The 57,671-nt window shown below is 42.6% G+C and carries 37 protein-coding genes and 2 pseudogenes (2 of these 39 running past the window's edge); 28 read left to right on the top strand and 11 right to left on the bottom strand.

The window, feature by feature from the left end; genetic code table 11:
- From HMPREF1532_RS11820 to HMPREF1532_RS11870, 12 genes and pseudogenes are all read left to right on the top strand, one after another.
- Positions 1-1,348 carry the 3' portion of an arylsulfatase gene (locus tag HMPREF1532_RS11820; RefSeq protein ID WP_005929613.1) on the top strand. It extends 113 nt beyond the left edge of the window, so the window shows 1,348 of its 1,461 coding nt (coding positions 114-1,461); its start codon lies off the left edge, out of view; the stop codon is at positions 1,346-1,348.
- Between the two features lie 11 nt (positions 1,349-1,359).
- On the top strand, positions 1,360-2,424 hold the full coding sequence (locus HMPREF1532_RS11825; protein ID WP_005929616.1) for a beta-galactosidase: 1,065 nt from the start codon (positions 1,360-1,362) through the stop codon (positions 2,422-2,424).
- On the top strand, positions 2,421-3,155 hold the full coding sequence (locus tag HMPREF1532_RS11830; protein WP_005929619.1) for a beta-galactosidase: 735 nt from the start codon (positions 2,421-2,423) through the stop codon (positions 3,153-3,155). Before HMPREF1532_RS11825 ends, HMPREF1532_RS11830 begins: the two co-directional genes overlap by 4 nt.
- On the top strand, positions 3,109-3,510 hold the full coding sequence (locus HMPREF1532_RS20550; protein WP_005929622.1) for a hypothetical protein: 402 nt from the start codon (positions 3,109-3,111) through the stop codon (positions 3,508-3,510). Before HMPREF1532_RS11830 ends, HMPREF1532_RS20550 begins: the two co-directional genes overlap by 47 nt.
- A gap of 62 nt (positions 3,511-3,572) precedes the next feature.
- The gene (locus tag HMPREF1532_RS11835; protein WP_244266429.1) at positions 3,573-4,571 is read left to right on the top strand and encodes a beta-galactosidase; all 999 of its coding nucleotides are present in this window, start codon (positions 3,573-3,575) and stop codon (positions 4,569-4,571) included.
- A gap of 12 nt (positions 4,572-4,583) precedes the next feature.
- Positions 4,584-6,074, top strand: a complete 1,491-nt coding sequence (locus HMPREF1532_RS11840) for a sulfatase family protein (RefSeq protein ID WP_005929627.1) — start codon at positions 4,584-4,586, stop codon at positions 6,072-6,074.
- 9 nt (positions 6,075-6,083) lie between these two features.
- Positions 6,084-8,279, top strand: a complete 2,196-nt coding sequence (locus HMPREF1532_RS11845; RefSeq protein WP_005929630.1) for an alpha-galactosidase — start codon at positions 6,084-6,086, stop codon at positions 8,277-8,279.
- A gap of 76 nt (positions 8,280-8,355) precedes the next feature.
- A pseudogene (locus tag HMPREF1532_RS11850) lies at positions 8,356-9,741 on the top strand (arylsulfatase).
- Between the two features lie 336 nt (positions 9,742-10,077).
- A pseudogene (locus HMPREF1532_RS11855) lies at positions 10,078-10,599 on the top strand (hypothetical protein); the annotation flags it as partial.
- Between the two features lie 260 nt (positions 10,600-10,859).
- Positions 10,860-13,529, top strand: coding sequence for a hybrid sensor histidine kinase/response regulator transcription factor (locus HMPREF1532_RS11860; RefSeq protein WP_392387721.1), 2,670 nt, complete (start codon positions 10,860-10,862; stop codon positions 13,527-13,529).
- A gap of 72 nt (positions 13,530-13,601) precedes the next feature.
- Positions 13,602-13,934, top strand: a complete 333-nt coding sequence (locus HMPREF1532_RS11865; RefSeq protein WP_025819132.1) for an MGMT family protein — start codon at positions 13,602-13,604, stop codon at positions 13,932-13,934.
- 29 nt (positions 13,935-13,963) lie between these two features.
- The gene (locus tag HMPREF1532_RS11870; protein WP_005929651.1) at positions 13,964-16,816 is read left to right on the top strand and encodes a bifunctional fucokinase/fucose-1-phosphate guanylyltransferase; all 2,853 of its coding nucleotides are present in this window, start codon (positions 13,964-13,966) and stop codon (positions 16,814-16,816) included.
- Between the two features lie 80 nt (positions 16,817-16,896).
- Here the strand turns inward: HMPREF1532_RS11870 and HMPREF1532_RS11875 are convergent, their stop codons facing one another.
- Both HMPREF1532_RS11875 and HMPREF1532_RS11880 read right to left on the bottom strand, forming a co-directional pair.
- A complete protein-coding gene (locus tag HMPREF1532_RS11875; RefSeq protein ID WP_005929654.1) occupies positions 16,897-17,226 on the bottom strand; it encodes a PAS domain-containing protein in 330 nt (109 codons plus the stop codon).
- Between the two features lie 111 nt (positions 17,227-17,337).
- Positions 17,338-18,240 (bottom strand): T9SS type A sorting domain-containing protein, encoded by a 903-nt coding sequence (locus HMPREF1532_RS11880; RefSeq protein WP_005929656.1) that lies wholly within the window; start codon positions 18,238-18,240, stop codon positions 17,338-17,340.
- Between the two features lie 455 nt (positions 18,241-18,695).
- Here HMPREF1532_RS11880 and HMPREF1532_RS11885 point away from each other — a divergent pair, with 455 nt between their 5' ends.
- Genes HMPREF1532_RS11885 through HMPREF1532_RS11895 form a run of 3 tightly spaced genes read left to right on the top strand, consistent with a single transcriptional unit; the run spans position 18,696 to position 21,620 of the window.
- A complete protein-coding gene (locus HMPREF1532_RS11885; protein ID WP_005929657.1) occupies positions 18,696-19,922 on the top strand; it encodes a quaternary amine ABC transporter ATP-binding protein in 1,227 nt (408 codons plus the stop codon).
- Positions 19,919-20,743: an ABC transporter permease gene (locus HMPREF1532_RS11890; RefSeq protein WP_005929659.1), complete on the top strand. Its 825-nt coding sequence runs from the start codon at positions 19,919-19,921 to the stop codon at positions 20,741-20,743. The genes HMPREF1532_RS11885 and HMPREF1532_RS11890 overlap by 4 nt, the downstream gene beginning before the upstream one ends.
- Positions 20,744-20,759: 16 nt before the next feature.
- A complete protein-coding gene (locus HMPREF1532_RS11895; protein ID WP_005929661.1) occupies positions 20,760-21,620 on the top strand; it encodes a glycine betaine ABC transporter substrate-binding protein in 861 nt (286 codons plus the stop codon).
- 62 nt (positions 21,621-21,682) lie between these two features.
- On the opposite strand, the gene nifJ is transcribed toward HMPREF1532_RS11895, so the two are convergent.
- Both nifJ and HMPREF1532_RS11905 read right to left on the bottom strand, forming a co-directional pair.
- Entirely contained in the window at positions 21,683-25,237 is a 3,555-nt protein-coding gene (gene nifJ / locus HMPREF1532_RS11900) for a pyruvate:ferredoxin (flavodoxin) oxidoreductase (protein ID WP_005929663.1), read from the bottom strand.
- A gap of 92 nt (positions 25,238-25,329) precedes the next feature.
- Positions 25,330-26,508 carry an ATP-binding protein gene (locus HMPREF1532_RS11905; RefSeq protein WP_005929664.1) on the bottom strand — a complete coding sequence of 393 codons (1,179 nt, stop codon included), beginning with the start codon at positions 26,506-26,508 and terminating at the stop codon, positions 25,330-25,332.
- Between the two features lie 711 nt (positions 26,509-27,219).
- On the opposite strand from HMPREF1532_RS11905, the gene HMPREF1532_RS11915 reads away from it, so the two are divergent.
- The gene (locus HMPREF1532_RS11915) at positions 27,220-28,407 is read left to right on the top strand and encodes a hypothetical protein (RefSeq protein WP_005929669.1); all 1,188 of its coding nucleotides are present in this window, start codon (positions 27,220-27,222) and stop codon (positions 28,405-28,407) included.
- Between the two features lie 8 nt (positions 28,408-28,415).
- Here the strand turns inward: HMPREF1532_RS11915 and HMPREF1532_RS11920 are convergent, their stop codons facing one another.
- Complete coding sequence (locus tag HMPREF1532_RS11920; protein ID WP_005929671.1) at positions 28,416-29,867, bottom strand: glycoside hydrolase family 10-like protein; 1,452 nt, start codon at positions 29,865-29,867, stop codon at positions 28,416-28,418.
- 110 nt (positions 29,868-29,977) lie between these two features.
- On the opposite strand from HMPREF1532_RS11920, the gene HMPREF1532_RS11925 reads away from it, so the two are divergent.
- From HMPREF1532_RS11925 to HMPREF1532_RS11935, 3 genes are read left to right on the top strand one after another with little or no spacing between them, the layout of a single operon-like run.
- On the top strand, positions 29,978-31,405 hold the full coding sequence (locus HMPREF1532_RS11925; protein WP_005929674.1) for a carbon starvation CstA family protein: 1,428 nt from the start codon (positions 29,978-29,980) through the stop codon (positions 31,403-31,405).
- Between the two features lie 14 nt (positions 31,406-31,419).
- On the top strand, positions 31,420-31,650 hold the full coding sequence (locus tag HMPREF1532_RS11930; RefSeq protein WP_025819133.1) for a hypothetical protein: 231 nt from the start codon (positions 31,420-31,422) through the stop codon (positions 31,648-31,650).
- Between the two features lie 4 nt (positions 31,651-31,654).
- Complete coding sequence (locus HMPREF1532_RS11935) at positions 31,655-32,140, top strand: outer membrane beta-barrel protein (RefSeq protein ID WP_005929680.1); 486 nt, start codon at positions 31,655-31,657, stop codon at positions 32,138-32,140.
- A 117-nt stretch (positions 32,141-32,257) separates the two neighbouring features.
- Here HMPREF1532_RS11935 and uvrA read toward each other — a convergent pair whose 3' ends face one another.
- The gene (gene uvrA / locus HMPREF1532_RS11940) at positions 32,258-35,026 is read right to left on the bottom strand and encodes an excinuclease ABC subunit UvrA (RefSeq protein ID WP_005929683.1); all 2,769 of its coding nucleotides are present in this window, start codon (positions 35,024-35,026) and stop codon (positions 32,258-32,260) included.
- 179 nt (positions 35,027-35,205) lie between these two features.
- On the opposite strand from uvrA, the gene HMPREF1532_RS11945 reads away from it, so the two are divergent.
- On the top strand, positions 35,206-37,143 hold the full coding sequence (locus HMPREF1532_RS11945) for a sensor histidine kinase (RefSeq protein WP_005929686.1): 1,938 nt from the start codon (positions 35,206-35,208) through the stop codon (positions 37,141-37,143).
- Between the two features lie 60 nt (positions 37,144-37,203).
- Entirely contained in the window at positions 37,204-38,709 is a 1,506-nt protein-coding gene (locus tag HMPREF1532_RS11950) for a glycoside hydrolase family 10-like protein (protein WP_005929689.1), read from the top strand.
- Between the two features lie 108 nt (positions 38,710-38,817).
- On the opposite strand, the gene HMPREF1532_RS11955 is transcribed toward HMPREF1532_RS11950, so the two are convergent.
- The 4 genes from HMPREF1532_RS11955 to purL form a co-directional block, all read right to left on the bottom strand.
- Entirely contained in the window at positions 38,818-39,366 is a 549-nt protein-coding gene (locus tag HMPREF1532_RS11955; protein WP_005929691.1) for a chromate transporter, read from the bottom strand.
- A 270-nt stretch (positions 39,367-39,636) separates the two neighbouring features.
- Complete coding sequence (locus HMPREF1532_RS11960) at positions 39,637-40,170, bottom strand: chromate transporter (RefSeq protein WP_005929693.1); 534 nt, start codon at positions 40,168-40,170, stop codon at positions 39,637-39,639.
- Complete coding sequence (locus HMPREF1532_RS11965; RefSeq protein ID WP_005929696.1) at positions 40,154-44,161, bottom strand: hybrid sensor histidine kinase/response regulator transcription factor; 4,008 nt, start codon at positions 44,159-44,161, stop codon at positions 40,154-40,156. Before HMPREF1532_RS11965 ends, HMPREF1532_RS11960 begins: the two co-directional genes overlap by 17 nt.
- Positions 44,162-44,456: 295 nt before the next feature.
- A complete protein-coding gene (purL, locus tag HMPREF1532_RS11970) occupies positions 44,457-48,161 on the bottom strand; it encodes a phosphoribosylformylglycinamidine synthase (protein ID WP_005929699.1) in 3,705 nt (1,234 codons plus the stop codon).
- 276 nt (positions 48,162-48,437) lie between these two features.
- On the opposite strand from purL, the gene HMPREF1532_RS11980 reads away from it, so the two are divergent.
- The 7 genes from HMPREF1532_RS11980 (at position 48,438) to HMPREF1532_RS12010 (ending at position 55,737) form a co-directional block, all read left to right on the top strand.
- Positions 48,438-49,091 (top strand): LysE family translocator, encoded by a 654-nt coding sequence (locus HMPREF1532_RS11980; protein ID WP_005929702.1) that lies wholly within the window; start codon positions 48,438-48,440, stop codon positions 49,089-49,091.
- A 21-nt stretch (positions 49,092-49,112) separates the two neighbouring features.
- Positions 49,113-49,655 (top strand): DUF4924 family protein, encoded by a 543-nt coding sequence (locus HMPREF1532_RS11985; RefSeq protein WP_005929704.1) that lies wholly within the window; start codon positions 49,113-49,115, stop codon positions 49,653-49,655.
- Between the two features lie 3 nt (positions 49,656-49,658).
- Positions 49,659-50,513: a dTDP-4-dehydrorhamnose reductase gene (rfbD, locus tag HMPREF1532_RS11990; protein ID WP_005929706.1), complete on the top strand. Its 855-nt coding sequence runs from the start codon at positions 49,659-49,661 to the stop codon at positions 50,511-50,513.
- Between the two features lie 8 nt (positions 50,514-50,521).
- Positions 50,522-52,096 (top strand): peptide chain release factor 3, encoded by a 1,575-nt coding sequence (locus HMPREF1532_RS11995; protein WP_005929710.1) that lies wholly within the window; start codon positions 50,522-50,524, stop codon positions 52,094-52,096.
- A gap of 299 nt (positions 52,097-52,395) precedes the next feature.
- Entirely contained in the window at positions 52,396-52,653 is a 258-nt protein-coding gene (locus tag HMPREF1532_RS12000; protein ID WP_005929713.1) for an OadG family protein, read from the top strand.
- A gap of 19 nt (positions 52,654-52,672) precedes the next feature.
- Positions 52,673-54,502 (top strand): biotin/lipoyl-containing protein, encoded by a 1,830-nt coding sequence (locus HMPREF1532_RS12005; protein ID WP_005929716.1) that lies wholly within the window; start codon positions 52,673-52,675, stop codon positions 54,500-54,502.
- Positions 54,502-55,737, top strand: coding sequence for a sodium ion-translocating decarboxylase subunit beta (locus tag HMPREF1532_RS12010; protein ID WP_005929719.1), 1,236 nt, complete (start codon positions 54,502-54,504; stop codon positions 55,735-55,737). Before HMPREF1532_RS12005 ends, HMPREF1532_RS12010 begins: the two co-directional genes overlap by 1 nt.
- A gap of 161 nt (positions 55,738-55,898) precedes the next feature.
- Here the strand turns inward: HMPREF1532_RS12010 and HMPREF1532_RS12015 are convergent, their stop codons facing one another.
- A protein-coding gene (locus tag HMPREF1532_RS12015) for a DUF5074 domain-containing protein (RefSeq protein ID WP_005929721.1) crosses the window boundary here: on the bottom strand, positions 55,899-57,671 show its 3' portion. Its footprint extends 807 nt past the window's final position; only the last 1,773 of its 2,580 coding nucleotides appear in the window; its start codon lies beyond the right edge, outside the window; the stop codon is at positions 55,899-55,901.

A 57,671-nucleotide genomic window follows, 5' to 3' on the forward strand; every position in this document is an offset into this window, starting at 1 on the left:
CGATGATTTAGGGTATGGGGATATTGGTATTTTGGGTCAAAAAATTATCAAAACACCTAATATTGACAAGCTGGCTTCTGATGGTATGATTTTTACTAACCACTATTCAGGAGCACCGGTTTCCGGACCATCCAGATGTATACTGATGACCGGAAAACATTCGGGACATAGCAGTATCCGTGGTAATAAAAGTATTGCCGGAGTGGGAGTGGCCCCCATCAACAATAATGATATTACTCTGCCGGAAGCTATCAAGAATCAAACAAATTATGTCACAGGTATGTGTGGACGTTGGCATTTAGGAGGTGAATTGACCAATCAAACTCCTTACCATCGTGGTTTTGATTATCATTTTGGCAAATTGAGTGCAGATTTTCCAAATCATTATGGGGTATTTATAGATTCTTTGTGGGACCAGAATGGAATACATATACCCTATGATAAGTATTCCAAAAAGAATATTGAGCCTATGTATGAAAATGGGAAATATTACAATCTTACTGAAGAAGAAAATAGTCATCGGCCAATAAATATGGATAGGTTGGTGACTGATAAGGCCAAGAATTTCATAAAGAGTAATAAAGATAATCCGTTCTTTTTATATGTGGCTTATTCTCTGATGCATGCTCCGATGGAATACCATGCTGATATGCCGATAGAGGCGAATGATTGGCCCAAAGAGGAAAGGGCTTTCGCTTCTATGTTGATGAGTCTTGATAAATATGTTGGGGAAATAGTAGCTCAGGTGGATGAACTTGGTTTAGGCGAGAATACGTTAATTGTATTTACCAGTGATAATGGGGCACACAATGAAGGTGGGCATGATTATCGCTTCTTCCACTCGACTGGTGACTATAGAGGATTTAAGCGTGATTTGTATGATGGAGGAATGCATACACCTATGCTCGTGCGCTGGACAGGAACTATTCCAGAGGGATCGCAGACGAATCTTTTGTCCGCTTTTTGGGATGTCATGCCTACTATTTGTGAATTGGCTGGTGCTCCTATTCCGGAACAAACAGATGGGATTTCTTTTGCTCCGACATTGTGTGGTAAAACTCAGGAAAAAGTTCATGATTATTTATATTGGGAATTTAACGAGCGTTCGGAACGTGTAAAACCGAGACATGAATATAAACAGGCTGTGGTATTTGATAATTGGAAAGTTGTCAAATATATTGATGCCGATAAGATTGAAGTGTACCAATTGGACAAAGACCGTTCGGAATCTAATGATGTGGCCAAAGAGCAACCTGAAATAATCGAGAAAGCTTTGCGTTATATGGAAGAGTCTCATCAACAAAATCCTATATTTCCATTGACTAAAGAAGAACGGAATATCAATTAAAAGAAGATGTCATGAAAAAGACAATATTTGCATTAATTATTTGCCTATGTTGCTTAAATAGCGTTTTTGCATTCAAGTATAGTAATACTCCTGCTGGAATGATTTATTTCGCCAGTCATGGTTATGTTGAGAATAATGAAGTTTTAAATAATCCATATATTATTGGGGGATTGTATACAATGCATTGGTCTGTGATAGAGTCGGAGCAAGGTAAGTATAATTGGAAAGAGGTGGATGATTTTGTGAATCGCTGGACAAAGGCTGGAAAAAAGGTCGCTTTGCGTATCATGTGGTCAAGTAGTGGCTATTGGAGAAATCCAGTGGCTGGAAAGCCTACTCCGGCATGGGTATGGAAAGCTGGTGCCAAGTACGCTTATCATAAAGAGAGTAATACTGAATTAGCTTTATTTTGGGATCCGATATTTAGAGAACATGCCATGAATTTTATGAAAGCTGTCAACAAACACTTTAAAAATAATAAGGAGATACTTTTTATCGATGTTACTCCAGGAGCAGAAACAAATCCATATCGTTTTGGAACAATCAATAGAAAAGATCCTCAATTTAAAGAATCTTTTTCAAAAGTTCCGGCCAGTGATGGCCGGACTTACACAGAAGATTTGTGGACAGAAACAATTAAAAGCTGGATAAAGCAAACTGCCAAAGTAATGACTGATATCCCTTGTTTGGTAACGTTGAATCAAGGAAGTCTTTTTGGACGGAATAATTTTCCGGTTTTCGGTCAAACAGCCGTGGATAATGGTATGTATGTCGGTCAAAACGGCATACACGAAAACAGCTATCAGGGAAATGATGCACTAAGAACTAAATTATTTAACCAATGGAAGAATAAGACTAAATTATTCTTTGAGATGGTTCATGCTGCAGAAACGCAAAACACAGGCTCTATGCAAGGAGTTATTGAAGCTGCCAAGCGCATAGATTGTGACTATTTGAATGTGTATCCTCAAGATGTACTTAAATCAACTGTAGGAACCTCCTGCTATAATACAAAATGGGATGAGGCTCTAAAAAATGGCTATAATTATTTCTCATCTAAAGCGAAAGACAAATGATAAGAATAATCCTTTTTTTATTATGTGTTGTTATGGGGAGTGTTTCATGTACCGGAAATACGCCACCTAAGACTTCTCCTTCTATTAAGAATCAGACAAATACGAATGGGGGACTGATTTATTTCGCATCGAAACAACATCGAGACGATTTGGCTATACAAAATCCTTATATTGTGGGGGCGCTTTACACTATTTATTGGAGTGAATTGGAAAAGAGTAAAGGAGAATATGATTGGAGCGAGTTGGATGAATTTTTCAAGAAATGGTCGGCCGGAGGTAAAAAAGTAGCTATACGGGTGATATGGATATCTACAGGACTGTGGCCACATGAAGTGGCGCGTCATCCATCTCCAGATTGGCTTTGGAAGGAAGGGGCCAAGTATTATTATGATGAAAAGACTCAAACGGAGATACCGTTATTTTGGGATCCTATATATAATAAACATGCTCTTCGTCTAATGCAAGCTATTTATGATCGTTATGGGAAAGATCCGAATTTGTTATTTGTATCGGCAACACCTGGATATGAAACATTTCCTTGTCATCCTAAGACCGGTAGTGTAAGCACTAATTTCTTTGAAGATTTTTCAAAAGTCAGAGATAGTCAAGGGCGGGCTTATTCACCGGAATTATGGAAAAGTACTGTCAAGAATTGGATATCATCTATTTCTGCGATGTATAGCGATGTACTTACTTTTGTTTCACTTAATCGGGGGGGGGCTGTTTCCTGAAGAAGATTATTTTCAGTTATTTGGTGAATATTCTGTAGAGTGTCATGTGATGGTTGGGCAGAATGGAATAAAAGCTTCAAGTTACCAGAATCAAAATGGTGGGCGTTATAAGCTATTTAGACAATGGAAACAGCAGGTTCCTGTTTTCCAAGAGATGGCATTGGCTTCTGGTAATATAGAAAGACAGGTCGGTTCCTTAATGGGAGTAATGGAAGCGGCAGTAAGAATAGACGCAGACTATTTGAATGTTTATGCCGTCGACGTTCTTAAAGGGACAAAAGGATATAAAGATTATGATCCGTCTTATGAACAAGCTCTTAAGTTCGGATATGAAAAATTACAATTAAAAAAATGATAATTATGCAGGTAAAAAACATTTATCTATTACTGGCTCTTTTATTTTGCTTTTTTTTAAGAATGAACGCTCAAAAAACGGATTATAGCAAGGGACTGCTTTATTTTGCCAGCTATGAAAGCTCTGAGGATGATTTGGTAAAAAAGAATCCATATATCATAGGAGCTGTCAGAACTATAAAATGGGCAAATATAGAGAAAAAGGATGGTGTATATGATTGGAGTTCGATAGATCAGTTTATAGCATCGTGGGCGAAATACAAAAAGAAAGTAGTATTGAGAATGCAGTGGGTAACAAGTGGCTACTGGAAAGATCCGATGTCTAAAACACCGACTCCCGAATGGGTTTGGGAAAAAGGAGCTAAATATGCGTTTCATGCTCCCAGCCAGACGGAAATACCATTATTTTGGGATCCGATATACCAACATTATGCTTTACGATTTTTATCTAAAATAGCAGAACGATACGATAATAATCCAAATATTCTCTTTATTGATATCACTCCGGGAGCTGAAACTAATCCATACCGTTTTCGTTCTATCAATAAAAAGGATCCGGATTTTAAAAAGGTGTTCATGAATATCGAGTCGAGCAACGGATGTAAGTACAGTGAGGATTTGTGGAAAGAGACTGTTTTAGAATGGTTACCTAAAGCTTCTGGTCTATTTAAAAAATTACCGACTGAAGTGGCATTAAATAAGGGCTCTTTATTTGATAATAATAATTTTGAGCTGTTTGGAAATCGGGCTGTTGAATGTGGAATGTATATTGGACAAAATGGACTTTCGGGCAATCGATACTCCGAAAAGGAATCCGCTAAGGTACAGCTACTGTCATCGTGGGCAAAAAAAACAAAGATCTTTTTTGAGATGGTCGGTGCGACATCCAAAGATGTAGGATCCCTTAAAGAAATAATGGATGCCGCATTCCGTGGAAAATGCTCTTATTTGAATGTCTATGCCAAAGACGTTTTAAAAGGTACTAAGGGATTTCCTGAATATGATAATACCTATGAGGAAGCTCTTGAATATGGAAACTCTTTATTAAAGGAATCTTATTAATATGAACGAGAAATGAATAAATTTTTAACTTTGGCAGCCACTTCATTGGCTGCATTGCAAATGCAAGTTGTGGCGCAGGAAACACGCCCCAATATTATATATATTATGTCTGATGATCACGCTTTACAGGCTATAAGTGCTTATGGAAGCAGGCTGGCTAAAGTATTACCAACACCTAATCTCGATAGAATTGCAAATGAAGGGATTCGCATGGATAATTGTTGCGTTACCAATTCTATCAGTGCTCCGAGCCGGGCTTGTATTATGACTGGTCAATATAGTCATAAAAATGGTGTATATACATTGGATGACGGTCTGTTACCAACGCATGACAATTTTGCTAAAGAGATGCAAAAAGGTGGATATCAGACAGCTATTATCGGGAAGTGGCATCTGAAATACGAACCTGCAGGTTTTGATTACTATAATGTGTTACCAGGACAAGGTCGTTACAAGAATCCTGTTTTGATTTCCAAAGAAGAACGGAAAGGAAACACATGCCCTTTTGATAAAACTCCCGGCAAAATCTATCAAGGACATTCTACGGATGTGATAGCGTCTCAGGCTATAAATTGGATGAAAGAGCATAAAGATGATAATCAGCCATTTATGTTGATGTGTCATTTCAAGGCCCCTCATAGAAGTTGGGAATATGCAGAACGTTTTTCAGATTTATTGAAAGATGTGGAAATTCCGGAACCGGAAAATATGTTTGATACTTATGAAGGAAGGGCTTATTACACTAAGTTACAGACAATGAGTTTGGAAGACATGAATGAAAAGGACATGAAATGTGAATTACCGGCTAACTTGTCAAGAGATGAATTTCGAAAATGGGCATATCAACGTTATATGAAAGATTATTTACGGTGTATAGCAGGAATTGATGAGAATGTTGGGCGTATTTTGAAATTCTTAGACGAGAACGGACTTGCTCAAAATACCGTTATTGTTTATACTTCAGATCAGGGCTTTTATTTAGGAGAGCATGGATGGTTTGATAAACGATATATGCAAAAAGAGAGTTTAAATATGCCGTTGTTAATACGTTATCCCAATGAGATAAAGCCGGGTAGTACCAATAAGAGTATCATTATCAATGCCGATTTTGCTCCTACTTTATTGGATTATGCAGGAATTTCAAAACCGAGCTATATGCAGGGTGAAAGTTTCAGAAGTATTTTGAAAAACGGAAAAGAACCTAAAGGATGGCGTGATGCAATGTATTACCGATACTGGATGCATGGTGACCAACATCATCATACTGTAGCACATTATGGTATTTGCACTGAACGGTATAAACTTATTTATTATTATGGTAAGACATTGAACAAGAAAGGAACTCACGAAATGCCTTATACTCCCGATTGGGAACTTTTTGATATGAAACGCGATCCGCAAGAAATGAGAAACTTCTATAATGATAAACGTTATCGGAAAGTAGTCGCTGACTTAAAGGAGAAGCTATATCAATTGAAAAGTGCTTATCAAGATAATGAATAATATAAATCGATGAGAATGAAGAAATTATTTTTAATATTTTATCTTGTATCTTGCACATTAGCTCATGCACAGGTAGTAAAAAATAATTTGTCAATAAATACGGAGAATACTTGTATGGTATTTTCCGTTACTACTGACGATGAGGTAATTTACAGGTATTATGGTAATAAGCTTCGAAACTTGGATGCCTTTTCTTACGAGTTGCGTAAGAATCCTCATCAGCCATTTCCAGCTTTATATCCTACATTTGGGGGGACTACCTCTATAAATCCTGCACTTAAGCTTACTCATGGGGATGGAATAATGGCATCTGAATTGAAATTTTCCGGTATTCGGACAATTCCTGTTAGTTCGGATGTTGTCGAAACTATAATTGAGTTAAAGGATAAATTATATGATATAAATGTCTCTCTTCATTTTAAGGCATATCAAAAAGAGGATATTATAACTCAATATGTCACGATAAAGCATCACGAGAATAAAAGTATAAAAATTGAAAATATTGCTTCCGGCTATCTAAATCTTCATGCGGATCATTATTATCTAAGTCATTTTGCCGGTGCTTGGGCCAATGAAATGCTATTAGAAGAGGAATTACTAACCCATGGGATTAAATCCATAGAGAGTACTAAAGGAGTACGAACGGCACAGACTGAAAATTCGTCTTTTTTAATTAGCATAGATAAAAAGGCGGATGAGTATTCAGGTGAGGTGTATGCTGGTGCATTGGCATGGTCTGGGAATTATAAACTGTCTTTTCAAGTATCGGAAACTGGAAATTTGGATATAGTTGTAGGTATGAATCCATTTGCTTCCTCATTTATTTTAGAACCGGGAGAAGAAATTAAGACTCCTGAAATAATATGGTCTTATAGCTCTATTGGCAAAAATCGCATTTCTCAGAATTTCCATAATTGGAGTAGGCGTTATGCATTAGCACATGGTAACGATCTGCGTCCTATCGTTTTGAATAGTTGGGAAGGTGTATACATGAATTTTGATGAAAAGGATATTTTATCTTTAATAGATGATGCTGCGAATTTTGGGGTGGAGTTGTTTGTATTGGATGACGGTTGGTTTGGTGATAAGTATCCGCGGGATAAAGCTGATTCGGGATTGGGAGATTGGGTAGTAAATAAAAAGAAGTTACCTCATGGTATCGGTTATTTGGCTGATTATGCTGTCAATAAAGGTGTGCGGTTTGGAATTTGGATTGAACCCGAAATGGTGAATCCACGTAGTGTATTAGCAGAAAAGTATCCGGAGTGGATAGTCAAAACAAATAAATATACACCTTATGTGGAAAGGAACCAATGGCTTTTAGATCTAAGCAATCCTGATGTTCAACATTTTGTAGAAGAAACTTTTGATAAAGTCGTATCAATGTCACCTAACATTTCTTATATAAAATGGGATGCAAACAGACATGCAAACAATGTAGGATCTTCTTATCTTCCCTCTGATAAACAGTCTCATTTTTGGTATGAATACACGAAGGGACTTTATAAAGTTTATGAGAAAATAAGAGCTAAATATCCTGATTTATTGATTCAGTTATGTTCCTCTGGCGGAGGGCGTTTGGATTATGGTGCATTAAAGTATCATGATGAATTTTGGCCAAGTGATAACACAAATGCGGTTGATCGTATTTATATTCAGCACGGTACAAGCCATTTTTTTCCTGCTATAGCTACTGCATCACATATTTCTTCAAGTCCCAATCATCAAACAGGAATGTCATTACCTTTGAAATTCAGAGTCGATGTAGCTATGTCGGGGCGTCTGGGTATGGAGCTGCAACCTCGTGATATTACAGGGAAGGAGGTTGATTTTGTAAAACAATCTATTGATACCTATAAAAATATTCGCCCGATAATACAACATGGTGATTTATTCAGATTGTCGTCACCCTATGACAGTAAAAAATGGGCATCATTGATGTATGTGTCTCCCGCAAAAGACAGGGCTGTTTATTTTGTTTATAGTTTGGGCTATCATGTCAGAAATGAATTCTATTGTAAGAGTCTGAAAGGTTTAATGCCACATAAAAAATACAAAGTTAAAGAACTTAATAAACTCAATAAATCTTCTTGTTTTGCCGATGGTAAAATTTTCACAGGAGAGTATTTAATGAATGTCGGAATTCCATTTAATATTTCAAAACCGTATGAAAGTGGGGTTCTATTGTTGGAAGAGGTAAAATGATATTTATATATCATTCCGCCTCATTTGAAAATTTGTATTTGTAAAAAATATTATTCTAATACTGTCATAGATGACTATGAATAAACATTTATCTTTGATTTTTTCTTTATTTCCGATTAGCTGTGTTGTTGGACAAAATATTACTCATGCGACATCAATGCGTCCTAATATAGTCTATATTTTAGCGGACGATTTAGGAATTGGGGATTTAGGTTGTTATGGGTAAAAAATATTGAAAACTCCCAATATAGACCGATTAGCAATGAATGGTATGCGTTTTACCAACCATTATGCCGGTTCTACAGTTAGTGCGCCATCCCGTTGTGCTTTGTTGACAGGTAAGGATATGGGACATGCTTATATAAGGGGAAACAAACATTTACCTGATGCTACATCTATGGGTTACGATTTCCCTTTGGCAAGTAGTGAAAACACTGTTGCAGATTTACTTAAACAGTGCGAATATGTTACTGCATGTGTTGGAAAGTGGGGACTTGGAGGACCAAATAGTGAAGGAGATCCTCGCAAACATGGATTTGATTATTTTTTCGGATATTTAAGTCAGCGCAAGGCCCATCGTTACTATCCGGATTTTTTATGGGAAAATGATAAGCAACTAATGCTAAAAAATCAAGTGTATTCTCCTTATTTGATAACAGAAAAGGCATTGGATTTCATTGATCGTAATGCTTCTAAATCATTATTCCTTTATTTTACACCTACACTGCCTCATGCAGAACTAATAGTTCCTAAAGAATCTTTACAGGAGTTTGATGGAAAATTTGATGAAGTTCCATTTCATGGTAATCGCTATGCGGCACAAGCAAAGCCACGTGCTGCTTATGCTGCTATGGTGAGTTGTTTGGATCATGCGGTAGGTAAAATTGTAGGAAAGCTAAAAGAGAAAAATATATTGGAGAATACGATTATCATTTTTTCTTCGGATAACGGCGTACATCAAGAGGGAGGACATGATCCGGAGTATTTCAATAGCAATGGCATTTTTCGTGGAATCAAACGTGATTTGTACGAAGGGGGAATACATACTCCTTTTATTGTGCAGTGGGAAAATGTAATTGCAAAGGGGCAGACCAGTTCGCACATTTCCGCATTTTGGGATTTTCTGCCTACAGTAGCTGATATAGTAGGATGTGATAAACCTGAAAATTGTGACGGAATATCTTTTTTACCAACATTGACTGGAAAAGGAACACAAAGGGAACATGAATATATATATCATGAAACCTATGAGCGAGAAGGTAAACAGTCTATCATTAAAGATGGTTGGAAATTGGTAAGATTGAATATGAAACATCCCCAAAATATAGTAGAAGAACTGTATGATATGAACAAAGATCCGTCGGAGCAAAAAAACTTGATAGAACAGTACCCTAAAATCGCTGATGAACTTAGGAAGTTGGCTATTTCTGTTCATCAATTCAATCCGAATTTTTCATGGTAACATACTTTCTCTGAGTAATTGTAAAACAGTAAATAGAATTTTGTTGGGGGTATGTCAAGGTTCAACTTTAGAGAAAATGATTTTAATCTGAAATTTGATGCTTTTCATCAGTAATAAAAAGAGCTGTATCAACTTTACCTTTGAATAATGATACAGCTCTTTTATGTTTATCAGTTACAATCCTTATCCATCTTTTCGATTTGCTAATGAGGAGGCTTTTTAGAAAATAGATCGTTTTTGAAGCCGAAAAATAAATCTATATATTTGTAGCATAGAGGATATTTCTCGGCAAGACTTAACTAATTATTTTATTCAATTTACGGCTATCAATCAAATATGAAATTCACTGGTTCTGAACAAAAAGGAGTCGGCATGGAACTGGAACAGTATCGTACCCGGCTCGAACAGATGGTTGAAGAGAAATCCAAAGACTTAATTGCCATTCAAGAAAAACTGGAAACAACTAACCGAAGGAAGTTGTTGTTTATCAGTGTGTTGTAGATATTGCAATTGGAACCGGATATACTTACGGCTATGAATATGGCGCTTGCGGAAATTGGCTGCTATACCGGTGTCGATCGTTTGGCGACATGGGAAAACCACCTTGACGGTGTTACCTATGGCAGTACCTATGAATGGTGTAACGACGGTATCGAGCCGGCTATAGATTATCTGCGGAGTATGACTATTGAGGCGGGAAAGCCTTGGTTTGATATGTTCGAAGATAATAATATTATCTGTACATCTGATATTTATTCGCTCGATCCTTTTATTGCTCAGATGCTCGAAGTACAGGGTGTAAAGGCTATTGCTGTTTTTCCGCTTTCACAGTTAGGCGTACACTTCGGTTTTCTTTCTATTTATTTGTAATGCATCTAATTTTATCGTTTTGGGATAAGTAAACAAGGAGTTGTATTTTGTTTGTAATGGAAATGTGATATTCCGAAAGAAATCTTTATCTTTGAATCTCAATACACATTCTACTAACAACTATGAGATATAGGATGAAAATGTTGCGGGAGATGCGGTGGTGTAATTCAGCATTTATGGCCGGTTTATTTTCTTTATTGGTCTTTATAACCGGATGCAAGGAGGATACACCTCATTACGTAATCGGGATGTCACAATGTAGTGATGACAGTTGGCGTCATAAGATGAACGATGAGATATTGCGTGAGGCTATGTTTTATGACGGGGTCTCGGTCGAAATACGTTCGGCGCATGATGATAATAAGAGGCAGATAGAGGATATCCGCTATTTTATTGACAAGAAAGTAGACTTGTTAATTGTGGCTCCCAACGAAGCCGCGCCGATTACACCGGTGGTGGAAGAGGCTTTTGATAAAGGGATTCCTGTTATTATGGTGGACCGGAAAATTTTGTCTGATAAGTATACCGCTTTTATGGGAGCGGATAATTATGAAATAGGACGGGAAGTCGGTAATTATCTGGCAGCGAAGCTCGGAGGTAAAGGAAATATCGTAGAGCTTACCGGCTTGAGCGGTTCGACTCCTGCTATGGAGCGGCATCAGGGATTTATGAGTGCCATCAGTCATTATCCGGACATTCATCTGTTGGCTAAAGCGGATGCTGCCTGGGAGCGTGAACCGGGACGAATCATAATGGATTCTCTTTTGAAAATTTATCCGAAGATAGATGCTGTCTATTCACACAATGACCGCATTGCACCGGGAGCTTTCGAAGCGGCACAAAAACAGGGGAGAGAAAAAGGGATTGTGTTTGTAGGGATCGATGCCTTGCCCGGAAAAGGAAACGGGGTGGAATTGGTGTTGGATCATGTGCTGGATGCTACTTTTATCTATCCTACCAATGGAGACAAAGTGTTGGAGATGGCGATGAATATTCTTGAAAAGAAGCCTTTTCCGCGTGAAACTACTTTGGAAACAGCGATTGTCGATCCGATAAATGCTCCGGTGATGAAACTCCAGACGGCTCATATTGCCGATCTTGATGAGAAAATAGAAACGTTGAACGGCCGTATCAGTGGATATTTGTCCCGGTATGCCAATCAGCAGGTGGTACTTTATGGCAGTTTGTTTGTCCTGTTATTGGTGGCCGGACTTTTGTTGGTAGTCTATAAAGCTCTCCGAACTAAAAACAGACTGAATTCTGAACTTTCCAGACAAAAGGCGCAGTTGGAGGAACAACGTGATACTCTTTCGGAGCAACGGGACCAATTGGTTCAACTGTCTCATCAGTTGGAAGAGGCAACTCATGCGAAATTGGTGTTTTTTACCAATATATCCCATGATTTCCGTACTCCCTTGACATTGGTGGCAGATCCGGTAGAACAGTTGCTTGCAGATAAAACGCTTTCCGGCGATCAGCATAGACTGCTGCTTCTTGTTCAGCGCAATGTGAATATCTTGCTGCGTCTGGTCAATCAGATTCTTGATTTTCGTAAGTATGAAAATGGTAAGATGGAGTATACTCCGGTTCCTGTCGATTTATTGCAATGCCTTGAAAACTGGAACGAATCTTTTCAGGCGGCAGCACGTAAGAAACATATTCGTTTTTCTTTCGATCATATGCCGGATACAAACTATCGTATCCAAGCTGATGTAGAGAAGTTGGAACGTATTTATTTCAATCTTCTTTCCAATGCCTTTAAGTTTACTCCGGAGAATGGGAAGGTGACAGTCCGTCTTTTTGCCTTGGAAAAGGAAGGACAACCTTTTTTCCGTTTTACCGTAGCCAATACCGGTAGCTTGATTTCTGCGGAGCATATCCGTAGCATCTTCGACCGGTTTTATAAGATAGATATGCATCATGCCGGATCCGGTATCGGTCTTGCTCTGGTGAAAGCTTTTGTAGAAATGCATGGTGGAACTATACAGGTGGAAAGTGATGAGAAGCAGGGGACGATGTTTACGGTTGATCTTCCATCTTGTTGTTGTACATCTTCTCCGGATACATCTTCTATGGATATGTCTTCTATGGGTACATCCGGTCATGAGTCTCCTGTCGAATTATTGGAAGGGGAGGAAGAGGAAGAACGGAATTATGATTCTTCCCGGATGTCTGTATTGGTGATCGATGACAACGCGGATATCCGTTCTTATATTCATGGATTGTTAAGTGCGGAATATTCTGTGATCGAGGCGGCTAACGGTTCGGAAGGTATCCGCAAAGCGATGAAATATGTGCCCGATTTGATTATTTCCGATGTGATGATGCCGGGAATAGATGGCATTGAGTGTTGCCGTCGTTTGAAGAGCGAATTGCAGACTTGCCATATTCCGGTAATCTTGCTGACGGCTTGTTCTCTTGATGAGCAGCGTATTCAAGGTTATGACGGCGGTGCAGATTCGTACATATCCAAGCCTTTCAGCTCGCAGTTATTGTTGGCGCGTATTCATAATTTGATTGATTCGCACCAACGTCTGAAGCAATTCTTCGGGGATAGGCAAACGTTGGCGAAAGAGGATATTTGTGATCTGGATAAGGATTTTGTTGAAAAGTTCAAGGCTCTTATTGAAGAGAAAATGGGAGACTCTGAATTGAATGTGGAAGATCTGGGTAGAGAAATGGGGTTGAGCCGTGTGCAATTATACCGCAAAATAAAGTCACTGACCAATTATGCTCCTAATGAACTGTTGCGTATGTCCCGTTTGAAACGGGCGGCATCTTTGTTGGCCTCTTCCGGAATGACAGTGGCTGAGATTGCCTATGAGGTCGGATTTACTTCTCCTTCTTATTTTACAAAATGTTACAAGGAACAGTTCGGCGAGAGTCCGACGGAATTTTTGAAACGGAAAGGGACGTGAGGGGGAATGAAAAGAATGAAAGAATGAAAAAATGAGAGGATGAAGGAGTGAACGAAATGAAGGAATTGAGGAATGAAAGATTATAAAGTCAATAAAGAAAAAATGTCTGATGCTTTCTGCCGGGAAGTGTACGGTGTTGTTCGGGATGTGCCTGCCGGAAAGGTTATTTCTTACGGAGAAATAGCCTCTTTATTGGGAAAGCCGCAATGCTCGCGTATGGTAGGGAGAGCCTTGAAACAGGTTCCTTCCGAATTGAATCTGCCTTGTCATCGGGTAGTCAATGCACAGGGAAGGCTTGCTCCCGGATGGGAAGAACAGCGTCTGTTGTTGCAGGAGGAGGGCGTTTGTTTTAGAAAAAATGGAAATGTGGATATGACCCGATGCCTGTGGCATTATGATGAATAACATGAATTTTAAATAATAACAGATTAATCATGAAGAAATTACTATCTCTGCCGCCGAATTTGGTTCATTGCTTTCATGAGTTGGAAGGAGTGGATACTTCGGAATGGTTTTGTACTTCCGATCCCATAGGGGCTAAGTTGGGTTCGGGGGGGGGAACAACTTGGTTGCTGCAAGCCTGTCATGAAAATTATGCTTCCGGAGAGTCCTTCCCGGGGTGGCTGGAAAACGAAAAAAGAATATTGCTTCACGCCGGTGGACAAAGTCGCCGCCTTCCCGGATATGCTCCTTCCGGAAAGATACTGACTCCGATACCTGTTTTTAGTTGGGAACGGGGACAGCGGTTGGAACAGAACTTACTGTCTCTTCAATTGCCTCTTTACGAGAGAATCATGGGTATGGCACCTGAGAAAATACATACGTTGATAGCGAGCGGTGATGTATACATCCGTTCGGAAAAGCCATTGCAGGATATTCCCGATGCTGATGTCGTGTGTTACGGGCTTTGGGTAAACCCGTCGTTGGCTACTCATCATGGGGTATTTGTTTCTGACAGGAAGACGCCGGATATACTTGATTTTATGTTGCAGAAACCTTCTCTTGCAGAGTTGGAGGGGTTGGCCAAAACACATCTTTTCCTTATGGATATCGGGATATGGCTGTTGAGTGACCGTGCCGTAGAACTTTTGATGAAGCGTTCTTTAGATAAAGATACCGGCGAGATAACCTATTATGATCTCTATTCCGATTATGGGCTTGCTCTCGGTAGCCATCCGAAGACGATAGATGAAGAGCTGAATAGTCTTTCCGTTGCCATACTGCCTTTGCCCGGAGGAGAGTTTTATCATTACGGAACAAGTCGTGAGCTTATTTCTTCTACGTTGGCTGTACAGGATAAAGTTCGCGACCAGCGTCTTATCATGCATCGGAAGGTGAAACCGAACCCGGCAATCTTTGTGCAGAACTCTTCTACTGCCATCTCTTTTTCTGCTGGAAATGCGAATCTGTGGATTGAAAACAGTTACGTGGGCAAAGGGTGGAAATTGGGCTCTTGTCAGATAATAACGGGGATACCGGAGAATGATTGGGAGATTTCTTTGCCGGACGGTATTTGTCTGGATGTGGTTCCGATGGGGGAAAATGGTTTTGTAGCACGTCCTTATGGATTGGATGATGTATTTAAAGGAGCCTTGAACTCGCCGCATACGATGTTTACCGGCATTCCTTTTACGGAGTGGATGGAGCAACGTGGTCTGTCGACCGATGATTTCCGGGGACGCATCGATGATTTACAGGCCGCTCCTGTCTTTCCGTTGACCGAGTCGGTAGAGGAACTTGGGGTACTGCTACGCTGGATGACTACTGAACCTGATCTGGCAGAAGGGCGTGCATTATGGCTGAATAGTAAAAAGTTCTCGGCCGATGAAATTTCTGCACGTGCCAATCTGCAACGGCTCTATGCCCAGCGTACAGCTTTTCGTAGGGGAAACTGGCAGGCGTTGTCGACTAATTACGAGAAGAGTGTTTTCTATCAACTTGATTTGGAAGATGCGGCTCATGGATTTGTAAAACTTGGACTTGAAACACCACGGGCTCTTCCGGACGATGCTGCACAGATGTTGCAAATGCACAACCGGATGTTACGGGCCCGTATTATGGAGTTGGAAGGCAAGCAAGACAGCCGTGAAGAAGAAAAGGCGGCATTCGGTTTGTTACGTAATGGTTTGTTGGGGCAGGTTTGCAAACAAAAGAGCCATCCTGTACTCAATGTTTATTCCGATCAGATTGTATGGGGACGCAGTCCTGTACGTGTCGATGTGGCAGGAGGTTGGACGGACACTCCTCCTTATTCGCTTTATTCCGGTGGAAATGTGGTGAACTTGTCTATTGAGTTGAACGGGCAGCCTCCTTTGCAAGTATACGTTAAGACTTGTAAGGAGCCTCATATCGTACTTCGCTCCATCGATATGGGAGCAATGGAAGTAGTGAATACTTATGAAGAGTTGCAGGATTATCGTAAGGTCGGTTCTCCTTTCTCTATACCCAAAGCTGCACTTGCACTGGCAGGTTTCATACCACAGTTTTCGGAAATCTGCTACGGTTCTTTGCAGGAACAATTGGAGGACTTTGGCGCTGGGATCGAAGTGACTTTGTTGGCTGCCATACCGGCAGGTTCCGGACTGGGAACCAGCTCCATTCTTGCTTCCACCGTGTTGGGGGCTCTTAATGATTTTTGCGGATTGGCCTGGGATAAAAATGAAATCTGCCGTTGTACATTGGTATTAGAACAGTTGCTTACGACCGGTGGAGGTTGGCAGGATCAATACGGTGGTGTATTCTCCGGTGTGAAGTTATTGCAGACGGAAGCTGGATTTGATCAGACTCCGTTGGTACGCTGGTTGCCCGATCAGCTTTTCACAAAACCGGAATACCGCGATTGTCATTTACTGTATTACACAGGCATTACCCGTACGGCAAAAGGAATATTGGGTGAGATTGTTCGTTCCATGTTTCTTAATTCCGGGAAGCATCTTGCGCTGTTGTCCGAAATGAAAGTTCATGCTTTGGATATGAATGAGGCTATCTTACGTGGCAATTTTATGAGTTATGGCAGGCTGGTAGGAAAGAGCTGGTTACAGAATAAAGCCCTTGATGCCGGTACTAATCCACCGGAAGTGGAAAAGATTATTCGTTTGATTGAAGATTACACGTTAGGACATAAATTACCGGGAGCCGGAGGCGGTGGTTATTTATATATGGTGGCAAAAGACCCGCAGGCGGCTGTACAGATTCGTCGGATATTGACAGAATATGCTCCGAACTCACGGGCTCGTTTTGTAGAGATGACCCTGTCCGACAAAGGATTGCAGGTATCCAGAAGTTAGTTATTATTAATTTCCCGTAGCATCTTCCACTTTAGATGCTGCGGGTTTTAAAAAAGATGCTATCTCTCTTGGAGGTGCATTTATTTCCGGATATAGTGAGGCATTTCTCCGGGGAGTTCCATTGATATTTCTACCAGTCCGCCTACTATTCCTTCATTAAACCAGGCAGTTTGATAAATCATCTTCTTGATGCCGTTTTTTTCTATTGTATAGGCATTACTGCCGCCGGTTTGTAGCATTTCATGTATTTTCTCCTGTGACTGTGCGTTGTGACAGGTAAGGAGATTTTTCCCAATTAGATTTCCGTATTTGGCAAACGTTTGGCATGCCTTGTCGTTCATGTAAAGGATGATTCCTTTGGTGTCGCATACGGTTACGGCACAATTCATTTCTTTAGCCCATTCGTACATAGATTCTTTTTATCTTGATTTATGGGCAAAGATACTCTTATTCATTTGAAAGACAAAAAGGGAGAAACTCTGAAATTGCTTCTCCCTATTCAAATATTCGAATAAAATTTATTATTGTACGATCACTTTGCCTGTACTGATGGATTTGCCATCGGATACGATATTATAGATATACATGCCTTTCATACGGTGGGTAGGAATTTTTACCTCTTTACTTGTGATTGCCTGGCGATGAATCATACGACCACTTTGATCACACAATTCAATGAAATTACTCGAAGTTATGTATTCTTCACCTACTTCGATTGTGAATGTTTCATTCTGGCGCACCGGATTGGGATAATTTTTGAAACTGGCGGTTTTGGTGAATTTTACCCCTGATCCCTCTGTGCTTTTATTAATTTTCCAGTAAGTAGTATTAAATACCATTTCTCCCGGATCAGTGGAGTTATTTGTTTCAAATTCATTTCTTATATAGTAATTTTTACCGAATTGAACCAGTTCGATGGTTATTTCCGCACTTCCATATCCAAAATAGGAGTTTATTGCTTCCACTGGGAGAGTACCGAGTACTGCTCCGTCTTCATTCATAACTTCTGCTTTTTGAAGAGAATAGGTAGATTGGTTACCTGTCTTCTCTTTATTGAAAGTACAAAATATATATTCTATTTTATCATCGTCATTGAATAGGTATTGACTCCATATAGAACCACTGTATGCATCATAACCGGTTAATTCATCCAAGTCAAAATCAGCGATGCCGTAAGCTACATCTGCTTCTCGGTCGTAAACGGCATTCTTGACTATAAATTGGTCGGATTTTTTTAATTCGTCATTATAAATATCAACGATGTAGTCTTTACTGCTTTCTGTAATCGTATATAAGAAAGGATTGGCTACGAAAAAGTGTGCTATTTCACTTTTAGCTGTTATGACTATCGGTTCTTCGGTTAAACTTTGTCCTTGTGCATTTATGGCAAGGATACTAAAAACTACAAGTAATAATTTTCTCATAATGATGTTTGTTTATATGATTAATATTTTGTGAATTTAGGCATTTATATTCGGAAAATAAAATGCACTAATTATCAATAGTGTTTATCGGGTATATTTGAGTGTTTATTAGCTCTTATATCGTAGTTATGTTGCAAAAAAAAGATTATTTAATTATGTAATTTTTCTTTTTGGGGGAATAAAAGTTTGTGAACAAAGGGTATAAAGATATTGTTTTAAATGATGTGCCGTAACTTCGATACACTCTGATTTGATATTTTCTCGGATTTATGCTTGTGCGGGATTTCACCGATGCGCCAACCATTCTATGTAATTTATTAATCTTTATCGGACAGTAGACAAGCCGAAAATTTCTCGGAATGAGATTTTTGCTGTTGGATTACATGCAGTAATATACGATGTCTGTTTCAATGCAGGCATGGAACATCATTTTAATTATCTAAACCTATTTATGTATGAACAAAATAAACATTAAAGACTTGTATCTTATTTTTGGAAACGAAAAGCAGAAGGCACTTCGCCTGCTGAAAGAAGGTAAAAGTAAAAGTGAAATATTGAAAGCAGCCGGATGTACGATTGCTGTTAGAGACGCAAACCTTTCGATTGACGAAGGAGAAATATTCGTTATTATGGGATTGTCCGGAAGTGGAAAATCTACTTTGTTGCGCTGTATCAATCGATTGATAAAACCGACTTCAGGAGAAGTTATTATCAACGGGACGGATATCTCTAAGGTCTCCGATAAAGAACTGTTGCAGATACGGCGCAAAGAGTTGGCTATGGTTTTTCAGAACTTCGGTTTATTGCCACATCGTACGGTACTGCATAACATTGCTTTCGGACTCGAACTTCAAGGTGTAAAACGGGAGGAAAGAGAGCGAAAGGCTATGGAAAGTATGCAATTGGTAGGATTGAAAGGATACGAGAATCAGATGGTTGGTGAACTTTCCGGTGGTATGCAGCAGCGTGTTGGGCTGGCACGGGCATTGGCCAATGATCCGGAGGTACTGTTGATGGATGAGGCCTTTTCGGCTCTTGATCCGTTGATTCGTGTACAGATGCAGGATGAGTTGCTGGCTCTGCAAGCCAAGATGAAGAAAACCATTGTATTTATTACCCATGATTTGAGTGAAGCCATTAAGTTGGGGGATCGTATTGCTATCATGAAAGATGGAGAGATCGTACAGATCGGTACTTCGGAGGAAATCTTAACGGAACCGGCCAATGGATATGTGGAACGTTTTGTGGAAAACGTGGATCGCAGTAAGATTATTACAGCCGCTTCGGTTATGATCGATAAACCGTTGGTGGCACGTTTGAAGAAAGAGGGACCGGAAGTGTTGATCCGTAAAATGCGTGAACGCAATTTAACGGTACTGCCTGTAGTGGATAATGGGAATATATTGGTGGGAGAAGTCCGGTTGAATGATTTGTTGAAGTTAAGAAAGGAACAGGTGAAGTCGATCGATTCCATCGTACGCCATGAGGTACATTCTGTATTGGGCGATACGATTCTTGAAGATATTCTGCCGTTGATGACAAAAACAAACTCACCTATCTGGGTGGTAAATGAAGACAGGGAATTCGAAGGAGTCGTTCCTCTTTCCTCTCTTATTATCGAGGTGACCGGAAAAGATAAAGAAGAAATTAATGAAATCATCCAAAACGCAATAGACTTATGATAAATATCGGAAAATATATAGAAATGGCCATAAACTGGCTTACAGATCATTTTGCTTCCTTCTTTGATGCGTTGAGCATCGGTATCGGAGGATTTATCGACGGTTTTCAGCATGTACTGTTCGGGATACCGTTTTATATAACCATTCTTGCGCTTGCTATACTTGCGTGGTTTAAGGCTGGTAAAGGAGTGGCAGTATTCACTTTGTCGGGACTGCTTCTTGTTTACGGCATGGGATTCTGGGAAGAGACGATGCAGACACTTGCCTTGGTGCTTTCTTCTACCTGTCTGGCTTTGTTGTTGGGAGTACCGATGGGAATTTGGACGGCAAACAGTGACCGTTGTAATAAAATCATGCGGCCTGTTCTGGATTTTATGCAGACAATGCCTGCTTTTGTTTATCTGATTCCGGCAGTGCTTTTCTTTGGCTTGGGGACAGTACCCGGTGTTTTTGCTACAATTATTTTTGCTATGCCTCCGGTAGTTCGCCTTACGGGATTGGGAATACGGCAGGTTCCAAAAAATGTAGTAGAAGCTTCGCGTTCGTTCGGGGCTACTCCTTGGCAGTTGCTTTATAAAGTACAATTGCCATTGGCGTTGCCTACCATTCTTACAGGGGTAAACCAAACGATTATGATGTCTTTGTCTATGGTGGTGATTGCTGCCATGATTTCGGCTGGAGGACTGGGAGAAGTAGTGCTAAAGGGGATCACCCAAATGAAAATCGGTTTAGGATTTGAAGGTGGTATAGCGGTTGTTATACTGGCCATTATTCTGGATAGGATTACTCAGGGAATAGCCGGGAAAAAGAATAAAAAATAATATAATCAGTTGATGTATGAATAATAAAATAAGAATTATTACAATAGTATTGTTTGCCGTATTTTTGTTCATCTCTTGCGGAGGCGGAGGAGAGAATAAGAAAATAAAGATCGCTTATGCTAACTGGTCGGAGGGGATTGCCATGACTTATATGGTGAGAACCATCCTTCAGGAACAGGGATATGATGTCGAATTACTGAATGCCGACCTTGCCCCGATATTTACTTCACTTTCCCGGAAAAAGGCAGATGTCTTTATGGATGTCTGGTTGCCGGTGACGATGAATGATTATATAGCACAGTATGGAGATAAATTGGAAATTATCGGGGAGGTATATGATGAGGCCCGCATCGGGTTGGTAGTGCCGGAATATGTGACTGTTAATTCAATTGATGAGTTGAATGCACAGAAAGACCGGTTTGGATCAAAAATTATCGGTATTGATGCTGGAGCGGGTATTATGCGCGCTACAGACAGTGCGATAGAGAATTATGGTTTGGATTATAAACTGATGACTTCGAGTGGCCCTGCCATGACTGCCTCATTGAAGAAAGCTATCGACAGGAACGAGTGGATAGTTGTTACGGGTTGGACACCGCATTGGATGTTCGACCGTTTTAAATTGAAGATATTGGAGGATCCTAAAAAGGCTTATGGTGCTGCAGAAAAGATTTATACAGTTGCATGGAGAGGGTTTTCAGAGAAGAATCCGTTTGTGGCCCGGTTTTTCAAAAATATTCGTTTGACAGACGAAGAGATCAGCTCATTGATGACTGCTATGGAGGAAACAGAAAAGACAGAAAAGGAAGCAGCCCGGCAATGGGTTAGTGAACATCGGGAACTGGTGGACAGCTGGATACCGGTGCAGTCACAATAAAAGTGAAAGGCGGAAATCCACGAGGGACTTCCGCCTTTTCTTTATTTAATAAGTCGATTTATTTATTCAGCAACACCCCAAGCTTGGTTAGCCAAACGCTTGTAGTTGTTGTAACGCCATTTAGCATTGTCTTCAGCAGCCTGGAAGAGTTCTTCTGCTTCTGCAGGATACTGCTTCATTACAGATGCATAACGAACTTCACCTTTCAGGAAGCCCTTGAAGTCGTCCCAGTTCGGTTCTTTGCTGTCCAGCATGAACGGATTTTTGCCTTCTGCTTCCAAAGCCGGGTTGTAACGCCACAAGTGCCAGTAACCACACTTAACAGCTTTTTCTTCCTCTTCCTGGCTCTTACCCATACCGGCTTTCAGACCGTGGTTGATACATGGAGCATAAGCGATGATAAGTGACGGACCGGGATATGCTTCAGCTTCACGGATTGCTTTCAGCGTCTGAGCTTGGTCAGCACCCATAGCGATCTGAGCAACATATACATAACCGTAGGTAGTGGCCATCAGACCGAGGTCTTTCTTGCGTACGCGCTTACCGGAAGCAGCGAACTTAGCGATAGCACCTACCGGAGTAGCTTTAGAAGACTGTCCGCCAGTATTTGAGTAAACCTCTGTGTCGAGAACGAGGATGTTAACGTCTTTGCCGGAAGCGATAACGTGGTCGAGACCACCGTAACCGATATCGTAAGATGCACCGTCACCACCGATGATCCACTGGCTGCGTTTTACCAAATATTGAGTCAGGCCTTTCAACTCTTTGCTAATCGGGCAACCGGCTGCAATACCTTGCTCGATGATAGCTTCGATTTGAGGTGCAAGCTCTTTGGTCTTGTCAGCATCGTACATATTTTCGATCCATGCTTTCAGCACTTCTTTTGCTTCGGCAGGAGCGTTTTCGCCTTCCAGAATCTGGTTGAACAATTTTACGATACGTGCGCGCATTTTCTCGTTAGCGAGTTCCATACCTAATCCGAATTCACAGAAGTCTTCGAACAGAGAGTTAGCCCATGCGGGACCGTGACCCTTTTCGTTGGTGGTATACGGAGTTGAAGGAACTGAGCCGGAGTAGATAGAAGAACATCCGGTAGCGTTAGCAACCATTTCACGGTCACCGAACAATTGAGAAATCAATTTCACGTACGGAGTTTCACCACAGCCGGAGCAAGCACCGGAGAATTCGAACAACGGAGTTGCGAACTGAGAATTCTTAACGTTGGCTTTGATGTCAACCAAATGCTGTTTGCTCTTCACGTTATCGGCACAGTAAGTCCAGTTAGCAGCTTCTGCCAATTGGCTTTCGAGGTGTTTCATGGTCAATGCCTTGCCACCCTTTTTCGGATTACCCGGACAGATGTCGGCACAGTTACCGCAACCTAAGCAGTCGAGAACGTCAACTTGGATACGGAATGTCATACCATCGAATACCTTACCCACAGCTTTTAATGTTTCGAAGTTAGCACCTTTCTGCTCTTCTGCATCGAGTACGAACGGACGGATAGAAGCGTGAGGACAAACGTAAGCACATTTGTTACATTGGATACAGTTTTCCGGATTCCATTCGGGTACGAATGCTGCTACACCGCGTTTTTCGTATTTAGCAGTTCCCTGATGCCAAGTTCCGTCTTCAATGCCTTTGAATGCAGATACCGGCAGCAAGTCGCCGTCCTGTGCATTGATAGGACGAACCACTTCGTTGATGAATGCAGGATCGTTGTTTTCTGCTTTGGCGTCATCGGCCAGGTTAGCCCATGCAGGATCAACCGGCAACTGTTTGTATTCGCCACCACGGTCAACGGCTGCATAGTTCTTATTAACGATATCTTCGCCCTTCTTGCCATAAGATTTAACGATGAATTTCTTCATCTGTTCTACGGCTTGTTCTACAGGGATAACGCCTGTGATGCGGAAGAATGCAGATTGAAGGATAGTATTGGTACGGTTGCCCAAACCGATTTCCTGTGCAATCTGAGTAGCGTTGATGTAATATACGGAGATGTTGTTTTTTGCAAAATACTTCTTCACACGGTTAGGCAGATTCTTAGCCAGTTCTTCACCTTCCCAGATTGTGTTCAGCAAGAAAGAACCGTTTTTACGCAAACCGCGGGTTACGTCGTACATATGCAGGTAAGCCTGAACGTGGCAGGCCACAAAGTTCGGAGTGTTTACCAGATAAGTAGAACGGATCGGATTATCACCGAAACGCAGGTGAGAGCAAGTGAAACCTCCTGATTTTTTAGAGTCGTAAGAGAAATAAGCCTGACAGTGCTTATCAGTGTTGTCACCGATAATCTTAACAGAGTTCTTGTTTGCGCCTACTGTACCGTCAGCACCCAGTCCATAGAATTTAGCTTCGAACATACCTTCACCGCCCAATGCGATTTCTTCTTCTTGAGGAAGAGAAGTGAAAGTAACGTCGTCTACGATACCGATAGTAAAGTGGTTCTTCGGCATTGGCATAGCCAAATTCTTGAATACAGCGATGATTTGAGCCGGAGTAGTATCTTTAGAACCCAGACCATAACGACCGCCAACGATAACCGGAGCATTTTCCGTGCCATAGAAGCAGTCTTTAACATCCAGATATAAAGGTTCACCGTTAGCACCCGGTTCTTTTGTACGGTCGAGAACTGCGATTGTCTTAGCAGTCTTAGGCACGGCAGCCAGGAAGTGCTTGGCAGAGAACGGACGGTACAGATGAACTGCAACCATACCTACTTTCTCGCCGTTAGCAACGAGGTGGTCGATTGCTTCACGGGCAGCTTCTGTTACAGAACCCATTGCGATGATTACGCGTTCTGCATCTTCTGCTCCGTAGTAATCGAACAAGCCGTATTTACGGCCGGTGATTTTAGAAATTTCATTCATGTACTCTTCTACGATAGCGGGTACTGCTTCATAGTAGTTGTTGCATGATTCACGGTGCTGGAAGAAGTGGTCGGGGTTTTCTGCCATACCACGGGCAACCGGAGACATCGGATTCAGTGCACGGGCACGGAACTCAGCCAAAGCTTCCTGATCGATCAACGGAGCGAGGTCTTCGTTTTCCAGCATTTCGATCTTCTGGATTTCGTGCGAGGTGCGGAAACCGTCGAAGAAGTTCATGAAAGGAACACGGGCTTTGATTGTAGCCAGGTGGGCAACACCAGCCAAGTCCATAACTTCCTGTACAGAACCTTCGGCCAGCATGGCGAAACCTGTCTGACGGGCAGACATTACATCCTGGTGGTCACCGAAGATACACAGTGCGTGAGAAGCCAGTGTACGAGCCGATACGTGGAATACGCAAGGCAGGAATTCGCCGGCAATCTTATACATGTTCGGGATCATCAAAAGAAGACCCTGAGAAGCGGTATAGGTAGTAGTCAACGCACCTGCCTGAAGAGAACCGTGAACTGCACCGGCAGCACCACCTTCAGATTGCATTTCCTGTACCAATACTGTTTCGCCGAAGATGTTCTTACGTCCTGCGGCAGCCCATTCGTCTACATATTCAGCCATTGTAGAAGAGGGGGTGATGGGGTAGATAGCAGCTACTTCAGAAAACATATACGAGATATGTGCAGCAGCTTGGTTACCATCACAAGTGATGAATTTCTTCTGTTTAGTCATAACTAAAAATTAATATTTAAGTAAATAAATCATTTCAAAATACGGATAAGGGAGTAAATGCTTCTTATAGCTCATGGCGTTTTCATCAAGTATTAGTATAAAAAGCCGAACATCCAGAGAGGTATCTGGTTGCCGCGGCCTATTTCCGCTTTTTGCAGGGCATACGTCACGTTAGGATTATTTTTTATTTTAGTCCCTTCGCAGCATATTCTGAACGGCATCACTTCATCCACCATGAACGAAATATTCTTGTCTCCCTTATGCACCTTGTGGTCTTTCCACATGGTATTCACAAAGAAAGTGTCGAGCACATCCTGTTCTTCCACTTTTACCGGATAAATGGAGTACATCAGATTGGAGTTGTGCATCATGATCTTTGACGGCTTCTTGGGAAATTCTTCTCCCTTCGGATAAACCAGATTGATGAGGCGGGCATCTGCCAGATATTTGATGTAATTCATTACCGTAGCGCGTGATGTCTGTATATCGGTTGCCAATTGGCTCACGTTGGGAGCTTTGGGACCGTCTACAGCCAACAAATATAGTAATTTTTTTATCTTTGAAAGATATTTCAGTTCAATTTGTTTGATAAGAAGAATATCTACCTCTACCATCATGTTCATTGTCTTGAGCAGGTTTTCCGAAAAATTACGTTTTTCGAGGAAAAAAGGGTAGAAGCCGTGATGCAGATAATCTTGGAAAAAGTCCAACGGGCGTACTTTGGAAAGTATTCCTTTGGCTATCTGCTCGTGGTTACTGAGTATTTCTTCAAGGGAGTAGGCACGGAATTTCATCCCTGTCTGCAGGTTGAGAAATTCACGGAAAGAGAATCCGCGTAGGTTGTAGCTCTTTACGATGTCGCGCAATTCGAGGTTTTCTTCCTTTAGCCGCATTACTGACGAACCGGTGAAGACAATCTTCAGATTCGGGAAACGGTCATAGCACATACGCAATTCTTTGCTCCAGTCCGGGTGTTTGAACACTTGGTCTATCAACAGCACTTTGCCGCCGCGCTTCTGAAACTCGTTGACGAAATCGACAAGACTATGGCCGGAGAAATAGAAATTGTTCATGTTAATAAAGAGACAGGAACGGTCCGTTCCGAACTTCTCTTTGGCATACTGGAGGAGGAAAGTGGTTTTTCCTACGCCACGGGTCCCTTTGATACCGATCAGACGGTCGCTCCAATCGATTTCGTCCATCAAATCACGACGAACAGGAGCGTTGGTGTGCTCAACAAGGTAAGCGTGTGTGCGGTAGAATGATTCCATTTCTTTTTAGGTTTTTCGGGTGGCAAATATAGTTCTTTTTCTGATAATTGCAAAGTAGAGATAGCAAAATTGTGTTTTTGTTTAGTAACTTTAGTGCTTCTTTCAAGAAGGAGTCATACCGGATGGTGGAACATTGCCGGAGTTTGTCGTTTTGTCAAATTGGTATTTCCATTACTTCAGGAGTGCATTTTATGCGGGTTACGGGACTGTCGAACGGAAATAATGCAGCCATTTCAATTAGCTGTTTGTGTTTTTGCTGCTCAACTTTGTTTATCGAGGGACAAATGTAGTAAAACTTTGCTTGTTTCTGATGATTTGTTTTAAAGAATATCTATTTAGCTTTCTTTTGGTTGTGGAAAATAGGATGTGTAAGCGAGATTGTTAGGCGGCAGATTCGAGAGAGTAAGCGAAATTTGAGGGTGAAAGGAGAATAAAAACAGGTGATGAGAATTGAACACGGTCTAAAATACAGTTCTTCTTGATGCAAAATGCAATTCTTCCCGGTAAAGAATACGATTCTTGTCGGTCTAAAATAGGATTCATCCCGGTACAAAATGCATTTTATTTCGGATCAGAGTGTACTTTAGTGTGTATATTTGCAAAATATTCTTCGGTGATCGGTCTGTTTGCACCTCTTTGTAGGAAGAAGGTGTCAGTAAGAACAGTGATTCAGAGAAAAAAGGATTGGAATATGAAGATAATAAGAACAAAATGACAAAACGGGAACTTTATCTGTTTAACCCGGACAACGACTTGTCATTGGCAAGCGGAGAGGTGAATTATATGCCTCCTGCCACTGCCAGACGGATGGCGGAGGAGTTGGCTTTATTGCCGGCTTGGTATGCTTCGGCAGGAAGTGCCGTGCTGGCACCTTCAGCCTATAATCTTGCTTTTCTTCGTGAGATGCAGGAGTGTTTGTCTCTACCGGTGGAGTTGGTAACCGAACCGGAAGTAGCTTCGATATCAAATTTGAAGCCGGTGCCTTGGGGATGGAATCCGGCTTTGAAGAGACGGCTCCGGTGTTTGGGGATGCCGGAAACGGAATTGCCTGCTGAGCCGTATCTGGAAAAATTACGGCATTTGTCCCACAGAAGCCAGGCGGTAGAATTATTGCCCTGTTTACAATTGGATGAATCTTTTTGTGGGGAATCTTTTTATCTGACGCAACCGGAAGAATGGTGTCGTTTTGTTGAGAGCCGTGCTTCTTGTCTGCTGAAAGCACCGCTTTCGGGTAGCGGTAAGGGGCTGAACTGGTGTAAAGGGGCATACACTGCTTTTATAGCCGGCTGGTGTAAGCGTGTGGCGGCGCTGCAAGGCGGCATAATAGCAGAGCCCGTATATAATAAGGTAATCGATTTTGCCATGGAATTCTTTTCGGATGGTGTAGGGAAGGTGGTTTTTGTAGGATATTCCATATTCTCTACCAATGCGAGTGGAGCTTATGATGGCAATCTGTTGTTGCCCGATGAGGAGATTGAACGACGTCTTTCTGCCTATGTGCCAAAGGTATCTTTTGATAGACTGAAACGTAAGTTGGAGGAAGAATTGTCCTCTCGTTTCGGTTCTGTCTATTCGGGCTATCTCGGTGTGGATATGATGGTTTGCCGGTTTCCTTCCGGAGAAGTTGAATATCGGATTCATCCCTGCGTGGAGATTAATCTACGGATGAATATGGGAGTGGTAGCACATTTTATTTATAAAAGGTATGTCATGTCCGGGGCTTCCGGTCGTTTTTTGATTACTTACCATCCGGTTTCCGGTGAAGCTATGCAGGCACACGAACAGATGAGGGCGGGGTATCCGCTTCAATTGAAGGAGGAGAAAGTGGTGGCTGGCTATATGCCGTTGGTGCCGGTCACTAATCGGAGTGCATACCGGGCATGGATCGAGGTGGGGTAGACGGTTATTTACTCTTGCACGGCTTTTCCTTCGTTTCCATATCGGTCTACTGCTGTTACGGCAAAGTATACTTTTCTATTCCATGGCTGGAGAGGGGCATAGATGTATTCCGTTCCCCGTATGCCTTGTGCAATGATGTTTTCCGGCCGGGTGGTGTCCACCGGATAGACATCCGAAGCATAAACCACATATCTCGGTGCGTTCATTTTGTCGTTGTCTGTGGCTGCTTGCCAAGTTAACGATGTATAGCCGTCTTTCCCGGAAATTACTTTCAGTCCGGACGGTGCACTGGGCGGGACATTGTCCAGCCATGGCATGGCCGGTTGCAGGGCAGGATGAGCATAAAAGTTTTCTGTCAGTTCGTCGTAGATGCCTTGTGTGTTATCCATCAGGTACTTTGCCCGATAATGGGCTTCTCCTGCCAGCTTGTGTTTACGGATAAAGTTGATTTGCCGGTCCACATCCTCCCGTATCCAATTTCCCTCGTCGGGATGCAGGAAGTAGATACCCAATCCCGGTATAATCTGCCGGCCGTTGCATTGTTCCTGCCAGTCGAGTACGAAAGGATAAAAATTGTTCTGTCGGAAATACATCATGGGGTAGATCTGGTCTTGTATACCTTCGCCCATCCATCCTTGCGGATCTTGATATACGGTATGGAAAGCATTCCAGCCACGTGAAGAGTACCGGGAGGTATCTTTGTATTTTCCTACCGGGCAAGTGCTTACCTTTACCCATGGTTTGATCTCTTTTACACCTTTATATATATAGCGCACTATGTCTGTCAGATTGTCTCGACGCCACTGGTCCAGTGTCCTGCCTTTGCCGTAACGGCGGAAGTCATAGCTATCCGGAAAACGGGGCGCATTTTCGGGGTAACGCAAGTAGTCGAAATGTACACCGTCTACATCATAACGGGTTACCACTTCCCGCACCAACTTCATCAGGTATTCTTTCGTAGACGGGTGTCCCGGATTGAGGAAATATTCATTTTTATAGGGAATACATATCTCTTTTCTTTTTTTCGTAACGGATTTATTTCCCAGTTTGGCCACATGCTTTTTGTTTCCCAACGGAAGGGCTACCATCCAGGCATGACATTCCATACCCCGCTTATGACATTCGCGCACAGCAAAAGCCAATGGATCATATCCCGGATCGCCATCTACTTTTCCGGTCAGGATGGAGTTATACGGTTCGATAGAAGATTTGTAGAGCACATCTCCCCGTGTTCGGGTCTGGAATAATACGGTATTGAAATTAGCGGCTTTCAGTTTATCGAGAATTTCTATCAACTCTTCCTGTTGGCGGCGGATACCTGCGGGCGTTGTTGCCTTTGTTTGCGGCCAGTCCAATCCATACACGGCTGTTACCCATGCGGCACGAACCTCATATTTCGGTTGTGCTCCTGCGGGAGTCAGTGACAGAGTGAGAAATAGAAAGAGAAGATAACGGCGCATTACTGTTTGTATTTTGTTATAAATGGCAGCAAAGTTAGTAAAAGTGTCGGTATTCTTGTGCGTTTCATGGGATTATGTTACATTTGCGTCTGTTAAACCAGAAACACGTCATGATTACATTTACGCTGTGCCTGTTGGCACTTATTGTCGGATATTTTACTTATGGACGCTTGATGGAACGGATTTTCGGACCCGACGACCGAAAGACCCCGGCCTTGACAAAGGCCGACGGAGTGGATTATATCCCGTTGCCTACGTGGAAGATTTTCATGATACAGTTTCTCAATATCGCAGGGCTCGGTCCTATTTTTGGGGCGATTATGGGGGCAAAATTTGGTACTTCTTCTTATTTATGGATCGTATTCGGAAGTATCTTTGCCGGTGCTGTTCATGATTATTTTGCCGGAATGCTTTCATTGAGAAACGGTGGAGAGAGTTTGCCGGAGATCGTCGGTCGCTATTTGGGATTGACAACCAAGCAGGTGATGCGTGGCTTTACGGTTATTCTAATGATTTTGGTAGGATCGGTGTTCGTTGCCGGACCGGCGGGATTATTGGCAAAACTGACACCGGAATCACTGGATACGACTTTTTGGATCATTGTGGTCTTTGCGTACTATATCCTTGCTACCTTGTTGCCGGTAGATAAGATTATCGGGAAAATATATCCTGTATTTGCCATCGCTTTGCTGTTTATGGCAGTCGGCATCGTTGTGATGCTTTATGTGCATCATCCGGCATTACCGGAACTGTGGGACGGGTTGCAAAACACGAATCCGGATGCTGCAGCATTACCTATTTTCCCGATTATGTTTGTCAGCATTGCTTGTGGGGCTATCTCCGGATTTCATGCTACGCAAAGTCCGTTGATGGCGCGTTGTATGACTTCAGAGCGTTACGGACGTCCGGTATTTTACGGGGCAATGATTACCGAGGGTATTGTTGCATTGATTTGGGCGGCAGCTGCCACCTATTTCTTTCATGAGAATGGAATGGAAGAGAATAATGCCTCGGTTATTGTAGATTCGATCACAAAAGGTTGGCTGGGTGCAGTCGGTGGGGTATTAGCTATTTTGGGAGTTATTGCCGCACCTATTACTTCGGGAGATACGGCTTTTCGTTCGGCCCGTCTCATTGTAGCCGATTTTCTGGGCTTGGAACAAAAAAGTATGCGCCGCCGTTTGTATATTTGTATCCCGATGTTTGTGGCAGCTATCGGTCTGTTGCTTTACAGCTTGAGTGATGCAAATGGGTTCAATATGATCTGGCGTTACTTTGCCTGGGCGAATCAGACGCTTGCCGTATTTACTCTGTGGGCCATTACGGTTTATCTGGTACGTTCAGGAAAACCTTATTGGATAACGTTGATACCGGCCTTATTCATGACGGCTGTCTGCTCCACTTATATTTGTATTGCTCCCGAAGGATTAGGACTTACGCATACCTTGTCGTATATCATCGGAGGAATTTGCACAGGGGTAGGGGTTGCTTGGTTTATCGTATGGAAAGGGCGATCGGCTCTTAAAAATAATAAATGATTAATTTAAACCTGATGAAGAAGTTAAAAAAGTCGACTTGGGTCACTCTGGCCCTTCTTATTTATGTTTCTGTGACGGCGGCTTATTTGTTGCCGCGCAATACGGAAGTAAGTGATACGGAGAAATATATTACTCTTGCGATCTCGTATGTCATTGTTTTTATTCTCTGGCTGGTATTGAGACAAAAGGAGAAGTTACAGCAACGTCGTCGTGAAGAAGAGCATTATACAAATCTAAAGAAATAAGTGTATGAAGAAATTAGTATTGGTTGTTTGTTTGCTGGTGGCCTCGTTAGCTGCCCGGGCACAGTTTGAACAAGGAAAGTGGATTATTAACCCGTCGCTTACCGGATTGAACTTTTCATATAGCAATAGTGAAAAAGCACAGTTTGGTATCGGGGCGAAAGCCGGTGCGTTCCTTGCCGAAGGAATAGCCTTGATGGTGGAAGCAAGTGCTGATTGGAGTAAGCCGATAGATGTTTATACGATAGGAACCGGCACTCGTTTTTATTTTAATAAAACAGGCGTTTTTCTGGGTGCCGGCCTTGACTTGAACCGTTATCGCATGAAAGGCGGTCACACTGGTACCGAATGGGGAGTGGGTATTGAAGCAGGATACGCTTATTTCCTTTCACGTACGGTTACTATCGAACCGGCGATATACTACAAATGGCGCTTCAACGACAGCGACCTGTCTAAATTCGGCTTCAAGGTAGGATTCGGATTCTACTTTTAGAAGAGGAAGCCTCTCCCCAACCCTCTCCGTGGGAGAGGGAGCTAAGTTAGTTTTGTAACTGATTAATAAACAATAGTATCTTTACCCCCTCTCCCACGGAGAGGGTGGGGGAGAGGCCTATAGTTTTTCTTGTAGAAACTGCCCCGTATAGCTGTTTTTGCAGGCTGCTATCTCTTCTGGGGTTCCTGTAGCTACGATATATCCTCCTTTATCTCCTCCTTCCGGTCCAAGATCGATGATATGGTCGGCACATTTTATCATATCCATATTGTGTTCAATGATGATAATGGTATGTCCCCGACGGATGAGGGCGTCGAATGCGTCCAGTAATTTTCGGATATCATGGAAGTGTAGTCCTGTAGTCGGTTCGTCGAAGATAAACAGAGTAGGATCTGCTTTTTCCTGGCTTAAGTAATAAGCAAGTTTCACACGTTGGTTCTCACCTCCCGATAGAGTAGAGGAAGACTGTCCGAGTTTGATATACCCCAATCCTACATCTTGCAATGGAGTCAGTTTTTTAACGATCTTCTTCTGTCCGTGCTCAGTGAAGAACTCAATGGCTTGGTTTACGGTCATCTCCAATACGTCGTAAATGTTCTTTTCGTGGAATTTGACTTCCAAGGTATCCGTTTTGAAGCGTTTTCCGTGACAGGATTCACATTCGAGCACCAAGTCGGCCATAAACTGCATTTCAACGGTAATGGTTCCGTCTCCTTTACACTCTTCGCAACGGCCTCCTTCGCTGTTGAAACTAAAGAATCCGGCTGAATATCCCATCTGCTTGGCTAAAGGCTGTTCAGCCCATAGTTTGCGTATTTCATCGTATGCTTTGATGTAAGTTACCGGATTCGAACGTGAGGATTTGCCAATGGGGTTTTGATCGACGAACTCGATGTTACGCAGGTTGCGGATGTCGCCCCCGATCGAAGCAAATTCTCCCGGGCGATCACTGCATTCATCCAGTTCCCGTTTCAATGCCCGATAGAAGATATCGCGAACCAATGTACTCTTTCCCGAACCGGATACGCCGGTTACTACTGTCATTACATTCAATGGGAAACGTACATCAACCCCTTTCAGATTATTTTCCCGGGCTCCTTTTATTTCAATGTAATTATTCCAGGGACGGCGGTGATCGGGTACGGGAATTTGCTCTTCTCCCAACAGGTAGCGTACGGTATGACTGTTGCTGCCTTTTTGCAGATTTTTCATGTCACCTTGGTAGACTACTTCCCCTCCCAGGCGTCCGGCATTCGGACCGATATCGATAATATAGTCGGCTGCACGGATAATCTCTTCGTCGTGCTCTACTACCACTACCGTATTGCCCAATGCCTGTAACTCGCGCAATACATGAATCAAGCGGTCGGTGTCGCGGCTGTGTAATCCGATACTCGGTTCATCGAGAATATAAAGACTGCCTACCAGACTGCTCCCCAAAGACGTGGCCAGATTGATACGTTGGCTTTCACCGCCGGATAACGAATTGCTAAGACGGTTTAGTGTCAGGTATCCCAATCCTACATCGATGAGAAAACGGATCCGGCTGTTGATCTCCAATAGGATACGGCGGGCGACTTCGGTGTCGTGCGGATCCAGTTGAAGGGTATCGAAAAACTTTTTTAATTCTGTGATCGGCAGGTCTACCAATTCCGATATGCTGTGTCCGCCTACACGAACGTATCCCGCTTCCGGTTTCAGTCGGGTGCCGTGGCACTTGGGGCAGAGTGTCTTTCCCCTATAGCGTGCAAGCATTACGCGGTATTGTATTTTATATTGGTTTTCTTCCAGCATCTTAAAGAAAGCATGGATACCTTCGAAATATTTAGTTCCTTCCCACAACATGCGGCGTTGTTCGTCCGTCAGTTCAAAATAGGGGGTGAATATCGGCAGACCGGCTTTTTCTGCATTATGGATTACCATATCTTTCCATTCCCCCATTTTTTCGCCACGCCAGCATACGATTGCTCCGTCATAAACGGAGAGTGACCGATTGGGCACTACCAGATGTTCGTCAATACCGATTACCTTGCCGAAGCCTTCGCATACGGGGCAAGCTCCTATAGGAGAATTGAATGAGAACATCTGATCGTTCGGTTCTTCGAACGTGATACCGTCGGCTTCGAATTTAGTGCTGAATGTATGTAATTGGGTTGTTCCGTCCGGCAGATAAAAACGCAACATGCACATGCCGTCTCCTTCATACATAGCGGTTTCGGCCGAATCCGTCAGACGGCTGATGGCATCTTTCGTGCCGGCCACCGCCATACGGTCTACCAATAAGTATACCGTGTCCTCTGTTCCCGGCTTGTATTCGTCGATACGGACCATTTCTCCGTTTACTTCGATCCGGTTGAATCCCTGTTTGAGGTCTATTTCTAATTGTTGTTCTATACTACGGCCTTCGCGTAGGAGTATTTGGGTGAGTACAGTATAGCGTGTTCCTTCCGGATAGGAAAGCATACAGTTTACAATATCTTCCGTAGAGTGTTTCTTTACTTCCTGACCGCTTATCGGGCTGTATGTTTTTCCTACACGTGCATACAGTAATCGCAGGTATTCGTAAATCTCGGTCGATGTACCTACGGTCGAGCGGGGATTGCGACTGTTTACTTTCTGTTCAATAGCAATCGCAGGAGGGATACCTTTGATGAAATCACATTCCGGCTTGCTCATTCGTCCCAAAAACTGCCGGGCATAACTGCTGAGACTTTCGACATAGCGTCTTTGCCCTTCGGCGTAAAGTGTATCGAATGCCAGTGATGATTTGCCCGAACCCGAAAGTCCGGTGATAACGACAAGTTTGTTTCGTGGAATATCTACATCAATGTTTTTCAGGTTGTTAACTCTGGCTCCTTTGATCGATATGAAGTTATTTTCTGACATATAATGTTCCTTTCTATAGATGGTCGGCAAAGTTAGCGATTTTATCGGCAGGACGTAGCAGGAAGCGACTTGTCCGACAGGTTAAGATATGTTATAATTTGAAATAAGTCATGACCGGTTGTTAATAAAAGCAGTAATTTAGTCACGACATTAAGTCTTGAAAATAAAAGAATTGGCTTATGAAACGTATTCGGGTTATTTCCTGTTTAGTCATTCTTCTTTTTGCATATAACCTCCCTATACGGAGCATAGACAAAACAAAGAATTTGGAAGTCTTGGCCGATAGTGCCCGGCATTTGTTAGGAAAAAGTGGATTTGTACCGGTGAATACCGCATGGATGCAGTTAGCACGGGATTTAAATGATTCTATTCAAATGGAAGCGGCTTATTCCGAACTGTTCGACCATTATTATCGGTTGGGCGAAGTGGATAGTTTGAGAATTGTGGGATATGAGTTGATGGACTGGTATACAAGGCGTAATAAAAAGGATGAACGTTATCAGTTGTGGCGTCATTACATTCAACGATTGACCGAAAATGGAAAACAAGACGAAGCGATAGCGGAAACAGAACTGCTGAGTAAAGATGCAGAGAAGAATAACAGCCGTTACGGGCAAGCCTGCGGTGAAATGTGTATCGGATATAATCATCGGGTATTCAGTAATAACGTCAAACTCTGTATTGAATATTATAACAATGCTCTTAAGATTTTTGAGGAAGCCAAATACTACGAAGATGCCTACGTGGTTTGCTTGAATATTGTGCAGACTTACCTTGCCCGGCAGGAGTATGAAAACGTGCATTCATACCTCGATCGGTTAGAAAAGATTGCCACGGAAATAAAGACATCGGGAAAAGAGTTGCGTGCTCCTCTTTATATGCGTTTTTTACAGTTTCGTGTCATCGCTACTCTTGCCGGTAAGGGAGAAAATGCTGCCGGAAAATACTTGCATGAGACTGATGAGTTTTATTTGAAACATCCGGATTGCACGGCAAAAGATGCATGGTTCGGATACAAAATCATGTGTTACCGAACCATGGGAAAGGTTGACGATGTTTTGTCTTATCTGGATTCTTTGCAAAACTACCACAAGTCTATCGGGGCCTGTTATCCTTCCAATTTGTTGTTTAAAGCACAATGTCTTGAGTCTATGAGACGGTTTAAGGAAGCCTGTAAAGCCTATACTTACTATAATCAGGTGAATGATTCTGTCCGTTCGGTAGAACTGGACGATAAATTAAGCAAATATACGATTCAGTTTGATGTAGACAAACTACAAATGGAGAAGTTGGAGTTGAGTGCCGAAGTCAACCGGAACCGTTTGATTGCCGTTCTTACGGGAAGTACCTGTATTCTGATTCTGTTGATCATCCTTTCCTATTTTTATATCCGGACATTGGCAATGAATAAGAAGCTCGATGCGGCCAATAAGGCTGTAGTAAAAGCCAGTCGGATAAAAAGCTCTTTTATACAGCATATTACACATGAAATTCGTACCCCTCTGAATTCTATTGTTGGTTTTTCTTCGTTAATAGCTGCCGGTGGTGTGAGCGAAGAGGAGAATAGGGAATATGCCGCACAGATAGAAAGCAGTAATGCTTATCTGCTCGATCTGGTAAATAATGTGGTGGATATAGCCGATATGGATTCTCTGACGGAGGACATGCCTAAACGTTCTTTTGATGTGGATACCTGTTGCAAGGAGTGTGTTTCTGAAATACTTCCGTCCGTCAAAGAGGGGGTCGAATTGCAATACGTTCCTTCTTTGGCACCGGTAATGATGTTGGCTGTTTATCCGTGGGTGAAACGGGTACTCCTTGCTTTGCTTGCTAATGCCGGAAAATTTACGGAAACCGGTATCATCCGCCTGTCTTATACGGAGGATAAACAGAAACGGCTCGTCCGTTTTATAGTCGAAGATACCGGACCGGGCATTGACGCGCAGTATAAAGAATCCATTTTCGAACGGTTCGTCAAGGTTGATAATTTTACTCCGGGCACAGGGCTGGGGCTTGCCGTCGCCCGTCAGATTATGGATATTGTAGACGGAAAAATATATCTGGATACGACTTATCTGGATGGAGCACGTTTTGTAGTGGAATGGCCTGTCGGATAGTTGGAGATAATTCAGATTGTATTATCTTTGCGGTCATATACATAGATTGAGAATAAACATATGAATCTGAAAACCTTTACTATTTTGTTGGCCTTACTCCTTGCAGTAGGAGTGAAGGCACAGACGCCGGGCAATGCCCATCCGAAACGTGAGTTTCGCGCTGCGTGGATACAGACTGTCAACGGACAATTTAAAGGAATGTCTACTGAAAAAATAAAGCAGACGCTTGTTGGACAACTGAACTCTTTGCAGGGTGCCGGTATTAATGCGATTATCTTTCAAGTACGCCCGGAAGCCGATGCTTTGTATGCTTCACAATTGGAACCTTGGAGCCGTTTTCTGACAGGAATACAAGGTCAGGCGCCTTCTCCTTATTGGGATCCTATGCAGTTTATGATTGATGAATGTCATAAACGTGGGATGGAATTTCATGCATGGATTAATCCTTATCGGACGAAAACCAATCAGAATAACGATTTGGCTGCCAATCATGTTTATAACATTCATCCGGAGTGGTTTGTTACTTATGGCAATCAGTTGTATTTTGATCCGGCTTTGCCCGAAAGCCGTAAACACATTTGTATGGTGATTACCGATATTGTTTCCCGTTATGATGTGGATGCGATTCATATGGATGATTATTTTTATCCTTATCCGATTTCCGGTAAGGATTTTCCGGATGATGCCAGTTTTGCCCGTTATGGCGGTGGCTTTTCAAACAAGGCCGACTGGCGTCGCAGCAATGTCAATATTCTGATAAAGAAGATTCATGAGACGATCCGTGAGATAAAGCCGTGGGTGAAATTCGGTATCAGTCCTTTTGGTATTTACCGGAATGAAAGCAGTGACCCGCTTGGAAGTAAAACGAACGGTTTGCAGAATTATGACGATCTGTATGCAGATGTTCTTCTTTGGGCACGTCAAGGTTGGGTTGACTATAATATACCGCAGATTTATTGGGAAGTAGGACATCCGCGTGCCGATTATGAAACATTGGTCAAATGGTGGGCAAAGAATACGGAAAACCGGCCTCTGTTTATCGGGCAGTCTGTGATGAATACCGTTCAGCATGCCGATCCTGATAATTCTTCAATCAATCAGTTACCGCGTAAGATGGCTTTGCAACGTGCCTATCAGACGATTGGCGGAAGTTGCCAATGGCCGGCCAGTGCTGTAATAGAAAATGCCGGAAAATATCGTGATGCTTTGGTACAGGAATATCACAAATATCCCGCGCTTGTTCCTGTTTTTGATTTTATGGATAATAAAGCACCTGATAAAGTGCGTAAGGTAAAGAAGGTATGGACCGCCGACGGCTATCTGCTTTTCTGGACTGCTCCGAAAGCAGAGGATGAAATGGACAAAGCTGTTCAGTATGTGGTTTATCGCTTTGATAACAAAGAAGATGTTGATCTTGAAGATCCTTCCCATATTGTAGCTGTTACTCGTAATAATTTCTACAAGATGCCTTATGAAAACGGTAAGACTAAATATCGCTATGTCGTAACAGCACTCGACCGCTTGCATAACGAATCTAAATCGGTAAGCAAAAAAGTAAAACTCTAATAAAGGGAGATCGAAAAAGGGAGATGGGAGAATGGAGATGGGAGAAGTAGGCTGTGCTATCACGCTGTATAGTACTTCTTTCCTCTCCATTCTCCCATCTCCCCTCTTTTAATAAAGTATTAGTCCGGCAATTCCGCAAGCAATAATCATTAATATGGGGTTTGCTTTGTATTTTTTTGTTCCTACAAAGGCTATTAGGAAGATGATAACACTCACTACGAATGTATAAGTATCTTTAGTTGGCGAACCAAAGTTTTCTACATTCATAAGTACCAATGCTGCCGATGCAAGTAATCCTACGACTGCCGGCCGTAAGCCGCTAAATACAGATTCTACTACCGGATGTTTCTGATACTTCAGAAAGAATTTACTGATTGTCAACATTAAAATAAATGAAGGTAGTACTACTGCAAAGGTAGCGATAATTGATCCCCATACACTGCCCGTTGATGTAAATCCTACATAGGTTGCTGCATTGATACCGATAGGGCCCGGAGTCATTTGGCTGATAGCCACAATATCTGTAAATTCCTGAGAACTGACCCATCCGTAACGGGTCACCACCTCTCCCTGTATCATAGAGAGCATCGCATATCCACCTCCGAAACCAAAGAGTCCGATTTTGAAGAAAGTATAGAAGAGTTGTAAATAGATCATAAAGTTAGTGATTAATGATTAGACATGAACTGATTATTTTTTTTCAGACAGAAGAACAAATAAGCTGCCTGTAAAGGCTATACAAGAAATATGTTCTTTTGTTCTTCTGTCTTCTGAATCGATTCAAAACCAACTTAGCTCCCTCTCCCACGGAGAGGGCTGGGGGGGAGACTTCAAAACTGGTTAGTAATAAGCAATCAGTGATTAATGACAAGTAGTGATTAGCATTGGCCAATATTGCAGCGCAGCTTGCGTATCACTTATCGCTAATCACTGTTTTAATTTTCCCCATAAGAAACCTCCCACTCCTGCTGCAATGATAATCCAGATGGGGGAGAAGCCTAATAGCCAAATAAGCAATGCCGATACAATGGGAATCCATATTGTATAGCGATTGATTCGGGCGGACTTTGCCATGCTGAATGTTGGAACAGCGATTAGGGCAACTACCGCCGGACGGATTCCTTTGAATATACGTTCCACAATAACATTGTCCTTAAAATTATGAAAGAATAAGGCAATGGCCAGAATAATGATGAATGAGGGTAGTATGGTGCCTAATGCTGTTATTATACTTCCCCGTATTCCTCTTAATTTGTATCCGATGAATATAGAAATATTTACGGCCAGAATACCCGGTGCCGATTGTGAGATGGCTAATAAGTCGACAAAGTCTTCTTGAGCAATCCATTTTCGTTTGGTTACGATTTCGTTTTCTATAAGTGGCACCATCGCATAACCGCCACCGATTGTAAAGGCACCTATTTTAAAAAAGATACCGAATGATTCAAGATAAATGTTCATCTTCTTTATTGGTCTGTTCTTCTTCTTTTCTGGCATACTTGCTCGGGCTTACATTGAAATGCTTTTTGAATACTTCGCGGAAGTATTTGGCATCATTGAAACCTGTCATTTCTGCAATTTCAGTTATGGAATGTTTTCCTTCTCTCAGTAGTTGTGCAGCCCGTTTCAGACGGATTAGGCGGACATAATCTGCCGGAGCCTGATCTGTTAATGCTTTTATTTTGTTATAGAAACTGGTACGGCTCATATTCAGCAATGTGCAAAGCACATCTACGTTGAAAGCTTGATTATCCATATTTTCTTCTACGCTCTTTTTCACTGTGGCAATAAATTGCCAGTCGATATCATCGGAACACTTGAGGCATTTTCCTTCCTCTTCCTCGTCATTCAGCTCTAAGTTGGCATATCTGCTACGTAGCAGAGCACGGTTGGATAACAGATTGACTATGGTTGCCTTCAATATGCCTATGTTGAAAGGCTTCACAACATATTCGTCTGCGCCGATTTTGAGTCCTTCCAATATGTTCTTTTCATCGTTCAATGCAGTAAGTAGGATGATTGGAATGTGTGATGTCTCGATATCGTTCTTGATTGCTGCACACAGTTCGTCTCCACGCATTTCCGGCATCATGATGTCGGAGATGATAAGTTCCGGCTTATATTCTTTTACGATGGTGAGTGCTTCTTTACCGTTGCTGCACATCTGTATGGTGTACATATCCGAGAGCGTATGTCCCAAATAGTTACGCAGTTCATCATTATCTTCGACAATCAGCAAACGCTGTTGGTTTTCATTATGCTCTTTTTTCGCTTTTTCGTAAATGTCCGGCGTGCCGCTGGTACTGTAGATAGCTTGTTCGTCTTGTACGATCTGGCGGGTTTTTGTTGTCAGATGCGCTTTACGGAATTGTTTATTGTCTTTAGGGAACGTTACTTTGATGATCGATCCTTGGTGTTCGATACTGCTTAGATGGATTTTTCCTTTGTGAAGGTGTACCAGTTTCCATACCAGCATGAGACCAATACCGCTACCTGTCACTTTCGAATTGATGGCATTGCTTCCCCGGAAATGTATTTTGAAAAGCTTCTTTTGTTCATTTGCCGGGATGCCGATACCTGTATCCTTTACTTCAACACTCCAAGTATCGTCATTTTCGCAGACAAATACATGTACACTACCACTTTCGGGAGTGTACTTCAAAGCGTTTGAAATGATATTTTTTAATATCGAATCCATTTTCTCTTTGTCGAACCATACGTTCAGGTAACGGAAATTACTTTCATACGTAAAGTTGATATGCTTCACTGTGGCATAGGGGCGGAATGCATTGAAGGTTTCTGCCATATAGGTATTCAGCTCGTATTCCGATATGTATAGTTCCGAGGAGTATACATCTGCCCGTTCGAAGTTGATCAGATTGGTGGTCAGGCGCAACAATGCGTTTACATTGCGTAGCGCCGTATTGGTATTGGCAATGCCGTCTTTGCTGAGTTGTTCTTTTTCCCGCAGCTCTTCCAATGGCGCTTTGATGAGAGTCAGTGGAGTACGGATATCATGTGCCGTATTGATGAAGAAGTGTATCTTTTCATCAGATACTTTCCTTTGTTTTCTCAGCATGATAAGCCGGATAGCGCTGATACCTATCAGACCCAAGACAACTGCATAAAGTAATAATGCCCACAGTGAAAGCCAGGCCGGTTGGGCTATGATGATTTTCATACTCCGTTCTTCCAGAACTATTTTCCTGTCCTCGTTGGATATGGCTCTCACGTGTAATACATATTCTCCCGGACTCAGATTTGTGAAACGGATTGTGTTTTCGTCATCTGGTTTACTCCATTCGTCGTAGAATCCTTCCATCTTATAAGAATAGAGAATATTAGAAGGATAGTCGTAATTGATGGACGATACTTTTACAGAAAATATGTTCTGGTTATATTTTAATTTAAGGACTTGAGTATCGTCGATATCCGTTTGAAGCGGGGAGTTTTTGTCTCCCGGATAGACGGTCTGATAAAACAGGTTAAAGTCACTGAAAACCATTTTGGAGGAGTAAGTTCTCGGTATCTTCATGTCTTTGTGAAATTCTACCGCTCCGTCTGAACTTCCGAATACAAAGAAACCGTTGCTCCGTAATGTACCTGATTCGGCATTGAAATGAATGGTCATCAAACCTTGTTCTCTGGTCCAGTTATGGAAAGTTCTCAGTTTTGGGACGAAACTGCTCAATCCGTTTTCCGTACTGATAAATATCTCACCATGGTGGTCGGATAGTATGGTGTAGATATTATTGGATATCAATGCACAGTTTTCCGTATGATAATGAGTGAAAAGTTTTACTTTCGGATCGTATATCAATAATCCCGAACCACTGGTTCCTATATAGAGGTTACCATCTTCTTGATACAGTGAGTATATGTAAGTTGACTCGACCGGTAATTTGATGCGTTCGAATCCGCCGGATTCTTTGTCTAACAGATACAATCCGGTGGCTGTGCCGATCCACATTTCGGCACTGTCTTTCTCTACAATGGAGGTGATAGAGTTCAAACCGCTATAAAGACGTATCGTTTTCTTGGTGATGTCGATCCGTTTCAAATTGTAATATCCCCCTGACCAGATATCATTCCGGGAATCTTTCATAATGGTCCGGATATATTTATCCGGGCGTATGTTCAGATGTGAGAACAGGGAAGGAGTGAAATATTCGACAGATAAACTTTTTTTGTTGATTTGATACATACCGGAATTATATCCTCCTGCCCAGATTATGCCGGGGGCTACCTCACATAAAGTGGTAAAAATATGATTTTTATTGTTTGTGGATTCAAATGAACTGAGAAAAGAGTGCCACTGTTTAGTCTTGGAATAGTAGAGACTGATACCGTTAGTGGTGCCAAACCAAAGATCGCCTTCGGAATCTTCTATGATACTGTTTACCTGATCATTAATCAGTGATTGCTTGTTGCCAATGGAGTGTTTTATCCAGTTATAACCAGAATAGCGATTGTTGCGTACGGTAACCCCTATCGGGTAGTTGGCCAGCCAGATGCGGTCTTCTTCGTCTACATAAATATCGTTGATACTATTGCCGTTCATAGCATTGTTTTTATTATAATCGGCTACGATATAAGGGTTGGCCTGATAGGAATCAATATTCATTTCGAATACCCCTGCACCATCGGTAGCTATCAGCAGTTCTTTGTTATTTAAGGGCTTGATGGCATTGATGCTGATGTCTGTCAGGGTTATCTGAGGCTGGAAACTTTGTTTGGTATTCATGTCATAGACATAAATACCCCGTTGAAAAGTTCCGATAAATAATTTTTTCGTTTTCTGATCGAAATACAATTCATTAATCTGTACTGCGATTTTATCCAATTTATCACAATGGATGAGTGAAAGCGTACCCTGTTTCAATTCTGCATAGTGTATCCCTTTTTCTGTACCTATAAAGAAGTGTGTTTCGTCTATTTGTGCGATATCCGTAATGGTTTCGTCTATTGCATTGGCTATTTCGGTGGTGTCTTGAGATTTTGTATCATACAGATAGATACTCTTTTCACAACACAACCAGATTGTATGACTGTTGTCGATGTAACTGTAGCTGACAGGTGCCGGCATGTCTTTGTTTTCCACAACGGGGAGTTTGTATACCAGTTCAAAGGTGTCGTGGGCTTTATCGTATCGGTATACTTTTCCTTTTTTCCCTATTTCCCATAATACACCTTCCGTGTCGATGTATAGCCAGTTCAGATTCAGTAAAGAGTTGACTTCTTCTTTGCCGTCCATTAGTTTGTATTGTTTGAACTCTTTACCGTTGTAACGGTCTATACCTTCATGAGTGAGAAACCACATATATCCTTTCCGGTCTTTTTGGATAGAATATACCCGCCTGTTGCTCAGCCCATCTTCTACACCTATGTATTTGTAGATTTGCGCTATACAAGAAAATGGAAATAGTAACAAAATAATAAGCCATTTCTTCATGTTAGTAAGACATTTAGAGTTACAAAACTTAGCTTTAAGGGGGGATGATTGTGTTACAAAATTAAGAAGTATTTTCGATATAACAAAATAAATCAGGAAGATAGGATTCTGTTTTATACTTCTACTTGATTAAAGTGTACAAGGTTTTGTATATTGTGTACATTGTGACAGTTACTTCTTTTAACTTTAGGAAAAGAGAATGCCTGCTTGAAACATTATGTAAAAAAAGCTGTCACTTCATATAGTGACAGCTTTTGAAAATGTTATCTTTAGAGGGATAATCTTTAAAGTCGTATTATTTCATTTTATCTTCCACCCATTTGCGTGCATTAACGAATGCTTCGATCCAAGGGGTTACTTGATCGCTATGGATGCGGTCGGCCGGATAGCATGCGTTCTGCCAAGGGAAGATAGCACGTTCCAAGTGTGGCATCATTGCTAAATGACGACCGTCTGCACTGGCTAAAGCCGCTATTGAATAATCCGAACCGTTCGGGTTGCCCGGATATTCGTCATACGAATATTTGGCGACTACATTGTATTTGTCTTCGCCATAAGGCAAAGAGAATTTTCCTTCTCCGTGGGCTACCCAAATACCTAACTTACTGCCACTTAATGAACCGAACATCACACTGCGGTTAGTCGGGATGGTCAGGCTTATGAAAGTGGATTCGAACTTATGAGAGTCGTTGTGAAGCATCTTACCTTGCTTTTTGTGTTCCGGATTGATAAGTCCCAATTCCATCATCAACTGGCAACCATTACAGATACCTAATGACAGGGTGTCTTCACGGGCATAGAATTTGTCGAGCGCTTCCTTGGCTTTCGGATTGAACAGGAAGCCTCCTGCCCATCCTTTGGCAGAGCCCAATACATCCGAGTTGGAGAAACCTCCACAGTAAACAATCATGTTTACATCTTCCAGTGTCTCGCGGCCACTGATAAGGTCGGTCATTGTCACATCTTTCACATCGAAGCCTGCCAAGTAGAGTGAATAAGCCATTTCGCGTTCACCGTTCGTTCCTTTTTCACGGATGATGGCAGCACGGATACCGCTTGGGGTGCGGCGGTCCGGTGTGATGCCGTATTGAGACAGTTTTCCTTTGAAAGTCGGCATGAATGCGAATTCCAGAGGTTGCATCTTGTAATTCTCAAAACGTTTCTTGGCACAGCCGTTCATGGATTGTTTACGGTCGAGCAGGTAAGAGGAAGCATACCATACGTCGCGCATATAGTCGATACCGAATTGGTAAGTAACCCCGTCTTTCGATACCAGAATGTGGCGTTCGTCGGTTGGCTTACCCAATTTGATGAAGCCTATACCGGCATCTTCCAGGATTTTTTTCACCTCTTCTTTATGTTTATCGGCAATTTGGATCACGATACCCGGATTCTCGGCAAAGAGAATTTTTACCATATCGTTTTCTTTCATTTTGTCTAAGTTGATGTCGAGACCGCCTTCCACATTGGCGAAGCACATCTCGAGCAGTGTGGTGATAAGACCTCCTGCCGAAATGTCGTGTCCTGCAAGGATCAGACCCTTTTTCACTAATTCCTGTACAGCTAAGAATGCATCACGGAAATATTCGGCATCTTGTACGCAAGGCACCTCGTCGCCTACTTTACCTAATGACTGTGCAAAGGCAGAGCCGCCTAACTTCAGTGCATCGAAGCTGAAGTCTATATGATAGAGCGTTGTCTTTTCATTGTTTACCAGTACGGGAGAAACTACTTTCTTTACGTCGGAAACTTCGCCGCCGGCAGAAACGATCACGGTTCCCGGAGAGATTACTTTCTCGCCGTCGGGATATTTCTGAGTCATGGACAAAGAGTCTTTTCCTGTAGGTACATTGATTTGCAGAGCACAGCAGAAATCGCTTAATGCCTTTACGGCTGTGTACAGACGGGCATCTTCTCCCTCTTGAGAGCGGCAGGGCCACATCCAGTTGGCCGATAATGAAATGCTGTCCATACCTTCGGCCATAGGTGCCCATACCAGATTGGTCAGTGCTTCACTGACAGAGAGAATGGAACCGGCTGCCGGATCGGCCAATGCCGCTTGCGGGGCATGTCCGATAGAGGTGGCGATACCTTTTTCGCCGCGGTAGTCCAGTGCTACGACACCGCAATCGCTTAGTGGCAACTGTATTTCGCCCTGACATTGCTGACGGGCTACTTTTCCTGTTACGGAACGGTCTACTTTATTTGTCAGCCAGTCTTTACAGGCTACTGCTTCCAACTGTAATACATTGGTGAGGTATTCGTGCAGCTTAGGTTGTTCATACACAGGCATTTCGTAGTGACGTTCTACGGTTTTGTCTATCATGTAAGTTTTTGGAGACGAACCGAACATCTGGTCTACCGCCAAATCGAACGGACGTATGCCGTCAGCTTGTTGGAAAGCAAAGCGATGGTCGCCGGTCGTTTCACCTACTACGTACATCGGAGCACGTTCGCGTTCGGCAATCTTGCGTACATGCTCGATAGCTTCTTCCTTGATGAGAAGCCCCATGCGTTCCTGTGATTCGTTGGCTATGATTTCTTTGGCAGAAAGGGTTTTGTCGCCGATTGGTAATTTGCTCATATCGATCAGGCCGCCGCATTCTTCTACCAATTCCGATAGACAGTTGACGTGGCCGGCCGAACCGTGGTCGTGAATGGACACTACCGGGTTCTCGTCTTCCTCGCAAAGGGCACGTACCACATTGTTGGCACGTTTCTGCATTTCTGCGTTGGCACGCTGCACGGCATTCAGTTCGATACCGCTACTGTAACGGCCTGTATCTACCGAAGATACCGAGCCGCCACCCAGTCCGATACGGTAATTGTCACCACCGATTACGACTACTTTATTGCCGGCTTCGGGTTGTCCTTTCAAGCAGTCGCGCTGTGTGCCGTAGCCTACACCGCCTGCCAGCATGATTACTTTGTCGTAGCCGTATATTTCATTGTTTTCCTTGTGTTCGAAAGTCAATACCGAACCGCAGATAAGCGGCTGTCCGAACTTGTTTCCGAAGTCACTGGCACCGTTGGAGGCTTTGATCAGGATTTGTTCCGGAGTCTGATACAACCATTTACGTACAGGCAGGATTTCTTCCCATGGACGGTCTTCATCCGTACGGGGATACGATGTCATGTAAACGGCAGTTCCGGCAATGGGCCATGAACCTTTACCGCCACCCATACGGTCGCGTATTTCACCTCCTGTACCGGTCGATGCGCCGTTGAAAGGCTCTACGGTAGTGGGGAAGTTGTGTGTTTCCGCTTTCAGAGAGATGACGCTTTTAATGTCTTTGATTTGGAAGAAATCGGGTTTGGAATGGTCGGCCGGTGCAAACTGTTCCACTACCGGGCCTTCTGCAAAGGCAACGTTGTCTTTATAGGCGGAGATTATTTTATTAGGATTTTCCTGTGTGGTCTTTTTTATCATCTGGAAGAGGGAAGATTCCTGTTCCACACCGTCGATGATAAACGTGCCGCCGAAGATTTTGTGACGGCAGTGTTCCGAATTGATTTGTGCAAAACCGAATACTTCCGAATCGGTCAGTTTACGGCCCAAGTCGTTTTCTACCTTTTTCAGATAGTCCATTTCTTCCTTGGAAAGAGCAAGTCCCTCCTTTTCATTGTACGCTTCTAAATCTTCGATATAGATAATCGGTTCCGGTTGGCGGTTAGTGGTGAATACGTTTTGATCCAACCCTTTGTACATGCGTTGCAGCATAGGGTCGTAGTCTGCATTTTCGTCTTTTACCGGGAAGTATTCTTCGATGCGGCTGATACCTTCGATACCCATGTTTTGGGTGATCTCTACGGCATTTGTACTCCAAGGGGTAATCATTTCGCGGCGCGGGCCTACGAAACAGCCTTTCAGGTTTTCTTCACTTTCCGCTTTAGCTTCTCCAAAAAGCCAGCAAAGTTTGTCACTATCGTCCGGGGCGAGCGGGTGGTTGCTCTCTACGGCAATCACACTCTTGGAAGGGGTTCTGAAAAAAAGAATCATGTTTTATATTTACGATTTACAATTTACGATTTACGATCAAAGCTTCTTCATGGTGTTGAAGACAGGCTCCTTTCTCTCTTTCTTGCGGTGCAAAGATAAACAAATTCATTGGTATCTGGAAGTTATGCGTGTTTTTTTCATGGAGGGATCAGGTGGAGTTTTCCGACAGTGCCCGGGTGGGATAAGTACGGCACTTTTCCCGATTATCGTATCAACCCTATCGAAAAAACGTTAAGAACCTATGACTGTCTCATAAAAAAGTGCGATATTTGCGACATGAATCAGATAGGAACAATTCTCGATATATTAATAAAGGGCTTTGCTATCGGCGTTATTGTCTCTGCTCCGTTGGGACCGGTCGGAGTCCTGTGTATCCAGCGTACCCTGAACAAAGGACGTTGGTATGGCTTTGTGACAGGTTTGGGAGCTTCTTTGAGCGATATTGCCTATGCGCTTCTTACCGGATACGGGATGAGTTTTATTTTTGATTATATCGATAAAAATATTTTCTATTTGCAACTGTTGGGAAGCATTATGTTGCTTGTCTTCGGAATTTATACGTTTCGCAGTAATCCGGTCAAGTCCATTCGTCCGGCATCCACTAATAAAGGCTCTTATTTCCATAATTTTGTTACGGCATTTGCCGTCACACTTTCCAATCCTCTTATAATCTTTCTCTTTATCGGTCTTTTTGCCCGTTTTGCTTTCCTGCAGCCCGGGGTTTTGCTTTTCGAAACCATTACCGGTTATCTGGCGATCGCTATCGGTGCATTGGTCTGGTGGTTCGGAATCACTTTTTTTGTTAATAAAGTGCGCAAGAAATTCAATCTGCGGGGTATCTGGATATTGAACCGCATCATAGGCAGTATTGTTATGCTGGTATCGGCAGTAGGGTTAGTGTACACGCTGCTCGGAGAATCGATTTATTGATAATAAAGGAAAATTGAAGAAATGAAGATAGCAGGACAGTTGAAAGAAAAGAATATTGCCGAATACCTTATATATATGTGGCAGGTAGAGGATATGATCCGTGCCAATGGTTGTGATATCGACCGGGTAGAGCAGACGATCATTTCCCGTTATCCGGAAGAAGAGCGTCCGGCCTTACGCGAATGGTACGGTAATCTTATCGGGATGATGCGCGAAGAGGACGTGCGTGAGAAAGGACACTTGCAGATCAATCGGAACGTTATTATCAATCTGACGGATTTACATAATGCTTTGCTTGCATCGCCGAAGTTCCCATTCTATAATGCCGCTTATTTTAAGGCGCTTCCTTTCATAGTGGAATTGCGCAGTAAAAACGGCCGGAAGGAAGAACCCGAACTGGAGACTTGCTTTGAAGCATTGTACGGCGTGATGTTGCTTCGTTTGCAAAAGAAGGAGATCAGTCCCGAAACGACAAAGGCGATAGAGGCTATCAGCGGTTTCCTGTCATTGTTGGCCAATTACTATGACAAGGATAAAAAAGGAGAATTGAAATTAGAAGATTAATATATGAGAATATTAGTAACCGGAGCCAATGGACAACTTGGCAACGAGATGCAGGTGCTTGCCAAAGAGAATCCGCAGCACATTTATTTTTTTACCGATGTCCGGGAACTGGATATTTGCGACGAACAGGCCGTACGTGCATTTGTTACGGAAAATGAAATCGACGTGATCGTGAATTGTGCCGCATATACGGCAGTAGATAATGCAGAGGATAACCGTGAATTGTGTGATAAGCTGAATCATGTGGCTCCGGGATATCTGGCGCGTGCCGCGCAAAGCCGTGGTGCCGCCATTATACAGGTTTCTACGGATTACGTTTTCGATGGAACAGCTCACATCCCTTACAATGAAGACGAACCTACTTGTCCGGCTTCCGTATATGGTTTCACCAAGTTGGCGGGAGAGCAGGCTGTTGCCGAAGGATGCGAGAAGGCGGTTATAATCCGTACAGCATGGCTTTATTCCATCTATGGAAATAATTTCGTAAAGACCATGATGCGCCTGGGACGTGAGCGTGACAATCTTGGGGTTGTTTTCGACCAAGTGGGAACGCCGACTTATGCCAACGATCTGGCATCTGCCATTTATGCTATTATAAATAAAGGTGTAGTGCCCGGAATTTATCATTTCAGCGATGAAGGTGTCTGTTCATGGTATGATTTTACGAAGGCAATTCATCGTCTGGCGGGTATTGTCACTTGCAAAGTACGTCCGCTTCATACGGCGGATTATCCGGCAAAAGCTCCCCGTCCGGCCTATTCCGTATTGGATAAGACAAAGATTAAAACCACTTTCGATATTGAAATCCCGCATTGGGAAGAGAGCCTTGCGCGTTGCGTGGCACTATTGAATGACTAATTTACAATATGGCAGAAAATACAGAAATACAAAGAAGGCGGACATTCGCTATTATTGCGCACCCGGATGCCGGTAAGACATCTTTGACAGAAAAGTTATTGCTTTTTGGTGGACAGATACAGGTGGCCGGTGCGGTGAAAAGTAATAAAATCAAAAAGACGGCAACCTCGGACTGGATGGAGATCGAGAAACAGCGTGGTATTTCGGTAACCACCTCCGTGATGGAGTTTGACTACCGTGATTATAAGATTAACATCCTCGATACCCCGGGTCACCAAGACTTTGCCGAAGATACTTATCGCACACTGACTGCCGTAGACAGTGTTATCATTGTGGTGGACGGTGCCAAAGGTGTGGAGACGCAAACGCGTAAGTTGATGGAGGTATGCCGCATGCGTAATACGCCTGTTATCATCTTCGTCAATAAAATGGACCGAGAGGGAAAAGATCCGTTCGATCTGCTCGATGAGCTGGAAGAAGAACTGATGATTCAGGTACGTCCGCTTTCTTGGCCGATAGAGCAGGGACCGCGTTTTAAAGGCGTATATAATATATATGAGAATAAGTTAGATCTTTATCAACCCTCGAAACAGGTGGTGACGGAGAAAGTGGAAGTCGATATCAACAGCGATGAACTGGACAAGCAGATTGGTGAAACACTGGCAGATAAACTACGTGGTGATCTGGAATTGATTGAAGGTGTTTATCCTGAATTCGATAACGAGACTTATCTGGCAGGAGAATGCGCTCCTGTGTTTTTCGGTTCGGCATTGAATAACTTCGGTGTTCAGGAACTTTTGAACTGTTTCGTAGAGATTGCTCCGAGTCCCCGTCCTGTGCAGGCCGAGGAGCGTGAGGTGGAACCGGATGAACCGAAGTTTACCGGATTCGTTTTTAAGATTACGGCCAATATCGATCCGAATCACCGTTCGTGTATCGCTTTCTGTAAAATCTGTTCGGGTAAGTTTACGCGTAATGCACCCTATTTGCACGTGCGTCATGGCAAGACGATGCGTTTTTCATCGCCTACCCAGTTTATGGCGCAGCGCAAAACGACAATTGATGAAGCGTATGCCGGTGATATTATCGGTCTGCCGGATAACGGAACTTTCAAAATCGGTGATACGCTGACAGAGGGCGAGCAATTGCATTTCCGTGGATTACCCAGTTTCTCTCCGGAGATGTTCAAATACATAGAGAATGCCGATCCGATGAAACAGAAACAACTTGCCAAAGGTATCGATCAGTTGATGGACGAGGGTGTGGCACAGTTGTTCGTCAATCAGTTCAACGGTCGCAAAATCGTCGGTACGGTGGGGCAACTCCAGTTTGAGGTAATCCAATATCGTCTGCTCAATGAATATAACGCTTCGTGCCGTTGGGAACCGCTAAGCCTTTATAAAGCCTGCTGGATTGAAAGTGATGATCCCGAAGAACTGGAAGCTTTCAAGAAGCGCAAATATCAATACATGGCAAAAGACCGTGAAGGGCGCGATGTGTTCCTTGCCGACTCCAATTATGTATTGCAAATGGCACAAATAGATTTTAAGAACATCAAATTCCATTTCACGAGCGAGTTTTAATAATGTGCCAATAGGAGAATATGCCAATGTGCCAATTAGCTGCGCTGTTATAGCGAATGCTGATTGGCACATTGGTATATTATCCCATTATCTCATTAACGCATTCTTTTTATTGGCATATTGTCACATTGGCACATTGTCCTATTGGCACATTATTTATTGGCACATTATTTATTGGCACATTATTTCTAATTGCGATTTAGCTTTTTTTATTCTTTTCCTCCTTTATTTTTTCTTCTTTTATTGGTAATTTCGAACGATTTTTTGAAAAATCGATCAAACAACTAATAATTTATTATATGGAAAACTTAGAAACAGCGTTTTTGCTGATGGTAGTCGGTATGGCTACTGTGTTCGTAATTTTACTTATCGTCATTTATCTGGGTAAACTATTGATTTCGTTGGTCAACAAATATGCTCCGGAAGAAGTCGTACCTGCCAAACAGGCTTCCCGCGTTCCTGCGGCTATTCCCGGTAATATCTTAGCTGCCATTACTGCCGCCGTCAATGTAGTAACCCAAGGCAAGGGTAAAGTATCGAAAGTAGAAAAATTGTAAAACACAACTAATTAGGAATATGAAAAAAGAAATCAAATTCAGCTTGGTTTTCAGAGACATGTGGCAGAGTGCCGGAAAGTATGTACCCCGTGTAGACCAGCTCGTTAAAGTAGCTCCTGCTATTATCGAAATGGGATGTTTTGCCCGTGTTGAAACCAATGGCGGTGGTTTTGAACAAGTAAATCTTTTATTTGGTGAAAATCCCAACCGTGCTGTCCGTGACTGGACAAAACCTTTCCACGAAGCCGGTATACAAACTCATATGCTCGATCGTGCTCTCAACGGACTTCGCATGAGTCCTGTTCCTGCCGATGTGCGTAAACTCTTCTATAAGGTAAAGAAAGCTCAGGGTACTGACATCACACGTACTTTCTGCGGATTGAATGATGTCCGTAACATTGCTCCCTCTATTACCTACGCCCACGATGCCGGTATGATTTCGCAATGCTCGCTCTGCATTACCCATTCCCCCATTCACACGGTGGAGTATTACACCAACATGGCTTTGGAATTAATCAAATTGGGAGCCGATGAAATTTGTATCAAGGATATGGCAGGCATCGGCCGTCCCGTTTCTTTGGGTAAAATAGTAGCCAATATCAAGGCTGCGCATCCCGAAATCCCCATTCAGTATCATAGCCATGCCGGGCCCGGTTTCAATATGGCAAGCATTCTCGAAGTCTGTGAAGCCGGATGCGACTATATCGACGTAGGGATGGAACCCCTCTCGTGGGGAACCGGACATGCCGATCTGCTCAGTGTGCAGGCCATGCTGAAAGATGCAGGATTCCAGGTGCCGGAGATCAATATGGAGGCTTACATGAAAGTACGTGCTTTGGTGCAGGAATTTATGGACGATTTTCTCGGTCTCTACATCAGTCCGAAGAACCGCCTGATGAATTCTCTACTGATTGCTCCTGGGCTCCCGGGTGGTATGATGGGCAGCCTTATGGCCGATTTGGAAACTAATTTAGAGTCTATCAACAAATACAAAGCGAAACACAATCTGCCCTTTATGACGCAGGATCAACTGCTTATCAAACTGTTCAACGAAGTGGCTTATGTATGGCCCCGTGTGGGCTATCCTCCTTTGGTGACGCCGTTCAGCCAATACGTCAAGAATCTGGCTATGATGAACGTGATCGCTATGGAGAAAGGTAAAGACCGTTGGGGAATGATTGCCGATGATATCTGGGATATGATTTTGGGTAAAGCAGGACGTCTGCCGGGGCAATTGGCTCCCGAAATTATCGAGAAAGCCGAACGCGAAGGCCGTAAGTTCTTCGATGGCAATCCGCAGGATAACTATCCCGATGCGCTCGATAAATATCGTAAATTGATGAAAGAGCAGAAGTGGGAGACAGGGCAGGACGATGAGGAACTCTTTGAATATGCCATGCATCCTGCACAATACGAGGCTTATAAAAGTGGCAAAGCGAAAGAAGACTTCCTGGAAGATGTTGCCAAGCGTCGTACCGAACGGGATAAATCTCCGTTGGAAGACGCCAAACCGAAAACTCTCACCGTACAAGTAGACGGACAAGCTTATCGTGTTACGGTGGCTTACGGTGATGCCGAACTCCCTGTTGCGCCGGCAGCCACTGCTCCGGCAGGAGAGGGCAAAGATGTACTTTCTCCATTGGAAGGAAAATTCTTCTTGGTGAAAAATGCACAGGAGACGGCTTTGAAAGTAGGTGATGCGGTGAAGGAGGGTGATGTACTCTGCTATGTGGAAGCCATGAAGACCTACAATGCTATCCGTGCGGAATTCGGTGGCACGGTGACAGCTATTTGTGTCAATCCGGGAGATACTGTTTCTGAAGATGATGTATTAATGAAGATAGGATAATGAACGAGATATTTGAGAACTTATACGACATGACTGCTTTCAGTAATATCATTGCCGAACCGCAGTTTCTGATAATGTACGCCATCGCTTTCGTTCTGCTCTATCTGGGCATTAAGAAACAGTATGAACCATTGTTATTGGTGCCCATCGCTTTCGGTGTGTTGCTTGCCAACTTTCCGGGCGGTGATATGGGAGTGATCCAAGCGGACGAAAACGGTATGGTGATGGTGAACGGTGTGATGAAGAGCATTTGGGAAATGCCCTTACACGACATTGCCCATGAATTGGGATTGATGAACTTCATCTATTATATGTTGATAAAGACCGGCTTTCTGCCGCCGATTATTTTTATGGGTGTAGGTGCATTGACCGATTTCGGTCCGATGTTGCGCAATCTGCATCTCTCTATATTCGGAGCAGCCGCTCAGTTGGGCATCTTTACAGTGCTGTTAGTGGCTATCCTGATGGGATTTACTCCCAAAGAAGCCGCTTCATTAGGTATTATCGGTGGTGCTGACGGTCCTACGGCCATCTTTACCACTATTAAGTTAGCTCCGCATCTGTTGGGGCCGATTGCTATTGCTGCATATTCTTATATGGCTTTGGTACCGGTAATTATTCCGATGGTAGTCCGTCTGCTTTGCAGTAAGAAAGAGTTGAGCATCAATATGAAGGAGGAGGAGAAGAAGTATCCTTCAAAGACTGAGATCAAGAATCTGCGCGTTTTGAAGATTGTTTTCCCGATTGTGGTGACTACGGTTGTTGCCCTTTTTGTGCCGAGTGCCGTGCCTTTGATCGGTATGTTGATGTTCGGTAATCTGGTGAAAGAGATCGGTAGCAATACGTTCCGTCTGTTTGATGCCGCTTCTAATAGCATCATGAATGCAGCTACCATTTTCCTCGGGCTCTCGGTAGGTGCAACCATGACTACGGAGGCTTTCTTGAATTGGACAACAATCGGTATCGTAGTGGGCGGCTTCCTTGCTTTTGCATTAAGTATTGCCGGAGGTATTCTTTTTGTGAAGCTGTTCAATCTCTTCTCCAAGAAAAAGATCAATCCGCTGATCGGTGCTACCGGACTGAGTGCCGTACCTATGGCCAGCCGTGTGGCAAATGAAATAGCTTTGAAGTACGATTCGAAAAATCATGTGTTGCAGTATTGCATGGCAAGTAATATTTCCGGGGTTATCGGCTCGGCCGTGGCTGCGGGAGTGCTGATTTCGTTCTTGGCGTAAATATTTTTAATATTACCCTTGTTTTATAAGAAAAATTATCCGGAATATATGAGGATTTCATGAATCGTTGAAATTGTTCTCTTATATTCCGGATTTCTACTGTATTTTGTTTATTATAGGTGCTTTTACTCTATATTTAAAAAAGACTTTTCTTTAATTTATCAAAGCATTACTTTATAACTAATACATTCAGTCGCATTGTTACCTTTCAGAATATACAAGCCGCTGGGAATATTTGGTTTGATAGAAAAGTTTTTGTTTGTGCTTTGAAAAGTACTTACGGCTTTTCCACTTTCATCATATAAGACAAACTGATACCCTTCGTATCCATATATTATAATTTGATTATCTTTACTGTAAACGGCTTTTGGTGTTTCTATATCGTTGATTCCGGTACCTTTGGATACAGTTATGTGGATTGGTTGCTCTGTAATTACACCATTAGATTCGACAGCTAATGTTATAGTAGTTTCTCCAGCAGATTTAGGAGTAATTACCAATAAGTTGTTTTCTAAAGTTGCTGTGGCTATTGTTTCATTGCCTATGTTTTTCAACGTTTTGGTAATGTTATATGCCAAGTTATCTTTATCTGTAATTTTTCCTGCTAAATTTATTTTTTGGGTTCCATCATTAATCTTTAGTGATAATGATTCTTCCAAATTATTTATTTCTGGTGCATATTTATCAGGGAAGATCGGTATTGCTTGGAACCAATAATATTGTTTCAATTTGAGTGTCTTTTTCAATTCTCCACTGGTACCATTTACGATATGTATCCAGTTGTGTTCATAGTTAGTGCTACCTCCGCTTTGAGTTGTCATTATCAATAATTCGTCAGTACGATCATCATACCGAAGGGTTCCATAAGTTGTTTGTTTCGTCTCGGGTGCCGATCCTTCAAGTTCTGAGATTGTAAATAAGGGCTTAAGATTATTAATTTCAGTTCCTATTTCGTAACAATAATAGTTTGAGCCTCCTTCCATTATGTTACTTCCACCATTCCAGTAGAGATTGTTTTTTGTACGACTTGCACAGAATGGGGTCGGTCTCCATGCACCCCATGAACAAGTGATTTCTGCACCTTGAGGAAGATTTAATGTTTCTTCAATTTCTAATGTTTCTGGATTTAAACAGTCCAAGGTTGTACTGGATGCTAACCAAACATTTCCGTCGAAGCTCTGTGTGATACCTTGTATGTTTACATTTTCAATACATTTTATAAGTTGGTCAGTTTCTGTATCGATGATATTTGTTCCCTTGTCTTGCTGGATTGCAAACACATATTTTCCAGCTTTTATCATGTCTCCTATTTGTCCATTATATAAGTCAATACCTTGAGTTCCCTCGATAATGTTCCCGACTTTCATGTTTTTGACATCAAAAACGACAACTCCTTTTGTTGTGCCAAGATATATTTTATTAGGATTTACGCCAACAATCGAACGGCCATCGCCTCCACCTATCGTTTCGAATCCTTTTATTTTTTTCAAAGTTTTGGCATCCATTATTACTAAACGTCCACCACCGGGATTAGGATCGCCTGCATCTTCTTCTTGTTTGGATGTAACATATAGATTACCTCCATAAACAATTCCGTAACATGACGTTGCACCGAAAGCTTCTCCTTTGTTTTCTCGTTCATAAACACGATACATTAATTCTTGATCTTTTGTAAGAAAATTCATATCTCCGTTTTCGTGTCCATACCAAGCTTCGTTCAGAATAAATGTTCCATCCTGGTATCCGTCATAAGGGGTACGATCTAAGTCTTTGACTATTAATCGGACTGTAACAGATACTCCACTATTGTCTTGGGCAGTAGCGGTGAGGGTCGTTTCACCTATTTTGTGTGCTACGATATTGTCTTGATAAAAACTAGCTATCTCGTTGTCCTTAATGGTATATTTTACCTTTTTTACAGTTGCATTCTCTGG

The sequence above is a fragment of the Bacteroides salyersiae WAL 10018 = DSM 18765 = JCM 12988 genome, assembly GCF_000381365.1.
Lineage (GTDB): Bacteria > Bacteroidota > Bacteroidia > Bacteroidales > Bacteroidaceae > Bacteroides > Bacteroides salyersiae.

Bases quoted from the DNA above. Each gene is read 5' to 3' on its own strand.
- HMPREF1532_RS11825 (WP_005929616.1), top strand. From the start codon at position 1,360: ATGAAAAAGACAATATTTGCATTAATTATTTGCCTATGTTGCTTAAAT.
- HMPREF1532_RS11830 (WP_005929619.1), top strand. From the start codon at position 2,421: ATGATAAGAATAATCCTTTTTTTATTATGTGTTGTTATGGGGAGTGTT.
- HMPREF1532_RS20550 (WP_005929622.1), top strand. From the start codon at position 3,109: ATGTACTTACTTTTGTTTCACTTAATCGGGGGGGGGCTGTTTCCTGAA.
- HMPREF1532_RS11835 (WP_244266429.1), top strand. From the start codon at position 3,573: ATGAACGCTCAAAAAACGGATTATAGCAAGGGACTGCTTTATTTTGCC.
- HMPREF1532_RS11840 (WP_005929627.1), top strand. From the start codon at position 4,584: ATGAATAAATTTTTAACTTTGGCAGCCACTTCATTGGCTGCATTGCAA.
- HMPREF1532_RS11845 (WP_005929630.1), top strand. From the start codon at position 6,084: ATGAGAATGAAGAAATTATTTTTAATATTTTATCTTGTATCTTGCACA.
- HMPREF1532_RS11860 (WP_392387721.1), top strand. From the start codon at position 10,860: ATGTCACAATGTAGTGATGACAGTTGGCGTCATAAGATGAACGATGAG.
- HMPREF1532_RS11865 (WP_025819132.1), top strand. From the start codon at position 13,602: ATGAAAGATTATAAAGTCAATAAAGAAAAAATGTCTGATGCTTTCTGC.
- HMPREF1532_RS11870 (WP_005929651.1), top strand. From the start codon at position 13,964: ATGAAGAAATTACTATCTCTGCCGCCGAATTTGGTTCATTGCTTTCAT.
- HMPREF1532_RS11875 (WP_005929654.1), bottom strand. From the start codon at position 17,226: ATGTACGAATGGGCTAAAGAAATGAATTGTGCCGTAACCGTATGCGAC.
- HMPREF1532_RS11880 (WP_005929656.1), bottom strand. From the start codon at position 18,240: ATGAGAAAATTATTACTTGTAGTTTTTAGTATCCTTGCCATAAATGCA.
- HMPREF1532_RS11885 (WP_005929657.1), top strand. From the start codon at position 18,696: ATGAACAAAATAAACATTAAAGACTTGTATCTTATTTTTGGAAACGAA.
- HMPREF1532_RS11890 (WP_005929659.1), top strand. From the start codon at position 19,919: ATGATAAATATCGGAAAATATATAGAAATGGCCATAAACTGGCTTACA.
- HMPREF1532_RS11895 (WP_005929661.1), top strand. From the start codon at position 20,760: ATGAATAATAAAATAAGAATTATTACAATAGTATTGTTTGCCGTATTT.
- nifJ (WP_005929663.1), bottom strand. From the start codon at position 25,237: ATGACTAAACAGAAGAAATTCATCACTTGTGATGGTAACCAAGCTGCT.
- HMPREF1532_RS11905 (WP_005929664.1), bottom strand. From the start codon at position 26,508: ATGGAATCATTCTACCGCACACACGCTTACCTTGTTGAGCACACCAAC.
- HMPREF1532_RS11915 (WP_005929669.1), top strand. From the start codon at position 27,220: ATGACAAAACGGGAACTTTATCTGTTTAACCCGGACAACGACTTGTCA.
- HMPREF1532_RS11920 (WP_005929671.1), bottom strand. From the start codon at position 29,867: ATGCGCCGTTATCTTCTCTTTCTATTTCTCACTCTGTCACTGACTCCC.
- HMPREF1532_RS11925 (WP_005929674.1), top strand. From the start codon at position 29,978: ATGATTACATTTACGCTGTGCCTGTTGGCACTTATTGTCGGATATTTT.
- HMPREF1532_RS11930 (WP_025819133.1), top strand. From the start codon at position 31,420: ATGAAGAAGTTAAAAAAGTCGACTTGGGTCACTCTGGCCCTTCTTATT.
- HMPREF1532_RS11935 (WP_005929680.1), top strand. From the start codon at position 31,655: ATGAAGAAATTAGTATTGGTTGTTTGTTTGCTGGTGGCCTCGTTAGCT.
- uvrA (WP_005929683.1), bottom strand. From the start codon at position 35,026: ATGTCAGAAAATAACTTCATATCGATCAAAGGAGCCAGAGTTAACAAC.
- HMPREF1532_RS11945 (WP_005929686.1), top strand. From the start codon at position 35,206: ATGAAACGTATTCGGGTTATTTCCTGTTTAGTCATTCTTCTTTTTGCA.
- HMPREF1532_RS11950 (WP_005929689.1), top strand. From the start codon at position 37,204: ATGAATCTGAAAACCTTTACTATTTTGTTGGCCTTACTCCTTGCAGTA.
- HMPREF1532_RS11955 (WP_005929691.1), bottom strand. From the start codon at position 39,366: ATGATCTATTTACAACTCTTCTATACTTTCTTCAAAATCGGACTCTTT.
- HMPREF1532_RS11960 (WP_005929693.1), bottom strand. From the start codon at position 40,170: ATGAACATTTATCTTGAATCATTCGGTATCTTTTTTAAAATAGGTGCC.
- HMPREF1532_RS11965 (WP_005929696.1), bottom strand. From the start codon at position 44,161: ATGAAGAAATGGCTTATTATTTTGTTACTATTTCCATTTTCTTGTATA.
- purL (WP_005929699.1), bottom strand. From the start codon at position 48,161: ATGATTCTTTTTTTCAGAACCCCTTCCAAGAGTGTGATTGCCGTAGAG.
- HMPREF1532_RS11980 (WP_005929702.1), top strand. From the start codon at position 48,438: ATGAATCAGATAGGAACAATTCTCGATATATTAATAAAGGGCTTTGCT.
- HMPREF1532_RS11985 (WP_005929704.1), top strand. From the start codon at position 49,113: ATGAAGATAGCAGGACAGTTGAAAGAAAAGAATATTGCCGAATACCTT.
- rfbD (WP_005929706.1), top strand. From the start codon at position 49,659: ATGAGAATATTAGTAACCGGAGCCAATGGACAACTTGGCAACGAGATG.
- HMPREF1532_RS11995 (WP_005929710.1), top strand. From the start codon at position 50,522: ATGGCAGAAAATACAGAAATACAAAGAAGGCGGACATTCGCTATTATT.
- HMPREF1532_RS12000 (WP_005929713.1), top strand. From the start codon at position 52,396: ATGGAAAACTTAGAAACAGCGTTTTTGCTGATGGTAGTCGGTATGGCT.
- HMPREF1532_RS12005 (WP_005929716.1), top strand. From the start codon at position 52,673: ATGAAAAAAGAAATCAAATTCAGCTTGGTTTTCAGAGACATGTGGCAG.
- HMPREF1532_RS12010 (WP_005929719.1), top strand. From the start codon at position 54,502: ATGAACGAGATATTTGAGAACTTATACGACATGACTGCTTTCAGTAAT.